Consider the following 41116-nt stretch of genomic DNA (forward strand, 5'->3'; position numbering starts at 1 on the left):
CTGCAAGCGTGCTTTCGGATCTAAATATGCTTTTGCATTACTGACGGCGGTTGGTGCTTCACCGAATCCAGTTGCAATTAATTTTATTTTTCCAGGGTAAGTTGTAATATCTCCTGCAGCATATATACCTGGAATATTTGTTTCTGTTTTACTGTTCACAACGATTGAATTTTTTTCGATTTCCAGTCCCCAGTCTTTAATGGGACCAAGTGAAGAAACGAAACCATAATTTACGATTAAGGAATCAAGTTCTACAGAAATTTTTCTTTCTCCTTTTACTTCTTCCAGTAAAAGCTCTCTAATTGCTTCGTTATCACAATTAAGACCAGAAGCTACAAAAGGAGTAAGAATTTCTACTTTAGAATTCATCAATTGAACCACACTGCTTTCATGAGCACGGAACTTATCCCTACGATGGATCAACGTGACTTTTTCTGCAATTGGTTCAAGCATTAATGCCCAGTCAACCGCTGAGTCACCACCTCCAAGAATAGCAACTCTTTGGCCGGCAAACTTTTTCATGTCATCTATAAAATAGTGAAGGTTTTTTCCTTCGAATTGTGAAGCTGGCTCTATCTCAAGGCGCCGCGGTTGAAAAGCCCCGATTCCGGCAGTAATGATAATGGTTTTGGAATAATGAATTTCTTCATCAGAAGTGAGTTTAAACGTTCCATCTTCCAATTTTTCTACACCTTTAACTGCTTGTCCAAGGCAAACAGTCGGTGAAAACATAGACATCTGTTTTGTTAAATTATTCACTAATTCCTGGGCTTTTATTTTTGGAAAACCCGCAACATCATATATATACTTTTCAGGATAAAGGGTAGCAAGCTGACCGCCAAGCTGTGGAAGGCTTTCAATAATTTTCACACTGGCATCTCTCATGCCTCCGTAAAATGCGGTAAACAGACCTGTTGGTCCTCCTCCTAAAATGGTAATATCATATATTTTTTGATCTTCTTTCAAAGAAAATCCCTCCCATGTTACTTGAAAAATTCATCCTACACATCATATCACATACGAGAGAATCTTACATAATCCTATTATTCGCGTACATATTAAGAATATAAAGTATGCATACTAGCTTTCTGGATTTTGAATATTACTAATTTTCGTTTTTATTCAATATTGCTTGAAAAAGAAGTAGAAAAGCATATAATGTAAAGGAGATGTTAATAATTTATGACATTTTTCTGGCTTTTTTTTGCGTTGTACGTGAATTGAATCACATTAAGCACTTATAACATTTTATTTTAACTCTCGTACAAACTAATAATAATACGTAGTAAAGGTGGAAGTGTATATTATGAAGAGGCCCAAAATCGTTGTATTAGGTGCTGGTTACGGGGGATTAATGACAGTAACCCGTCTGCAAAAACAGCTTGGCAATAACGAAGCTGACATCGTTTTAGTAAACAAAAATGATTACCACTACGAAACTACATGGCTCCATGAAGCTTCTGCAGGTACACTTCATCATGACCGTGTTCGCTATGACGTTAAAGATGTTATCGATGGAAGCAAAGTTGACTTTGTTCAAGCAACCGCTTTAAAAGTCGACCATCAAGCGAAAAAGGTCATGCTAGATAATGGTGAACTTGATTATGATTATTTAGTTGTAGCCCTTGGTGGTGCTTCAGAAACTTTCGGAATTAAAGGTTTGGACAAGTATGCATTCTCGATTGTCAATGTGAATGCAGCCCGCCAAATTCGTGAGCATATTGAATATCAATTTGCTACATATAAGGCAGAAGAAGTAAAAAATCCAAACCGTTTAACAATCGTTGTCGGCGGTGCTGGTTTTACAGGCATCGAATTCTTAGGGGAACTTGGAAATAGAATTCCAAAACTTTGCAAAGAATATGACATCGATCAAAAGTTAGTAAGAGTTGTGTGTGTGGAAGCAGCTCCAACTGCTTTACCTGGATTCGATCCAGAACTAGTTCAATATGCGATGGCTCACTTAGAGAAAAAGGGCATCGAATTTATGATTGGAACTGCCATCAAAGAAGCGACTCCTGAAGGGATTATCGTGGCAAAAGGTGAAAGCGAAACAGAAGAGATTAATGCTGAAACCGTTATTTGGGCAGCTGGTGTTCGTGGAAACCCAATTATTGAAGCTTCTGAATTTGAAAATATGCGCGGTCGTGTAAAAGTGGATCCAGATTTACGTGCTCCCGGCCTTTCTGATGTATTTGTTATCGGTGACTGCTCTCTTGTTATCAATGAAGAAATCAATCGCCCATATCCACCAACAGCGCAAATTGCTATGCAACAAGGTGAATTGGTAGCAAGCAATATTGCAAAATTGGTCAAAGGGAATACACAATTGAGTTCATTCAGTTTTGATAATAAAGGTACTGTATGTTCTCTTGGCGATGATGATGCAATTGGGGTTGTATTCGGAAAGAAAGTAACAGGCTCTAAAGCATCATTTATGAAAAAAATGATTGATAACCGAGCGTTGCTTATGATTGGCGGAGTTCCGCTAACAATGAAAAAAGGGAAATTCAACTTTTTTTAAAAACTATTAAAGAAGAGGCGGAGTCTTAAATCGATTCTGCCTTTTTTATGTCATTAAATTGCCTTAATTATGACGATTGACGCTCTTTCTTTCATCTAGTAGACTTAGGAATAGTGCAAAATCAAGGGGGGATTTATCCATGTCGATAATTCCAATATTATTAGTATCCATGCTGCTGTTTTTCGTTTTATTTTTTGGTATTGGATTTTTATTAAATATGTTGCTGCGAATGACATGGATCATGGCGGTCATTTATCCAATCGTTGCAATATTGATTATAAACAAAGCAGATTTCAGTGAATACTTTACGAACACTAGTGCATCTTTTTCAAGTTTGGGAAATAGCTTATCTACACTTGCTCCATTTGATATCGCCATTTTAGCGAGTGGATTATTAGGTGCCGTTAGTTCAGGAGTGACTATGCGAGTACTTCGTGCAAAAGGATATAGAATGTTTTAAGGACTTTCTCATAAGGAAGTCTTTTTAATATGTTGTTTTTATAATTCGTATTTTTCAGTATTTTTTATACTAAAGGAATAATTCCTCTCAAAATGGGAAAGTATTAGTTTTGAGAGGAGTGTATGGATGTTATACGTTAAACAGACGAGTAAAAGAATCATGATGATTGTTTTATTTATTGGGGCGTTATTTGCAACATTTGAATCTATCACAGGGATGAATGCAAGAACATTTGTAGTGAAAGCTGCACCTAATATAACCACAGAATTTGAAAAAAAGTTTTTTGTGTTCCCACACATAACAGAAAGACGATATTTATTAAAGAATATGTATAGTGCGATAGAGGAACAGCTTACATATCGGGCAAGTTCCGCCAAAACGAGTGAACCAAAATCGTTGGAAAATGAAGATTGGTCCCAATATCCCACTATGGAAGTTACAGCAACAGGTTATACAGCTGGTGTCGAGTCAACTGGGAAAAGACCGGGTCATCCGCTCTATGGTGTTACGTATTCAGGTGTAAAAGTTAAAAGAGATATGTATTCAACCATAGCGGCAGATATCAATGTTTTTCCGCTTGGTACCATTTTATATATTCCTGGCTACGGTTATGGAGTAGTGGCAGATACCGGATCGGCCATTAAAGGGAATACGATTGATTTGTATTATGAAACAGTAGATGAAGTGTATAAAGAGTGGGGAAAACAAAAACTAGAAGTATATATCATTCAAGAAGGAAATGGTACATTAACTGAAAAAGATTTAACTGCATTGAATGAGAATGAAACAATGCAAGTGTTTCGTCAAAAGTTTTTTAAAAAATAATAAATGAAAAAGAAGCGGCTGATCCATATCCCGCTTCTTTTGTATGATTAAATTACAACTAATAAATTATGCAGGGCTACTGCCCAAACAATTCCTGTCAGTCCTCCGAAAAATACTTCGACCGGTTTATGACCTAATAATTCTTTTAACTTTATAAACTCCATCTGTTTTTCTTTATGTGTTTTTCCTTGCCAAACATGTATATCTGAAATCATTTTTTGAAAATCCACGGATAGTCTATTAAGAACGGCCGCCTGTTCTCCGGCTTGTCTTCTGACTCCCGTTGCATCGAACATGACGATGATTGCAAAGATAGCTGATACTGCAAAAAGAGTTGAACCTAAACCTGCATCAAGTGCAACACTAGTTGTTAATGCTGTGACTCCCGCTGAATGGGAACTAGGCATTCCTCCTGTTGAGGTAATAAGTGTCCAATCTGTCTTTTTTGTCATAATAAAATGTAAGGGCACTTTAATAAATTGTGCAAAGAATATGGCGGTGAGTGCAGCCCAAAAGGGGAAATTATGCAGGAACTCCATTCGAAACATCCTTTCACGTTGATGCAATTGACGGTTCCATTTATAATACCACAATATATTAAAAGAAATCATGTTTAATTTTTATAAATAAACTTCGATAGTCGAAATATAATCGTATATCATTTATAATTTATTTTGAGGTGAATGAAATGTTTAAAATATCGAACGGGAATCCTTTTGAAAGTAAAGAAGAATGTTTAATTGTAGGACTATTTGAAAAACCAGAAAAGTTTACGGGAATACTTGAAAATTTAGATGAAATATTTGATGGAGAATTGACGGAACTTGTTAAGTCGGGAGATATATCTGCAAAATATAAATCACTATCTGTCGTGCATGGTTTAGGAAAATCAGATGTGAAGCGATTTATATTTGTCGGACTTGGCAAGGAAAAAGAATTGAGCTTCAATACATTGAAAGAGGCATATGGCGCTGCAAGTAAAAAGGTGGCTGGGATGCGCCTTGGAAAGTTGGCAGTAGCTCTTGATACATTTGTTTCATCAAAAATAACAGCCGAAGATGCCGCGCTTTCGTTTAGTGAAGCATACATATTATCGACTTATCAATTTGAAGGTTATAAACAAAAATCAAATGAACCAGAAATCAATATCGAAACGATTAAGATTTTTACGAATGCTGCTGATGAAGAGATTAGTTCTGCTGTTGAAATGGGCAGCTCTTACGGCAAGGGGACAAATTCAGCAAGAACACTTGTAAATTTGCCAGGTAACATGCTTAAGGCGTCTGATCTCGCAGAATATGCAAAAGAGTTGGGGCAAGCCTATTCTTTTGAGGTAGAAATTTTAAATAAATCCGAAATCGAAAAGCTGGGGATGGGGGCATTTTTAGCGGTCAATCAAGGTTCCACAGAGCCACCCTATATGATAGTTCTAAAATATCAAGGAAAAGATGAGTGGAAGGATGTTATTGGTCTCGTCGGAAAAGGGATAACATTTGATACGGGCGGTTACTCATTGAAGCCAAAAGATGGAATCGTCGGCATGAAGATGGATATGGGAGGAGCAGCTTCTGTATTAGGTGCAATGGAAATAATCGGGAGAATGCGTCCAAAACAAAACGTTGTCGCCGTCATCCCTGCAACGGACAATATGGTAAGTGGAAATGCATTCAAACCAGATGATGTGATCACCTCCTTCAGCGGAAAAACGATAGAAGTCCTAAATACGGACGCTGAAGGTAGACTCGTTCTCGCTGATGCCGTCACATACGCAAAACATCATGGAGCAAATTATTTAGTCGATGTTGCAACACTTACAGGTGGAGTGATAGTAGCGCTTGGTTTAGACAAGACGGGTGCACTTACAAATGATGAAACATTATTTGAAAAGGTATTAGAAGCTTCTTATGAAGCGGGAGAATTTATTTGGCGTCTACCTTATACAGAAAAAGATAAAGAAAGAGTCCGCAGTAGTAAAATTGCTGATCTAAATAATTCTCCGGGACGAGAAGGACACGCTATTATGGGCGGTGCTTTTATTGGAGAATTTGCAGAAGAGACACCATGGGTGCATCTCGATATAGCTGGGACTGCAACTACTAAGAGCGATTATGATTTAGGACCTGCAGGTGCTACCGGAGTAATGGCACGAACATTAGCATTGCTCGTTGAAAACTTTGATTTGGAAAAAGAATAAGAGATGTAATTTCTGAATTGCCCATGCCATATAGACCTTTGTCGCATAAACAGATATAGAAGGGCATTTGTTTAGAGACAAAGGAGGTTGCTAATAAATGATGTATTATCGCGGCCCTGTACCTTATGCTGATAGTCGCTTTTTTGGGTTGTTTGCCGCTCCTTTAGTAGGTGGCTTTTTTGGAGGATTGATAGGAGGAGGTATTGCCGGGGGACTTGTCGGTGCATTTAATCGTCCGCGTCCTATCATTGCTTATCCGCCATATATGCCTTATGGCTACGGTGCCGTGCCGCCAGCACCATACGGTTACGGAGCAGCGCCACCACAAGCCGCCCCTTATGGCTATGGAGGTAATGTTGGCTATGGAGGATATGCTCCATATGATTATTAAAGAAAATGTGTTGCTCATTAGCGCACTTATACGAAGGGCTCTCCACTTTGATGTAGGAGAGCTTTTTGTATGAAAAAAGGATTCGAGCATTAATTATAGAATAATATATACGTAGAAATGGAGTGGGTATAATGGATGAGCAAAAAACCCTTCTTGACGCTTTAGGTATAGAAATTGTTGACATTACAAAAGGGAAAGTAATAGCAAAAATGCCGGTAAGTGATCAAACGAGGCAGCCATACGGTTATTTGCATGGCGGGGCATCAGTAGCCTTGGCAGAAACAGTTGCAAGCATTGGAGCTGCTTCACTGATTGATTTAGAAAAAGAAATTTGCTTTGGTCTAGAAATTAACGCCAATCATGTCCGTTCAAAAAAAGATGGAGTTGTAACAGCTGTTGCAGAAGTGCTCCACCACGGAAAAAGTACGATGGTTTGGGATATTAAAATCAAAGATGAGGACGAAAACCTTATCTGCATATCAAGATGTACAGTGGCGGTTGTCCCAAAACGGTAATGTGTTTTGCGGAGTTTATTCGGGGAAAAGGTAGTGTATATGACGAATAAGGAGTGATTGTGTACATGCCTTGGTCAAAACATGATTATCCTGATTCAATGAAACATCTACCCGAAGAAGTTCGTAATAAGGCGATTGAAATTGCAAATGCTCTAGTAGAGGATCAAAAAGAAGAGGGAAGGGCGATTGCAATTGGCATAGCTCAAGCCCGAAGATATTTTGAAGATGACGATCATGCAAGGCCGGAATACCATATTACGGCAGATGGTGAAGACTGGGTCCTTAAAAGAAAAGGCGGGAAGCGTGCCATCAAAAGGCAAGACACAAAAGAAGATTTGTTGGATGAAGCGAAAGACTATGTCAATGATCATGACGGAATTTTGGTTGTTTACACTAAAGACGGAGAGGTTTCTCAAAAGCTTTATGATTAATAAGCGAGTGGGGTAGTAGGATGGACGATAGTATTATTAACATTGATCACAAGATTGCAGAAGTAAATAATCAACATTTACTTGATTTTAAGATTATTGATTGGAAGAAGCTTGGGGGAGGCACCTCCAGCAATGTATGGAAGCTAACCGGCGACAACGATAATGCTTATGTGTATAAGGAAAATGAAAGAGAAGTAATACTAGAAGAATTGCTTTTTTTAAAAACATATGAATATCTGAAAATATTACCTGAAATCGTATATATAGACGAGAATCAACAGTATTATATTTACAAATATATGGAAGGGGAAATTAAAGACCACTTAAATCATAAAAAAGACAATTTACACATCTTAGTAGATAACCTAATTATTCATAGTCAACCATTTTCTGAAAATAAGTGGGGATATACTTATCAACGATATGACAGTTTTAAAGAATTTCTCCTTTCAGAGGTACACGATGCATGGAAAATGGTTGGAACAGTATTACCTTCCAAAGATTATGAACTAGTTAAGTCTTTTGTAGACACAAGAGATGTAGAAGAAATCCCATACTTACTGCATGGAGATTGTGGTGTTCATAACTTTTTACAAAAAAATGATCAGCTAATCGGTGTCATTGATCCGTTGACACTTGCAGGACCACCACTTTTTGAGTTAGTATTTGCTTTTTGTTCTTCGCCAGATCATCTGACATATGAGGTCATTTATGACGCGGCTCGAAAACTTCCAACTTTTACACAAAGTAAAAAATATTTAGTGGAGGAAGTACTTATAGGGCTTTATCTTCGTATAGAAAGATGTCTATATCATCATCCTGATGATTTGCCAGCTTATTTAAAAGCATGGAATTATTGGAACTCTTTGCTAGCCCTGGAAAAAAGTAAAAATGCCAGTGGGATTTGAAGATCTCACTGGCGTTTTTTAGTAACTTTCCTTAAAATGCTGCTGTTCATGTTTTATATTCCACCACAGAATTCCAAAGGCAAATAGGAATAAACTGCCCGTTACATAAAAGACGGATGAAATACCCGCGTGTCCTGCAACAAAGCCCCCTAATGCCGGGCCAATAACGTTTCCTAAAAAGCGGAAACTTTGATTATAACCTAGAATTTCTCCTTGCATATCGAGTGGAGCTTCTATTCGAATATACGCTGTGATACAAGGGAGCATTCCCCCAACAACCATTCCATAAAGGAATCTCAAGCCAACCAATTGCCATAATTCTGTTACGAGTGCTTGTGGAACGATCAAGATAGAAGCGAGAACGAGGAGGATGAGCAAGACTTTTTCATAGCCGATGGTATCCCCGAGCTTTCCCCATTGACGGGTTAATAATAAATTTCCGAAACCAGTGGCTGAAAATGCAAGTCCCGATAGAAAAGCGATACTAGTTGCTTTCGTTAAGTCACTCACATAAAGGGCAAGTAATGGCTGGATACTAAAATTACCTACTTGAATAATTAAAGCAATGACCATGACCATAACAAGCATTTTTCGACTGAGTATTTGTTTGATAACTTCTTTTTGAGTACGGGGAATGTTTGTTTTAACGTCTGTTTGCTGTTTTATTTCTTTTATTCCAAATAACACAATAGTTGTAGCGAGCATGACTGATGCAGAAGTGATGATGAAGGTATAATGAAAACCAAAACTGTCCGCCATCATTCCTCCAAGCAAAGGCCCAAAAAGACTTCCTGCTACATTTCCCATCTGTAATGTTCCAAGCGTTTTACCAGCTTCATTTTTAGGAGTTTGTTTTGAAATGAGTGCGATGGAGGTTGGAATAAATCCAGTGACAAAGCCCATGACCATTCTTAAAATAAATAGTCCAAAAACACTGTTTATAATACCCATGAAAAAAACGGAGGAAGCAATTCCATAGCCTGTAATTAACAGGATTGGCTTAAAACCATACTTATCACCAATTCTCCCCCAAAGAGGAGAAACGAGAAAAGCACTTAAAAACGTGACACCAAAAACAAGACCTGACCAACGTTGTATATAATCATGACTAAAATCACCGAGTGTACCAATGTATAACGATATAAATGGAAGAACCATCGTCATACTAGCAGCAATAAGAAAATTGCAAATCCACATAATGAGGAAATTGCGTTTTTCGATACTAATTGAAAACACCTTCTTATTTAGTTAGAAATTATTTCGACTCCCTAAATAATAGTATAAAGGTTTTTATGATAATTTCAACAGCTCTGTATTGAAATCAAAAAACAGCCCTTTTACTCCGGGCTGTCTCTTTAAAAACGTATGGAATACATAAGTGCATATTCTTTTTTAACTCCATCTAATGCCTGAAGACTTTTTATGCTGTATGCATCATCAGACTTTGCTTCTAGTTGGGTCTGAAGTTTTTGTACTGCAGAAATCAACGATTCCTTATAATCAAGAACTTCATCGTCATAAGGCTTTACCATTTTTAAAGGAATGTTTGCCTGCTCGCGGAATGCGAGTGCTTTCCTTTCGTGAAAAAATGGTACATCCGCTTCATTTGGATTATGCAAATCTCCTTGTCTAGGGTGAATCAGTACAGCAAGACAGCGGACTGTATATGTTTCTTGATTGACAGCTGTAATTTCACCAATATATTTGCCAGTTTTATTAAAGGCTGTAACAATTTGCCCAACGTACATTTTTAATCCCCCTCCCTTTCTTTCCATTATGAAAGAAGGATGCATTTTTTTCAATTTTACTGTAAAGTATTTTTCGGAGGGCTTGATATGAAAAAATTTCTTTTTTTACTAATGTTTGTTACGATATTGTCTGCGTGCGGCATAAAGTCCCAGGAAATAAAGCTGAACGAGGATGCTGCTCAAGGCAGTGATCAATCTGAGAAGAAAGAAGGAGATGCAGAAATGGCAGAGCAGGTTAGCTATCCACAATTGTCCACTGAAGTGGCGGAAAATGAAAAACTAGTTCAAATGAATACAAATATGGGATCAATCAAAATTAAGCTATTCCCTGAACAAGCTCCAAAAACAGTAGAGAACTTTTTGACTCATGCAAAAGACGGTTATTACAACGGAATTATTTTTCATCGTGTTATTAAGGACTTCATGATTCAAGGTGGAGATCCGACCGGAACTGGCAGAGGTGGAGAAAGTGTCTTTGGCGAATCATTTGAAGATGAATTTTCTATGCAATTATTTAATCTTCGTGGAGCTCTTTCCATGGCGAATGCTGGACCAAATACGAATGGCAGCCAATTTTTCATCGTGCAAAATAACCATATGGACCCACGTGTGAAAAGTCAGCTAGAGGATGCTGGTTTTCCAAAAGAAATCGTTGAAGCCTATGTTGAAAACGGAGGTACACCTCATTTGGATCATCGTCACACTGTGTTTGGACAAGTTGTAGAGGGTATGGATGTTGTCGATAGTATCGCCAATGTAAAAACGGCGCCTGGAGATAAGCCAGTTGAAGATGTAGTGATTGAAAGTATTGACATTATCAAGGAATAATTAATAGCCGTCCAATAGGGCGGCTTTTCACATTTTTGTCGACTTTTTCGGAATGGGCATCTTGGTTTTATTAAAAGGACTTTGCTATAATGAAAACTGTATCTAAAAAAGGAAAGGATGTTTTCCTTGCTTTCAATTTTGAATTCATTTGTATTATATATGCCATTTCTATATTTCCCGGAGGATAAATCTGAGTACATTCCCGCGGGGATTACGATGTCGCTTTTTATCCTTGCGGCCATTCTTACTTTTAGACTTATAAAGAAAATTTCTAAAAAGCAAGAAGCAAAAACTAAAGAATTAGAAGAACAATTAAATCGTGAACATCAGAAAGAGCATCTTTAAAAGCATCTTTAATGGATGCTTTTTATTTTTGGAAGTTTTTTTCTCAAATAAGATTGCTCGTTAATATGAGCTTTTAAGGGGAAAAATGGATTCTGTTCAAAAAAGGATAATCGAATCGAGAAAAGAGCTGGTAACTTTATGAGAATGTTAACTTTCTAATGAAGTGTAAAAGCCCGCTTCTCGACTTTAACAACTAAAACAGCTTTTTGAATAAAAACAAGGATATTTCATTTTTTGCATGGCAATAATGACGAAAAGGGATTTTTAATGGAGGGTTGGCTATGAGGAAAATTGCTTTACTTTCTATTTGTCTTTTTCTTTCAGCATGCACAAATCCACTTCCAAAGAAATTAGACGTAGATATAAAAAACTCAGATGGAGATTCACTTGGAAAAATAACACTTGAAGAACAGGCGGAAGGTATTAAATTGAAAGTTGATTTGAAAGGATTGCCACCAGGTGAGCATGCGATACATATTCATGATAACGGGAAATGTACCCCACCTGATTTTTTATCAGCAGGTGATCATTTCAACCCGGACAAAAAAGAACATGGGCTGCTAAATTCAAAAGGTCCACATGCAGGGGATTTGCCAAACATAACAGTGAAAGAGGATGGCAAAGTAAAAACGGATTTTACAACAAAAGGAGTCACATTTAACGAGGCGAAGAATTCTCTTTATACAACAGAAGGGACTTCTATTGTCATTAATGAAGGAGCCGACGATGGCATGACTCAACCAGCAGGTGATTCAGGAGAAAGAATCGCGTGCGGTGAAATTTCAAAGGACCGAAAACCAGCGGAATCGACGAAATAAGAAAAGCGCAAGCGCCTTGCCCATCGACGTACAAACTTCTAGGCATCCGACTGAGATAAAGGAAACACGATGAGCCTGCAAGGCAAGTCGATGTTGACTTATCGTAGGGAGGAGGACAGGAAATTTGCTAGTCGATAGGCGCTGTAGCTGGACAATTAAAAGGAAAAAGTACTGCTCGTTATGAACAGTACTTTTTTTACGATCAGCTAAACGCTAATTTTAATCTCTTAATGCCTTCTTCAATAATTGAACGCGGGCAAGCAGTGTTGATTCTGATAAAGCCGTCCCCGCCTTGGCCATAAGAATTTCCAAAATTAACGGCCAATCCGCCTTTTTCAATTAGCCTCTCACGTAGTTCTTTCTCGCTTAATCCTGTTTTTCGGCAGTCCACCCAAACAAGATATGTACCTTCAGGTTCTATCACTTCTAGCTCAGGTAATTCCTTTTCAATTCCTTTTTTAAGAAAATCTATATTCTCTTTTATGTAAGCTAAAGCATCATCAAGCCATTTTTCACCATATTCATAAGCTGCTTCCATTGCCATAATTCCAAATGTATTTAATGTATGGAAGCCTTCTTTCTTTTGAATTTCTTCTAATTTTTTCTTCATATCTGGATTTTGAACGACGATAAAAGATGATTGCAAACCAGCTAAATTAAAAGTTTTGCTAGGGGCCATAAAGGTAACGATAAAATTTGAATATGATGGATCCAAAGAGCTGATTGGTATATGCCTGTGCGGGGCAGCAACAATATCGGCATGTATTTCATCAGACGCAATGGTGACTCCATACTCTCTGCAAAGCTCGGCCATTTTAACGAGTTCTTCCTTCGACCAGACTCTTCCTGAAGGATTGTGTGGGCTGCATAACAAAAATAGTTTTACTCCGCTTTTCAGTTTTTCTTCAAAATCGGCAAAATCTATTTCATATCGGCCATTTTTAAAAATTAAAGGTGAGTTAATGACTTCTCTCATATTACTTTCAATCATGTTAAAAAAAGGCGTATAAACAGGAGATTGCAAGAGAACTTTATCGCCGACCTCAGTGAATGCACGAATCGCCATACCTAAGGAAGGAACAACCCCGTGACTATACATTAGCCAGGAAGGCTTTATCTCCCATTGATGACGTTTTTTAGTCCAATTAATAATCGCTTTTGCGGTTTTATCACCAATAATCGTGTAGCCAAAAACACCATGTTCTACACGTTTTTTCATAGCATCGATAACTTCTTGCGGCGGACGGAAATCCATATCGGCTACCCACATTGGTAGTAACTCATTTTTTCCGAAAGCTGCTTTCATTCCATCCCATTTTACAGATGAAGTATTTTTTCTATCAATATTTGCATCAAAATTATTCATGAAAGGGCTCCTTTCCAATTCTATATTCTATCATTCATCATAAGGCTGAAAGGATGAAATTTACAAGCAACTATAATTATATAAAATCGATTATTTCCTTGTAGACTTCTTCAGGTTTTTCTTCAGGCAATAAGTGGCCGGCATTTTTTAATACGATCAATTCAGTGTTTGGCAAATCCTGGTTGAGGCGATTCCCAATATTTAGTGGGACAACCTTATCATGTTCTCCCCAAATTAATAAACAAGGTGTCTCAATCGTCCGAAGAGCTTCTGGTGCAAGATCTCCTTCGCGATGACGAAGCATTTTTGCTAAAGCACGAAAAATGTCATTATGATGAAAAGGTTCCTCGTATCCTCTTATCATTTTCTCATCAATAATTGATCGATCATACACAACAATGTTTAAATTTCCTTCCACACCTGACTTTTTTAAATAAAGCTTTACAAAACGGCCAATAAACGGAATATATGTTAAAAGTTTTAGATGAGTTTTAGCATGCGGTACATATCCGGAACAGCTTATGAGCACAGCCTTTTTTATAAAGTTGGGTCGGAGAAGTACCATATTTAAAACAATTTGGCCGCCCATTGAATGCCCAGCGGCAACAATGTTTTCATAACCTAATCTTTCAAGGAGTTCTAGAATAGTATGAGCAATATTCGCATATGTATAACGGAATTTCTTTGACTTCCCACTTTTGCCAAATGGAGGAAAATCAATAGAAATAATATTCATATCTTGTTCTAGAAGAGGTATTAATTTGCGAAAACTAAAAGTTGATGATAAAAATCCATGGATGAAAACGATTGTTTCAGTCGCGTCGGGATGCTTATATTCCTCGAAATAAACGTCTATATCATTGATTTTTTTAATAGATTGTAACCGTACCATCGTTCCACCTCCATAAATATATATTACCCGAATAAAAAGGTTTGAAAGGGTAGCCTTGGGGAAAATTTTCAGTATAGGATGAGCAAGGGATTTTTGATTCTATTCAATCTCTATGTTATAATTTACAATTGCGTAAATAAGGAGAAAATCTAATATAAACTAGGAGTGTTTTTCATGAGTACAAAATATGAAGCGGGAGCGATACTATCAGGCAAAGTGACAGGGATCCAGCCATATGGTGCCTTTATCGCATTGGATGATCAAACCCAAGGACTTGTCCACATTTCAGAAATAAAACATGGTTTTGTAAAAGATATCAATGAAGTTTTATCAGTTGGTGATGAAGTAAAGGTTAAGGTTTTAAATGTAGACGAAGAAAAAGGGAAAATCAGCCTATCCATCCGTGCTACTGAAGAAGCGCCAAAGCAACCAGAAGCTCGAACTCCTCGAACTCCACGTCGTCAAGGTACGATTAAAGCTGAAACAACTCAAACGAGTAACGAAGGATTTAACACATTAAAAGATAAGCTGCAAGAATGGATAGAACAATCACGCGATGAACTAATTAAAAAATAATTTTTTTCGGGATGTCCTTCATATGGGCATCCTTTTTATTATTAACATAATGAAAATATGTTACTATTTATGTGATGAAAAAAATTGCCATGAGGGGGAAACAGTGTGATTCTTTATCGTCATGAACCTTTTACTGATTTTTCTGAAGAAGAAAATAGGCATGCTTTTGAAAAAGGATTGCAATTAGTGGAAAGTTATCTTGGGCGGGAATATCCGTTAATTATTGATGGAGAGCGTATCACAACCGAAGAGAAAATTGTTTCTATTAACCCGGCAAATAAAGATGAAATCATTGGCAACGTTTCAAAAGCGAATAAGGAACTTGCTGAAATGGCGATGACTAGTTCTCTTAAAGCATTTGAAACTTGGAAAAAAACAAAACCAGAAACGAGGGCAGATGTGTTATTTAAAGCAGCTGCCATTATAAGACGCAGAAAACATGAATTTTCAGCGCTTTTAGTAAAAGAAGCAGGCAAACCATGGAATGAAGCAGACGCTGATACAGCCGAAGCGATAGATTTTATGGAATATTACGGTCGTCAAATGCTTGAATTAAAAGACGGGAAGAAAGTGGAAAGTCGCGTCGGTGAATTTAATCGATATCACTATATACCACTTGGTGTAGGCGTTGTTATTTCGCCTTGGAACTTTGCCTTAGCCATAATGGCTGGAACGACGGTTGCCGCGATGGTCACAGGTAATACAGTTCTTTTAAAACCGGCATCAACAACACCAGTCATTGCTGCGAAGTTTGTTGAGGTTCTTGAAGAAGCGGGAATGCCAAAAGGGGTTGTAAACTATATTCCGGGAAGTGGAGCGGAAGTTGGAGATTATTTAGTCGATCATCCAAGGACTCGTTTTATAAGCTTTACTGGTTCTCGTGAAGTCGGGACAAGAATTTATGAACGCGCTTCAAAAGTGAATACAGGGCAAATTTGGCTAAAGCGGGTCATTGCTGAAATGGGCGGAAAAGATACAATTGTAGTGGATAAAGAGGCCGATCTCGAATTAGCAGCAGAATCGATTGTGAAATCAGCATTTGGATTTTCTGGCCAAAAATGTTCAGCGTGTTCTAGGGCAGTCATTGTACAAGATGTATACGATCAAGTGCTTGACCGCGCTGTTGAATTAACGGAAAAACTAACAATTGGGGATCCAATGAATCTACATCATTTTATGGGACCCGTAAACGACCAAAATGCGTACAATAAAATTATGAAATATATCGAAGTTGGTAAACAGGAAGGCAAGTTAATGGTAGGTGGAGAAGGGGACGACTCAAAAGGCTATTTTATTAAGCCCACCATTTTTGCAGATCTTGATCCAGAAGCAAGAATCATGAAAGAAGAAATTTTTGGACCAGTTGTGGCATTTGCGAAAGCAAAAGATTTTAAAGAAGCTATAGAAATCGCAAATAACACAGAATATGGCTTAACTGGTGCTGTCATCACGAAAAACAGGGAACATCTTGAATTTGCTCGAGAAGAATTCCATGTGGGGAATCTATATTTTAACCGTGGATGTACCGGTGCAATCGTCGGTTTTCAGCCTTTTGGCGGTTTCAATATGAGTGGGACCGATTCAAAAGCCGGTGGCCCAGATTATCTATTGCTTCATATGCAGGCAAAAACAACGTCCGAAATGTTGTAAATTTCTCACTTGGTCAATCGATCAAAAGGAGGTTGGGAGATTTGGGTACGGAGGAAATCATTGCGCAAACCGAAAAATTCGGTGCAAGAAACTATAATCCTTTACCTGTTGTTATTTCTGAGGCAGAAGGGGTATGGGTAAAAGACCCAGAAGGAAATAAATATATGGATATGTTAAGTGCATATTCAGCGGTTAACCAAGGACATCGTCATCCAAAAATTATTCAAGCATTGAAAGACCAAGCTGACAAAGTTACCTTAACTTCAAGGGCTTTCCACAATGATACGCTTGGACCTTGGTACGAGAAAGTTTGTCACATAACGAATAAAAATATGGTCCTCCCTATGAATACAGGTGCTGAAGCAGTAGAAACAGCTATTAAAGCAGCTAGACGGTGGGCTTATGAAATAAAGAAGGTTAAGGAGAATAAAGCTGAAATCATAGCATGCGTTGGCAACTTTCATGGACGAACGATGGCAGCTATATCTCTATCATCAGAAGATGAATATAAATATCAATTTGGCCCAATGCTACCTGGTATAAAGCTTATTCCATACGGCGATATAGAGGCTTTAAAAAGAGCTATTACCAATAATGCGGCCGCATTTTTAATAGAACCTATTCAGGGGGAAGCTGGAATTATCATTCCGCCAGATGGCTTTTTGCGAGAAGCTTATAAGATTTGTAGAGAAAATGATGTATTATTCATTGCGGATGAAATACAATCGGGATTAGGTCGATCGGGAAAAATGTTTGCCTGTGATTGGGAAGCGGTTGAACCAGATATGTATATCTTAGGCAAGGCACTCGGAGGCGGTGTCTTCCCAATTTCTTGTGTAGCTGCAAACAGTGATATACTCGGAGTGTTTAATCCAGGTTCCCATGGCTCAACTTTTGGTGGAAATCCAATGGCTTGCGCAGTGTCCATTGCAGCCCTTGATGTCATAAATAATGAAAAACTTTGTGAGCAATCACTTGAACTTGGGCTATATTTTATGTCAAAATTAAATGAAATTGACAATCCGTCGATAAAAGAAATAAGGGGAAAAGGATTATTTATTGGTGTCGAGTTAAATGAAAATGCTCGGCCTTACTGCGTATCTTTAATGTCAGAAGGGCTTCTGTGTAAAGAAACGCATGAAACCGTCATCCGCTTTGCACCTCCATTAACAATTACGAAAGAAGAATTGGATTGGGCGATTGAACGGATTAAAAAAGTTCTCTCAAAATGATATACTGTACCTGATTACACAATAAAGAGGCGAAAAAAACGATGGCAGAAAATCTTAACCTATTTACATCAACACAAGAGGTAATCAAAGATGGCCTCCATAAGCTTGGTTTCGGCGAGGAAATGTATGAACTTTTAAAAGAACCGATGAGAATGTTAACAGTACGAATTCCAGTACGAATGGATGATGGCTCCGTCAATGTATATACAGGTTTCCGTGCACAGCATAATGATTCAGTTGGTCCTACAAAAGGCGGCGTTCGCTTTCATCCAGATGTGACGGAAGAAGAAGTAAAGGCAATGTCTATGTGGATGAGTATAAAATGTGGGATTGTCAACCTTCCTTACGGTGGCGGTAAAGGTGGAATCATTTGCGACCCCCGGACGATGTCAATGGGTGAAATAGAACGTCTTAGCCGTGGTTATGTACGTGCCATCAGCCAAATTGTTGGTCCGACAAAAGATATTCCTGCTCCTGATGTGTATACAAACTCACAGATCATGGCTTGGATGATGGATGAGTATAGTAGACTTCGTGAAAATGATTCACCTGGTTTTATTACTGGAAAACCGATTGTACTTGGTGGTTCACAAGGAAGGGAAAAGGCTACCGCTCAAGGTGTGACAATCTGCATTGAAGAAGCTGCCAAAAAACGCGGCATTGATTTAAAAGATGCAAGAATCGTTATTCAAGGATTCGGGAATGCAGGCAGTTATCTTTCAAAATTTTTAAATGATGCTGGAGCCAAAATTGTAGGCATATCTGATGCCTATGGTGCTCTCCACGATCCTGATGGTCTTGATATTGACTATTTACTTGACCGCCGCGATAGTTTTGGTACGGTAACAACCTTATTTGATAATACGATTACTAATAAAGAACTATTTGAACTAGATTGCGATATTATCGTACCTGCAGCCGTTGCAAATCAAATTACCGCTGAAAATGCACCTAATATTAAAGCGTCCATCGTCGTTGAGGCTGCAAATGGTCCTACAACAGAGGAAGCTACCAGGATATTAAGTGAAAGAGGCGTTTTACTTGTTCCCGACGTACTGGCAAGTGCGGGAGGAGTAACCGTTTCTTACTTCGAATGGGTCCAAAACAACCAAGGTTATTATTGGACAGAAGAAGAAGTAAATGAAAAACTTCGCACCAAACTTGTTGAAGCTTTTGAGAATGTATACAATACCGCGGAAAGTCGAAGGGTTAATATGCGACTCGCAGCGTATATGGTAGGGATGCGCAACGTTGCGGAGGCTTCTAGATTTAGAGGTTGGGTGTAAGTTTTTATATGATCGTATGTACCACAGTGAGATGTTGCTGTGGTATTTTTATTGGTGATGTCACGGCATGCCTTGATAGATGGATTTATCCAAGGTGTTTAGCAATGCAAAAAAACTATAGAAGGCAATATTGTTACTGAAGGCTTCTATTAATGAATTGGTATTTGGTAATTCTCGACTAAACAACTCGAAGTTTGAATTTGTTCGAGAATTCCGCCTTAATTTTCGACTAAACAACTCGAAGTTTGAATTTGTTCGAGAATTTCGCTTTAATTCTCGATTAAACAACTCGAAGTTTCAATTTAATCGAGAATCCCACCTTGAATAAGACGTTTTCCGTCAAGAAATCCCCAATTCAATAAACTTTCTTGAAAATATTAGCTTATTCGGATAGAGTAATACCATATAGATTTTGACCATAAGGAGGAAAATTGATGGGACATATTAAGTTTGATTACTCCAAGGCATTGACCTTTTTCGGTGAACATGAAGTTACATATTTGCAAGCCGCGGTAGAAACAGCGCATAAGCAATTACATGAAAATACCGGAGCTGGCAGCGATTATACAGGGTGGGTGGGCCTTCCAAATGAATATGATCGGGAAGAATTCTCTCGCATAAAAAAAGCAGCGGATAAAATCAAAGAAGATAGTGATGTTTTACTTGTTATTGGAATTGGCGGTTCTTATCTAGGTGCTCGTGCAGCGATCGAAATGCTCAATCATAGTTTCTATAATGCTCTTTCAGGAGAAAAACGTAAAACTCCGCAAGTCTTTTTTGTAGGCAATAATATTAGCTCTACATATATGAAGGATTTAACGGATTTGCTTGATGGAAAAGATTTTTCTATCAATGTCATTTCTAAATCTGGAACAACAACGGAACCGGCGCTTGCTTTTCGTATATTCCGCAAGCTTCTTGAAGAAAAATATGGCAGCGAGGAAGCGAAAAAACGGATTTATGCGACAACAGACCAAGCAAAAGGTGCACTAAAAACACTTGCTAATGAAGAAGGATATGAATCTTTTGTCATTCCTGATGATGTTGGGGGACGCTATTCTGTTTTAACGGCAGTTGGCTTGCTTCCAATTGCGGTGAGTGGTGTTGAGATTGAAGAAATGATGAAAGGTGCTGCAGATGCACAAGATGAATTCAGCAGCCCGGAGCTTGATAAAAATATTTCCTATCAATATGCTGCGATTCGCAACGTTTTGTACAACAAAGGAAAAACCATTGAAATGCTCATTAACTATGAGCCAGGCTTGCAATACTTTTCTGAGTGGTGGAAACAATTATTTGGAGAAAGTGAAGGGAAAGACCAAAAAGGAATTTTTCCAGCTTCAGCCAATTTTTCCACTGACCTTCATTCACTCGGACAATACGTGCAAGAGGGGCGCCGTGATTTGTTCGAAACGGTGGTAAAGGTGAAAAATCCACGCCATGAGCTTGTCATTGAAAGTGAAGAAGGCGATTTGGATGGATTGAACTACTTAGAAGGAAAAACGGTAGATTTCGTTAATGATAAAGCATTTGAAGGAACACTTTTAGCACATACTGATGGCGGCGTTCCGAATTTAGTAGTGGAAATCCCAGCTATGGACGCTTACACTTTTGGTTATCTTGTGTACTTCTTCGAAAAAGCATGTGCCATTAGCGGATATTTACTTGGTGTTAATCCATTTGACCAGCCTGGAGTAGAAGCTTACAAAGTCAATATGTTTGCACTCCTTGGAAAACCAGGATTCGAAGAGAAAAAAGCAGAGTTGGAAAAAAGACTATAAGCTTGTAAGCGGGCACCTACATTAATGTAGGTGCTCTTTTATTTTTCGTTAGAATAACCTTTGTTTTCCATGGAATAATAGATGGAAAACGAAGGAGTGATTGAAAAATGTTTGAAATTAATTCCACAATTGAAGGCAGGCAGTACAATTTACATAAGCTTGAACAACTTATGAAACCAAAAGGATATGTTATAGGTGGAAATTGGGATTATGACCGAGGATTTTTTGATTATAAAATGGCAAATGATGATGGATATCAATTTCTTCGCATTCCATTTACTGCTGTTGAAGGACAGCTTGACACACCTGGCGTATCTGTCCAATTAGGAACTCCTTTTGTTTTATCTCATGTATACCAAAAGGGACTAGATGACCATGCTGATAGTAGCAATATGTCCGCTGCTTTTAACCAGTTTTCAGAACCTGAGGATCCAGATGGAGATCTTGATGAAAAATATATTCAAATGGGAAAGGATTTAATAAAGGAATTAGAATCATTATTGTCATTTTGATAGCAGCAATTACCATTGATAATTGCAAACGTATGTTCTATAATGTTTTCAAAAGGAGGGTCTTAAATGAAAAAGTTGCTGACAAAATCTTTATTATCTGGAGTTAGGTTGGAAATGATTTATTTATCCGATAAGAAAGTTGTAACTCAAAGGCGAATCAAGGTTTTGGCAGTGAGTGAAGCATCATTTAAGGCCTTCTGCTATTTGAGAGGAAGTCAAAGGTTCTTTAAAATTGACAATATACTTTCCATTGTAGTCGTGAAAAAGAATGATAGACGCGGTGCATGAACGATTCATTTTCAATTCCTTTTCTTTTCTAGTGAATGTTAGAGAAAATGTGATATAATAATTAAGTTAAGTTTCTTAGAAAGAAGGAAACGAAAATGGATATAGCAACAACAATACTAGGAATTACAATATCATCTGCTGCAATCATTGCACTTTTAAAAATTATTGCCATTGACATAGTATTATCAGGCGATAATGCAATTGTGATCGCTATGGCAACTAGAAGCTTGCCGAAGGAATTACAAAACAAAGCGATTTTATGGGGGACAGCTGGAGCAGTAACTTTAAGAATACTATTTGCTATCATAATAGTATGGTTACTTCAGATACCTTATGTAAATATTATCGGGGGACTATTGCTGTTATGGATTGCCTACACCGTTCTTGTAGGGGGAAAAGACGAAACAAATATATCATCACATACTGGATTTATGAAGGCGATAGGGACGATTATCATGGCTGATGCCGTCATGAGTTTGGATAATGTTATAGCAGTAGCTGGTGCGGCTAACGGCCACGTTCTGATGATTGCTATAGGAGTGGCGATCAGTATTCCAATCATGATTTTCGGCTCAAAATTCATCGTAAAAGCAATGGACAAGTATCATTGGATTGCTTATGTGGGTTCCGGAATACTAGCGTGGACAGCAGGGGAAATGCTATTAAAGGACAAGCATGTTGATCAGCTTTTGGGGATTAACGAAGGATTTATGACTTATTTAGTCATAGTGATCCTTACAGGAATTATTCTATTTTGGGGTTATTATACAAATAAACGTGCGGCTTATAAAAGAAGAGAGAGTCAACAATATAGTCAATAACAAATTAAAACAACCGATTGCCATTTTTAGGTGATCGGTTGTTTTTTTGATGTAACCGTAACTGTAAGCTAGGTTTATTCATATCATAATAAGTAGAAGGGGTTAATGGACCGGTGTTGAAAGAGATTGTCCAATAGCAAAACAACGGAGGGGATAGCGTTCAATCATGATTATTATGTAAAGGAGAGATCTAATATGGTGAAAATATTTATTGATCCGGGTCATGGAGGTACAGATACCGGAGCCACTGGTTACGGATTACGCGAAAAAGATTTAACTTTAAGTATTTCTAAAAGAATTCAAACAATATTATTAAATGAATATAACGGTGTACAAGTTAGAATGAGTCGTACAGGTGATCAAACCGTATCGCTAAGTGAACGGACTAATGCAGCGAATGCCTGGAATGCTGACTTTTTACTGTCAGTTCATATTAACGCTAGTGGCGGAACTGGTTTTGAAAGTTATATTTATATCGGAAATTATCCTAGTCGTGCTGCAACAAACGAGAAACGAAATATCATCCATGATGAAGTTGTAAAAGCTACTGGATTTATTGACCGTGGAAAAAAAGAAGCTGATTTCCACATGGTTCGGGAATCAAACATGCAGGGTGTTTTGACTGAAAATGGTTTTATTGACAATGCCCACGATGCAAACCTGTTAAGTCAGACATCCTTTTTGGACAAGATTGCGAGAGGACATACGAATGGCTTAGCGAAAGCACTAAAATTAAAAAAGAATCATTCTGAACAAGTATCGATCACCTCTTCTTCCAATGGAAAAACGAATGATAATGATGATGAAAAATATAAAGTAAATAAAACCTTAGATGGCTATGTGACAGCAGCAGACGCAAAGGCAGAAGTAAATAAGAAAACTACGGTAAAAAAAGGTGAATATTACGTATTCAACCGTTCCCAGGGAATGATTAACGTTACGAAAGAAAAAGGGACTCCGGGCAGTTGGATTAATCCCAAAAATAATAGCGGAGTTAAAACACCAAGCACCTTCTTAATTAGAGTAAAAACAGCTGAATTATGGTATTATAACAAGCCCGACTGGAACGCCCGGGAAGGAAAGGCTAAGAAAGGCGACGTCTTTACGGTTGTCGACACTCTTACAGTAAATGGTTCAAAAATGTATGAATTAAAAAGTGGCACGTATATTACGGCGAATCCTGAGTATGTGGAGAAGGTGTAGTCTTGCTTGGCTGTAAAACTACTTTAATAGTAGTCTTACAGCTTTTTTGTATATGAATTATTGACATTGAAAGCGTAAACATATACTAATATATTAAGCGAATGGTATCCATCATACAGTTATTTAGTTGAAACCAAGGTTAAGGAGCGGATAGATTGTCTAATCAAAAAGTGGTAGTAGGAATTGATAATGGTGGGACCAAAACTCTAATAGGCATTGTCGAGCAGTCTGGCAAGATTTTAGTCAAAAAACAATTTCCGACTGATATCAACGATAGTCCAAAAACACATATTGAAAAATGTATGAAAGTTGTAAATGAATGCATGGAAAAAGCAGGCATGAATGATCAATCTTTGCTCGGTATTGGTGTTAATGTGCCGGGCTTGGCCGACCCTAAAAAAGGCGTTTTAATCCATGCCCCATATTCCGGTTGGAGAAATGTGCCTGTTAGAGAGCATCTTCAAGAAAAATGGCCGGGAATTCCGATTCATATTGCAAATGATGTAAATGCTTGTGCATTGGGTGAACTAGTTTTTGGAAGAGGGAAACAATTTGAAAACTTTCTATGGGTAACGATTAGTACTGGAATTGGCGGTGGAATTATTATTGATCGCAAAATGGTTGAAGGGGAGCATTTCATTGCGGGAGAAATCGGACATTTAGTCGTAGAATGGGAGGACGGCAAACTTTGTGGCTGTGGCAATCGAGGATGTTTAGAGGCGCATGCATCGGGGACAGCGATCGCTAATATGGCCAAAGGGAAGTTGGAGATTGAACCATCATCGATTACAGCCAAAAGCGTGGCAGAAAGCGCCTATAATGGGAATAAGGCAGCTTTAGATAAGTATAGACAAGCTGGTAATTATATCGGAAGGGCATTTTCGTATGCCGCAAATGTGTTAAATCCTGGTGCGATTATAATAGGAGGAGGAGTAAGTTTATCCTTTGACTTGCTTGAACCACATATTCGAGAAACATTTCAATCGGCGGTTATAGATGAGACTAATAAAAACATCCCAATTTTACAGACAGCACTTGGTTATGAGGCCGGGTTAATTGGTGCAGCAAGCTTGATATATGCGAACGACTTAAAGGGAGATGAATAATTTGTTTCGAACCTATTATTCTGAATATCAATCTGAATGGCTACGGGTAATAAACGAACTAAATGTAGACGTAATTGAAAGGATTTACGAGAGAATTAAAAATTCCACGAAAAATAACCAACAGATATTTGTGTTGGGAAATGGTGGAAGTGCGGCTTCAGCTTCACATTGGGCCTGTGATTTTGGAAAAGGGGTTAATGTTGATGGGGTCAAGAGGCTGCGAATCTTTAGTTTGACGGACCAAGTGCCACTAATGACGGCATATGGAAACGATATTCATTATGCAGACATTTTTGTGGAACAGTTAAAAAATCTATTAAATCCTGGTGATATCGTAATTGGTCTTTCCGTATCTGGTAACTCCGAAAATGTCATTCGAGCATTTCAATATGCAAAAGATACTGGGGCACAAGTCATTTCGTTAGTTGGAGAAAAAGAAGGAAGAATGAAGGGACTTTCGGATATTGCACTTGTTATTCCCTCCAGTGATTATGGAATAGTAGAGGATGTACATATGTATGTAAATCACGTAATCTCTCAATATATTAGAAAAGAAAATGAAAAAGCAAATATTAGGGGAATGATGATATGAAAGTGCTGCTAGGGATTGATGTAGGAACAACAAATTGTAAAGCCGCTGTATTTGATGAAACAGGAAAAAGTTTAAAAATCGTCAGCAGAGAGACGAAAACTCACTATAGAAAGAATGGACAAGCTTATTATCATCCAGACGAGCTTTGGGAAATTGTGTCTGCCAATATAAAAGAGGCGATAGTAGATTATAAGCATTCGATTGCAGTTGTCGGTATCACTAGTATGGCGGAAACAGGGCTTCTAATCGATAAAAGAACAGGCTTGCCAAAAACTGAAATGATCCCTTGGTTTGATAAACGAGCAATGGAAGAAGCGGAATCTATTTTTAAGGCAACAGATCCGATTGAACGCTTTTCAAAGTCGGGTTTACGACCTAGCTTTAAATATGGATTACCGAAGTTATTATGGCTTAAAAAACTAGATTCAGATATTACGAAAGAGGCAGTTTGGCTTTCAGCTTCAGATTTCATCGCCTATAAGCTAACTGGAGAATTTGGAACTGATTATTCTCTTGCAGCTAGAACGTATGGTTTCAGAATCGATGAAAAAATATGGGATGTGCCTTGGCTAAATCAGTTTGGACTGGAAGATACATTATTTCCTTCTGCCCACCTTGCTGGCACGCCGATTGGCGGAGTACATAATGATGAATGTATTGGATATGGGTTGTCAAAAGGTACACCTGTTGCCGTTTCAGGTCATGATCATGTTTGTGCAGCCTTGGCGGTAGGAGCAATAAATCCGGAAACTGTTCTCGATTCAATGGGTACGGCAGAAACATTGGTCGGTTCATTTAAGGAGCGTCCACTTGGAGAAAAGGAATTTAATTCTGGTTTATCCTATGGTTGCCATGTTGTGAAAGACCGCTATTTTTGGATGGGAGGCAATCCATCTTCAGGTGGGTCGATAGAATGGATAAGATCACAATTAGCAGATACTCAATTAACTTACGATGAACTGCTGCGCTTACTCGGGGAAACAACTGAAGGCCCTACGGGAATATTGTATTTTCCTTATTTATCGGGAAGTGGTGCACCAAAACCTAATCCATATGCGAAGGCGGCTTTTATCGGATTAGAGAAAACCCATGGAAAAAAAGACATCATTAAGTCAATACTCGAAGGGACCGCATACCAGCTAAAATTGATTCAAAAGTCTGCTGAAGAAATTGCGGAAAGAGAGATTACAAAGGTAGTAGCAGTAGGCGGTGGCACGAAAAACAAGTACTGGCTGCAAGTAAAAGCAGATGTATCGGGATGTACTTATTCTATTCCAGATATTAGCGAGTCCACCTTACTCGGTGCTGCTATGGCCTCGGGAATAGGAAGCGGAATATATCGGGATGAGCAAGAGGCGATTGAGATGATCAGTACTCAATTTCGTAAGGAAATTAAACCGAACGAAGAATATCTTACTTCCTACCAAAATATTTATGAAAATAGTTATCTTAAGATGGAGGAGTTACTTCGTACGTATTATCAAAACCAACTTCAAAAGTGAACAGAAAATAATTTAGCTTTAAAAAAGTTAAGACTGTAGACAAACTAGAAGAATTCCAACAATGAGATCGTCACTATGACGGTCTTTTTTTAAAAGGGCGGGTAATGGAATAAGAAACAAGGTGAGGAGGGCAAGTGAAGAAACTTATATATAGGAATAGTCGAAAATGAAAGGAAAATGCTATATGAAATCTGGAGGTAATAAGTTTCTAATTGTAAAAGCTGATGAAGTAGATTTAGATGTAAGGACGAAAATGTCTGAAATTTTTGCGGAAGGCTTCACTCAATGGCTTGTTTTTTTTTCAAAAGATAAAAACATCATTGCAAAGGCTTTTGCCCACATGTTTGTATTAGATCAATTTTATATAGCGTTAGCAAATGATAAAGTTGCAGGAGTGACGGCATGTACGGACGGAAAAACATCATCGGTAAGGTTAAATAAAAAAGAACTGAGAAAGCACTTAGGCCTCTTTAAGGGAAGCATGGCCGGGATCTTTTTAAAAAAGGAATTTGAAGCCCCTTTTAAAAATCCCCCTCCTAATACAGGATCGATAGAATTTGTTGGAACAGCTCCTGAATTCAGAGGACAGGGCGTAGCATCTCAAATCATCCGGCATATTATCGAAAATACAACGTACAACAATTACGTAATAGAAGAAGTTGCTGATACGAATATTCCGGCAATGAATTTATATATAAAATTGGGTTTTGAGGAGTATAAACGGAAGGCAGTTCCACAAAAGGTAGCGAAAAAAATTGGAATTAATCATTTTTTGTCTTTGAAATATGTGAAAAAATAAGGATGAAGTGATTTTATGAGTTCTTTAAAAGGAAAAAAGATATTGATAACAAGTGGAGGTACACTTGAAAAATGGGATAATGTTAGAGGGCATACTAATTTAGCAAAAGGTACAATTGGGTGTTATTTAGCTGAAGAGGCGTTGAAAAAAGAAGCAGAGGTAATTTATTTACACGGCTATTTTGCAAAACTTCCTCAAAATCATAGAAAACTTCGTGTAACTCAATTTGAGGGTATATTTGATTTAGGTGAAAAAATTAAAAAAATTGTACAAACAGAACATATTGATGTTGTGATTATGGCAGCTGCTGGTTCAGATTGGGTTGTTGATAAAGTATTAGACCAACGAGGAAATCCCATTTTGGAGGCAGGAAAAATGTCTAGTGATGAACCTCCAATAATCCATTTTAAAAAGGCACCGAAAGTATTATCACAAATTAAAAAATGGAATCCCAATTTATTACTTGTAGGGTTTAAGTTAGAACATACGGATGATATTGATTACTTATTGGAAAGGGCAAATCTCAGGATGACTGCTTCCAATGCGGAATTTATGGTCGCTAATAAAACAGGTTCATTATATGGTGAAGCAGCAGAACATTATATTATTTCAAAATTTCAAACACCTATAAAATACATTAGTAAAAAGGATACAGCAGAGGGCTTAATGAATGTACTTGCAGATTATATTAACTAATGAAAGGATGAATAGTGTTTTTAATATTTTCTGAAGGGAAGAATGCCGAATGAAAGAACATAAAGAAGCAGCAAAGTGTAACACTCTTCGCTTACTGATGCCGCAATGGCAAGGCGGCTACAATCCGACTTATTATTTAGGCGCACAATTACTAAACTGACTTGCTCCCGCTTCAGATGATGATATTCAAGCGGAAGTGCCGGTTTCATTAAATACAGAAGGAATAGAAGCAGAAAAGGGGACTTATGCACGCACCGATGTATTGAAACAGTTGCGTGACGCATTTGCCATTTTACATAAACATCAACCGGATCATGTCGTCGTCTTAGGAGGAGACTGCGGTGTAGAATTAGCACCGATTGCTTATTTAAATGAAAAATACGATGGTGATGTTGCCGTTCTTTGGGTGGACTCCCATCCCGATGTCAAACTGCCGGACCATTACATCGGCCAACACGCACACGTACCCTTTAATAGGAGATATTAATAAAAAGGATAAACCTCGTTATAACTGGTTATGACCATAATGGGCTAAGCGGGTGCTTGAGCTTTTTTAAGTAAGGGGATATATTGATGGGTTTTAAACGTTAATAACGAAATACATGTATAATAGTATGAAACAATATCTATAGGAAGGGGATTTAAAATGGATGTAAGGTTCCCAATTGGAAATCTAGATGTTCCTGAAAAGGTAACATTAGAAAATATTCAAGAATGGCTAAAGGAAATTGAAACTTACACTATTCGATTAAGAGAAACTGTCGATTCATTAAATGATGAGGGATTAAGCAAAACTTATCGTGAAGGCAGCTATACAGTTCGTCAGCTTGTTCATCACATTACAGATTCTCAGTTGAATATGTTTCAACGTTTAAAGCTGGCTTTAACAGATGAGAATCCAACTGTACCAGCTTTTGATCAAGATGAATGGGCTATTCAACCGGATACAGAACTTCCTGTAGAAAGTTCTATTAAAATGTTAGAAGGTATAAACGAGCGTATTGTATCTTTAGGCCATAGTTTAACTGAAGAGCAATTAGATCGAGCTTTTATTCACCAGATAAACGGTAAAATAACAGTGGCAACAAAAGTTGCAAAATTAGCTTGGCACGAAGAACATCACTTAGCCCATATAAAAATCGCATTATCAAAATAATTCAATATATATGGAAATGGCTTATCGAACCTTGATAAGTCATTTTTTAAAAAAATGAGGAATAATAAAAGCTAATCAACTTTTTTGAAGAAAGCAAAATAAAAAAAACTTGCAATCCCTTATTTATTAAGGTTTTTGCAAGTTTTTTCACTTATGGAGAATAGCGGGCTCGAACCGCTGACCTCTTCGCTGCCAGCGAAGCGCTCTCCCAGCTGAGCTAATCCCCCGACTTATTTAAACTACATTTCTTATTATAGTAACTTTTAGAGAAAGTGCAAGGGGAATTTTTAACTTATTATCTCAATTCCTTGAACATCTTCTATTTTGGATATTGCATAGTAAATATCTGTAATCGGGCGATTTACATTAACCCGCGTTTTTAATTCGAGCAAATGGTTTTCGTTTTCTTTAAGATCTTTGATTCTAGTGTGAGTGATTGTTATTTTATCTTCTTTTAATTTTTCTATGACGATCTCCAAACTTTCCTGTTTACTAACTGTGATTTTTATTATTAAGTCCCTTTTTAATAATCTTTTTGGTCCAATTTTAAGTAAAGTAAAGGGAATAAATTCGACGCTTATGATTAACAAAATAACCCCGGCAACGGCTTCAATATAAAAACCCGCTCCCACCGTAATTCCAATACCTGCGGCACCCCAAATCATCGCCGCTGTTGTAAGTCCTGATATATGATCGTTGCCCCTTCGTAAAATTACCCCTGCACCCAGAAAACCAATTCCCGAAACGATTTGAGCTGCTAAACGGAGTGGGTCCATCTGTATGCGAACCTGGTCATTTCCTGGAAAAATATAGGCTGATTCAATTGATACGATAGTCAAAAGACAGCTGATAATAGAAATAACTAAGCTAGTTTTAAGTCCAAGTGGTTTTCTTTTTAATTCTCGTTCCACCCCGATTATTAATCCTAATAAAGCAGAGATGCCTAACTTAAGCAATAATTCCAAATCCAAATAATCCAAAACAGCCACTCCTTCCTAGATGAATTATCTTATATGTATGGATTATATCTTATCCGACAGGTAAAATGTTTTCATAAAAGCTTTATATTATTATTCCATGCCAACTAGAAGGAGAAACATATGGAAAATCCAAAGATAAACCCATACTTTGCATTGATTGTGGGTGTTTTGTCAGTATCGACTTCCGCTATATTTGTAAAACTATCTTCAGCGGATGCAGCGGTAATTGCTTTTTACCGGCTATTTTTCAGTGTTGTTCTGATGATACCGCTATTTTTCCCGAATTATATTAAAGAGCTTTTCGTAATGAATATAAAAGATTGGATATTTTCCATCATTGCAGGAGTCTTTCTAGCTTTCCATTTTATTTTATGGTTTGAATCGCTTAATTACACAACAGTTGCGAGTTCGACAGTTTTAGTGACGCTTCAACCTTTATTCGCTTTTGTCGGTACGTTTTTCTTATTTAATGAACGATTTTCAGCAAAGGCTATTCTTTGTGGCTTCGCTGCTATTATCGGTAGTGTCATTATTAGTTGGGGCGATTTTCAAATAAGCGGTTCCGCTTTATATGGTGACTTTTTAGCGTTAGCTGCATGTGCGTTTATTACTGCGTATTTATTATTTGGGCAGGAAGTAAGGAAAAGGATATCACTTATTACATATACATTTACCGTTTATTTTATTAGTTCCGTTACATTGTTCGTGTATGTATTGCTTTCAGGATCTTCCTTATATCCTTATCCGTCTGCTGATTGGATATATTTTTTATTGCTTGCGTTAATTCCCACATTATTAGGACATACCCTTTTTAATTGGTCTATAAAATGGTTAAGCACTTCTACCATCTCGATGGCCATTTTATTTGAGCCAGTAGGTGCAGCAATTTTGGCTGTTTATATTTTGAACGAAAAGATTCTTTGGACCCAAATAATAGGAGGGATGATCATCATAGTAAGTGTTACTTTATTTCTTGTTCAGGAGAAAAAATCCAAGGCTGTTCAGGGGCTAGAAAAATAGAGGAATGAATTAAAATATGATGTATTTAAATAAATAAATATGTAAGACCAGAAAATACAAACGCCATAATCGATGAAAAAATAAATGTTCCACCATAAACTTGTTCTTCAGAATTTGAAATTTTTAATGCTTCAATATAAGAGTACGCAAATAAATAAACGGTCATAACTAAAGCGATAACGAGTGCGATGTTTGTTAGCATTCGAGATTCACCTTCTTGTTAAAAGTAGATTTGATATTATAATATGAGTTGGTTCCTTTAAACATGAATCAAATATTTCCACAATGTATAGCAGCATTAAGTAAACATTAGTAAATAGTTTTTATAATAAAGTAACAAAAAACCTTTAAAAAATTGACTTTTTTAAAGGTTTTTTTGTTCGGCAATTATGTATTTACTCTGCCACAAGATTTTCGAATATTTAATTCCGGCTTCATTTTACGAATGTTCGGATGAAGATTTTTGTTTTCAATTAGTTCAATGATAGAATGAACAATTTCAGTTGCTAATTGTTCAATGGGAACTCCAATGCTAGTTAAAGGGATTTCCATATTTGCCATTTGAGGGATGTTATCATAACTAATAATTGAGATATCGTTTGGAATCTGTAGCTGTTTTTCTTTAATTCCACGAATGATGCCGCCGCTGATATCATAGCTTCCTCCAACAATTGCGGTCGGGCGTTCAGTTGATTCTAGCAGCTTGCTTACAGCGTAATAGCCGTCATACCAATCGAGACCTTTCGTATCTACTAAGAAATGGTGATTTATCGTTAATCCAAAGTGTTTCATTGCTTTTTTAAAACCATTCAATTTTTCCATCTGCATTCGATCCGTTTTTGAAAAATCGCCAATATAGGCTATTTTTTTATGCCCTAAATTGCTGTGCAAATATTTTATCGCTTCAAACATCGCTTGTTCATGGTTAGCGTCGATGATTGGATAATGATTAACTTTCTTCTCTGCAACGCCGTATGTAAGTAAAGGAATATGATTCGATTCAATAGAAATGTCGATATGTTCATCAAAGAAAATGATCCCATCAACTTGAAATCGTTTAAATGTATCTAGTGAGGCTTCAAATGGCTCGACCGAAAGAATCATGGAGTAAGGCGTTTTTCTAATTTCATTGCTAATATTCGTCACTAAAGTTGAAAGAACGACCCTTTCAATAGTTGGCCAAATCAATCCAATAATTTTTGTTTGCTTAGAAACGAGTCTTTGAGCAGCGTAATTCGGTTCATATCCCATTTCTTTCGCCACTTTAAGTATACGACTTTTTGTAGTGGGTTTAACCAATGGGCTATCATTTAACGCTTTGGAAACAGTGGAATAACTAACTCCTGCTATTTTTGCAATATCTTTAATGGTTACGCTCATTCTTTTCACCTATTGAAATCGTGATATATTTACTTTTTTTAATGTATCACAGAATAACAACGTTTTCATTGTTTTATCAGTAAGGACTTTAATATATTTTTTACATTGCGAAAACAGCATAAATGATCTATCATAATAGTAATAACAACGTTGTTATTTTCGTGAGTGTAATTATTGATACCGCTGTCATTCTATAGGATTGAAGTCTATTGAAAAAGGTAAAGGATGATGATAAAAATGGAAAATTTACTACCTATACTTAAGGAACTTGAATATGGAAAAATAGTTTCTTATGATACTAGTGTAAAAGTCTATGAAAAGTCATTTAAGGAATACGAAAATACGCGTTTATTAATGGTGAAAACAAATGGAGACCGTTACATCCTTGCTGTTGGTGAAAGTTCCCTTTTTGATGAATTACAAGGGAAGGCTATCGGAAACGGAAAGCTTTGCCCATTAAGTCATGAAAATCGTCTCGTACTAAACCGTTATTTCGATTACACTGTCCCACGTGCATTCGGAACAAAAAAAGCGACAATGGGGTTGGGAGATCGCCTTGGTATTGCATCACCTGGACATATTGAAACAGTCAAAGACCATCGTGTCAAACCAATTCTTGCACAACAAAGTATCCGTGAATTAACACTTACTAATCGTACGATGAATGATATGCTCGATGCCGCGGCGTTTGCTGTTTTCCAAGAGGGATATGAAGGTGGATATGGCGCGGATGGTGATCATATTAAGGTAGAAAGTGATATTAAAATGGCACTTGAACTTGGAATCTCAATGCTGACATTAGATTGCTCGGATTATATTCCAACAGGAATCGATGCCCAGTCTTTGGAAGAAGTACGTATTGAATTTGAAAAGCTTCCGCAAAAAATTCAAGCATATTACAATGAAAGATATTTAAATCAAACATTTGCTGTAAACGGATTAACGATTTCTTTCGATGAAGAAACACTGATTAAATATGTTTTGGAATATAACGAAGCGCTTAATTATATGGTTCATGTATATGAAGAATACATAAGCAAGCTAGATCGCGATTTTGACTTTGAAATTTCCATAGATGAAACAGAAACCGTTACATCCCCTATGGCGCATTTCTTCGTTGCGAATGAATTAACATCGAAAGGAGTAAAGGTGACAAGTCTAGCTCCGAGATTCTGCGGGGAATTCCAAAAAGGAATCGATTATATTGGGAATATTGAACAATTCGAACGTGAACTAAGTGAACATGCGTTGATTGCCGAGTATTTTGGTTATAAACTTAGCATCCATTCAGGCAGTGATAAATTCAAGGTGTTCCCGATTATTGCAAAGTATACAAAAGGTGTCGTGCACGTAAAAACAGCTGGTACGAACTGGCTTGAAGCAGTCAGGGTCATTGCGAAGACAAATCCTGATTTGTATAGAAGGTTGCATACGTTTGCATTGGAAAATTTGGATGAAGCTTTGAGATACTATCACATTACTCCTGACATGGGGACAATAACTCCACTTGATTCAATTGCAGATGAAAATCTAGCAGACTATATGAATAATGATGCTGCACGGCAAGTTCTCCATGTCACTTATGGCTTAATTTTAACGGCGGAAGATGAAAACGGGGCATCGTTGTTTAAAGATGAATTCTTTAAAACACTTGACGAGCATGAAGATGAATATAAAAAAGCTCTCATTTTTCATATTGGAAAACATTTAGAAACATTGGGATTATAAAAAGATGAACTGAATAATTTACAGTGAATTCGTGTCTGAAGTGGAACTAAAAAATAAGTAAAGAAGGAGAACGAATATGAACGAAATACTTGCTAAAAAGAATCAAGATCTTGGAAATATATTGAAAAATATGGAACGTGTTATCGTTGCTTTTTCAGGTGGGGTGGATAGTGCCCTTCTTTTAAAGCGTGCTCAGCAAGAACTTGGAGACCAAGTTTTAGCAGTTGTTGTCCATTCCGAACTATTTAGAAAAGAAGAATTTGACGGTGCAGTGAAATTAGCGGAAGAAATGGGTGTGCAACTTCTTCGGACAGAAATCAAGGAGTTGAGTAATCCTAATATCGTCGCAAATAATCCAGATAGCTGGTATCACAGTAAAAAAATGCTCTATTCTCACCTCAAGGAACTAGCGAAGGAACTTAACTTCCCTTATGTACTAGATGGGATGATTATGGATGACATGGATGATTTTAGACCGGGATTAAAAGCGAGAACCGAAGAAGGCGTTCGAAGTGTGCTTCAAGAAGCAGGGCTTTATAAGCATGAGGTTAGAGAACTTGCTCAACTCCATTCTGTTCCCGTGTGGAACAAACCAGCTTCTTGCAGTCTCGCATCTAGAATACCTTACGGGATTAAGCTAGATCATAAAAAAATTGATCAAGTAAACAAAGCGGAAATCTTTTTAATAAAGATTGGATTATCTACCGTTCGTGTGCGTCATCACGGCGAAGTCGCTCGGATTGAAGTGAAGCCTGAAGAAATGAATTTGTTATTGAAACAGAATGAAATGATTTATCAAGAACTTGTGTTATTAGGATTTTCTTATGTATCGATTGATTTGTTAGGATATCGCACGGGGAGTATGAATGAAGTTTTGCCTGATGATTCTAAAGCTGAGTATTCAAATGTTGTTTCTTTATAAAAAAAGTTTTTCGTATACTACATGAAAGGATGTTTAACACTCTATGAAAACGTTTATTACAGATGATTTTTTACTTTATAATGAAACGGCTAGAGAGCTTTTCCACGGCACTGCAAAAGATTTGCCGATTATTGATTATCATAATCATTTAAAACAAGATGAAGTTTTGGAAAATAAAAGTTTTAATGATATTGCTGATATTTGGCTAGGTGGAGATCATTATAAATGGCGCGCCATGCGGGCGAATGGAGTTAATGAGGATTATATTACAGGAAATAAAAGTGGTTATGATAAGTTTTTAAAATGGGCTGAAACCGTTCCTAATACATTTGGAAACCCTCTATACCACTGGACTCATTTAGAGTTGTTAAGATATTTTGATATTGACGAAATATTAAGTGAAAAATCGGCTCCAGCTATTTGGGAGGAAGCAAATAGGAAGCTAGCAACGCCGGAACTTTCTGTTCGCTCGATTTTAAAAAAAGATAAAGTTGAATTTTTAGGAACGACAGACGATCCAACAGATAGCTTGGAGAGTCATTGGGCATTGAAAGAGGAAGGTTTTGAAGTTAAAGTTTCTCCTTCGTTTCGACCTGATAAAGGCTTATATATTGAACGAGAAACCTTTTTGCCTTGGGTAGAAAAATTAGGGGAAGTAACGAATTCATCCATTGAAAATTACGATGCGTTTTTGGACGCATTTTCGAAGCGGGTCGATTATTTTGCGGAGCATGGTTGTAAGAGTTCCGATCATGGTATTGATGTAATGTTTTTTAAAGAAGCTTCCAAACAAGAAGTCGACCAAATTTTCAAGAAGCGATTGAATGGTGAAGACGTGTCAGAAGAGGATGCTGAAAAATTTAAGACATACACATTACTAGCTCTGGGAGAATGGTACGCTGAAAAAGGCTGGGCGATGCAGCTCCATTTAGGTGCACTTCGCAATAATAATAAACGAATGTTTACTAGGCTAGGTCCTGACACCGGCTTTGACTCAATCGGAGATCTGTTGATTGCGAATAAATTAGCTGGTTTTCTCGATTCATTGGAGCAGAAGGATAAATTGCCAAAAACAATCCTATATAGTGTAAACGCAAAGGATTATGATGTTCTTGCTTCAATGGCAGGCAACTACCAAAGCTCTGAATTGCCAGGAAAAGTGCAGTTTGGAACAGCATGGTGGTACAACGACACCATTGATGGTATGGAAAATCAAATGAAAACTCTCGCAAATATTGGTTTAATCAGCAATTTCATCGGGATGCTTACCGATTCACGAAGCTTTTTATCGTTTCCTAGACACGAATATTTCAGAAGAATACTATGTAATCTTTTGGGAACTTGGGTTGAAGAATGCAAAGTGTCAAAGGATATGAAACTATTAGAAAAATACGTACGCAATATTTCTTATGAAAATGCGAAACGTTATTTCGGTTTAGAATAAGACAAAGGGGAGGGCTTCCTCACCCGTATTGGTAAGGGGAGTGAACAATTGTGGGTATATTAGAAGAATTACTTAAAGATATTCCGCTGCCAAGGATGGTAAAGGTCAGGCAGAAATTTGACGACACGAAGATTGAGGACTTTGAAGCTGCCCTAAGAGCTGAATTGAATCAAGAAAAAATCCTTTCTAAGATTAAACCAGGTATGGAAATTGCCATTGCAGTCGGCAGTCGAGGTGTTGATCGTATTGTAGATATGACCGCGATTACGGTGAAATTTTTAAAAGAGTTAGGCGCAAATCCGTTTATTGTCCCTAGTATGGGAAGTCATGGAGGAGCGACAGCGGAAGGGCAAAAAGGAGTACTCGAACATCTTGGAGTTACGGAAGCAGCGGTCGATGCAGAAATCCGTTCTTCTATGGAAGTAATTAAAGTTGGGGAATTGTCGAATGGGCTTCCTGTATATGTCGATAAGATTGCTTCAAAGGCAGACGGTATTATCGTATTGAACCGCGTTAAACCGCATACTGCGTTCCGTGGTCCCGTTGAAAGCGGAGTTATGAAGATGATTAGCATCGGACTAGGAAAACAAAAAGGGGCAGAAGCCTGTCATCAATTAGGTTTTAAGTATATGGCCGAGCATGTCCCGGCAATGGCTAGAATGATTATGGAAAAAATGCCGATATTATTCGCGGTGGCTTCAGTTGAAAATGCCTTTGATAAAGTGGCAAAGGTGGCTGTCCTGACTCCCGATGAGATTGAAGAGAAGGAAATAGAATTGCAAAAGCTGGCAAAACAACTATTGCCGAAGCTCTTTTTTGATCAAATTGATGTGCTCGTCATCGATGAAATTGGTAAAAACATTAGTGGAGACGGAATGGATCCAAATATTACAGGCCGTTATCCGACCCCGTATGCACATGGCGGGCCAGATGTGACTAAGATGGCTGTTTTGGATTTAACGAAAGAATCAGAAGGAAATGCAAATGGTGTGGGGACGGCGGATTTTACAACCCAACGTCTCGTAGACAAGATGGATAGAGAAGCGACCTATGCGAATGGACTAACATCTACAGTCGTTGCTCCTACCAAAATTGCGACCACCTTGGCAAACGACCGTCTTTGTATAAAAGCAGCCATTAAAACATGTAATATTTTTGATTTTACTAAAGTAAATCTAGTACGGATCAAAAACACGTTGGAAATAAGTGAGATTGAGGTTTCGGAAAACCTCCTTAATTATGTAGAAGAGCATCCAAATTTAGAGCCAATATCTGACTTGAAAGAAATGGATTTTAATGAGGATGGAAATTTCCGTATATAAAATTGGGGGAGAAATGGTGAGTAATTTATTTGATTTAACTGGAAAAGTGGCAGTGGCGGTTGGGGGAAATAGTGTACTCGGCAGCTCCATTGCGAAAGGATTGGCAGAACATGGTGCGAAACTAGCCATTGTTGGAAGGAACTTAGAAAAAGCAGAAGCTGTCACAAAAGAAATCATTGAAAATGGCGGGGAAGCAAAATCTTTTTACGGTGATGTAAGTTCCCTAGAAGCGATTGAAAACCTAGCTAAAGAAATTGAAGCATGGTCAGGTGGATGGGATATTTTATTAAATGCACCTGGGAAAAACAGTTCCACTCCTTTCTTCGAATTGGAAATGGATGAATGGGACGACATAATGGATGTCAATTTAAAAGGGCTTGTTTTTACTACGCAAATATTTGCAAAGCGGATGATGGAGCAGGAGAGAAAAGGAAGTATCATTAATATTTCATCTGTATCATCGACAACCCCATTATCAAGGGTATTCACCTATTCTGCATCAAAAGCAGGTGTAAATAGTGTTACTCAGTTTTTGGCTAGGGAGTTTGCTCCTTATGGTATTCGCGTAAATGCCATTATTCCTGGATTTTTTCCAGCAGAACAGAATCGGAAAATCTTAAGTGAAGAACGAATCGCATCCATTATGGGACATACACCAATGAATCGCTTTGGTGTACCAGAGGAACTTCAAGGAGCAGCAGTATACTTAGCTTCTGAAAAAGCATCTGGTTTTGTAACAGGTACATTTATTCGTGTAGACGGCGGATTCGGCAGCATGACAATTTAATATATCGGCTTTTGAGTATGATAGGCTATGGAATCAATCCACAGCCTTTTTCATATGGGCGCTTTGGAGGTAAAAATGAAACAACATTTGCTTTCTCGCTATCTCTATATCTTTTACTCTGCTGTTTTTCTCATCCATATGATTAATATATTTATAGATAGTAAAAGGTTAAATTACATCATTGGCATATTTGCCATTTTGATGCTCCTTGTATCTTTTTCAAGGGCAACACGGTTATTTAAAATACTAGGCACATCCTTTTTGTTCGTTGGAGGATATTTATTTTTCTATACTAGTAAGCCGATAAGTGAAATTCCTAATTTATTTACGTCAAACATGGCCTTATTAACTTTACTATGCATGTTGCCTTGGATGAGCAGTGTCGTATGGAGTGGAAGGTTTGATAAAAGTTTAAACACAATCATGAGATACAATGTATCTGACCTAGGTAACTTATATATACGCAGTTCAGCAACGACACTATCATTAGCGGCATTTCTTAATCTATCGGCTATGTCAATTACACAAGATGTATTGAAAGACAATCTATCTAAAATAGATACATCATTAAGAAATTCATTCATGACCCAGTCAACTATAAGAGGTTTTACACTTGCAGTTTTATGGAGTCCATTAGAAATCTTACTGGCCGTTTCGATTTTTGTCACGGGAGTAAGTTATGTATCATTGCTTCCTTGGCTATTACTCATTGCAGTCTTAACATTTATTCTCGATAATTTATGGGGGAGATTTTATTTTAAGAAGTACCCTTATGAAGAGGAAAGAAGAATTAAGATCAATAAAAAAGAATTAATAAAAAGGTTTGCCCATTTAACTGCTGCTCTAGTGGCATTTCTATTACTTGTCATTTTATGTGGCAGCATATTAAAGATTAATTTTATCTTGTCTGTCACATTGTTGATTTTTCCATTTTCTTATATTTGGTCGGTTCTGCTTAAAAGGGTACGCAGCTTTTTAATCATTGGCTGGAATACTTGGAAACAGAAGACGAATACGATGCAGAACTTTATAGTGTTGTTTATTGCTCTTTCCTTTTTCTCTAATAGTTTAAACGGTGCAACGTTCCTTGAAGTCATTCAAAAGCCGATTTTATACGTTGCTGATTATCCTCTGCTCATTTTTTTCGTTATTCAGCTTCTTTTTATTTTTATGAGCATGTTTGGAATTCATCCAATCGCTATTATTGGTATTTTAACTGGATTATTTACGACATTAATTGAAGTATTTAATCCACTTAGCCTCTCCATCGTAATTGTTACAAGTGCCATGGCCACTTTAACTGTCAGCACTTATGGATTAATCGTTACGTTAACCGCAATCAATACGAAGCAAAGTCCTTATAGAATTACTTTTATGAATATGCCGTATGCTCTTATGTTTGGGGGCATCGGATCTATCGTCGCTTATTTTCTATTGTAATATCAGCATCATCAATAATATTTATAAAATTTATGCCGTGTTGCGATAATTAACCGGGGCACGGCATTATGTTGAGGATTAATCTTGACTGCTTGATAACTTTTTCTAAAAAAAGTTTGAAACTTTTTGGGTAAGGGAATATAGTAATTTTATATCGTAATAACAGTTAATTAATCAGTTGCATAATCAAATTACATTTATTTTAAAAAAAGTATTGTACAAATTATAATTCTGTGTTAAATTAGTAAACGTCCGAAAAAAAGGACTCCATTTCATTCTAAAAGTTGACTGCTACTTTTTTTAAAAAAAGTAGTTGACTACAAAATAGATAAGTGCTATGATTTAAAAGTCGCTGTTTTAACCAACAGCAGATTTCGATCTTTGAAAACTGAACGAAACGAAGCGTTAAAATAATTTTTTGCAAGACCAGCTAATGAGCTAACAAACTACTTTAATGAGAGTTTGATCCTGGCTCAGGACGAACGCTGGCGGCGTGCCTAATACATGCAAGTCGAGCGGACTTTTGGGAGCTTGCTCCCAAAAGTTAGCGGCGGACGGGTGAGTAACACGTGGGCAACCTGCCTGTAAGACTGGGATAACTTCGGGAAACCGGAGCTAATACCGGATAACTTCTTTTCTCGCATGAGG

Annotated in this window: 43 protein-coding genes, 1 tRNA gene, 1 rRNA gene and 1 pseudogene (1 of these 46 running past the window's edge); 36 read left to right on the forward strand and 10 right to left on the reverse strand. The window is 37.4% G+C overall.

The window, feature by feature from the left end:
- Window positions 1–966, reverse strand: partial view of an NAD(P)/FAD-dependent oxidoreductase gene (locus tag NQ185_RS16015; protein ID WP_257583006.1) — the 5' portion only. 33 nt of this gene lie to the left of the window's left edge; only the first 966 of its 999 coding nucleotides appear in the window; it begins with the start codon at window positions 964–966; its stop codon lies beyond the left edge, outside the window.
- Window positions 967–1306: 340 nt separating this feature from the next.
- Between NQ185_RS16015 and NQ185_RS16020 the strand changes: the two genes are divergently transcribed.
- The 3 genes from NQ185_RS16020 to spsC all read left to right on the forward strand — a co-directional run bounded on the left by NQ185_RS16020 (window position 1307) and on the right by spsC (window position 3809).
- Complete coding sequence (locus tag NQ185_RS16020) at window positions 1307–2524, forward strand: NAD(P)/FAD-dependent oxidoreductase (protein WP_257583007.1); 1218 nt, start codon at window positions 1307–1309, stop codon at window positions 2522–2524.
- A 139-nt stretch (window positions 2525–2663) separates the two neighbouring features.
- Window positions 2664–2984, forward strand: a complete 321-nt coding sequence (locus NQ185_RS16025) for a YuiB family protein (protein ID WP_257583008.1) — start codon at window positions 2664–2666, stop codon at window positions 2982–2984.
- Window positions 2985–3110: 126 nt separating this feature from the next.
- Window positions 3111–3809 carry a stationary phase survival protein SpsC gene (gene spsC / locus NQ185_RS16030; RefSeq protein ID WP_257583009.1) on the forward strand — a complete coding sequence of 233 codons (699 nt, stop codon included), beginning with the start codon at window positions 3111–3113 and terminating at the stop codon, window positions 3807–3809.
- Window positions 3810–3856: 47 nt separating this feature from the next.
- Here the strand turns inward: spsC and NQ185_RS16035 are convergent, their stop codons facing one another.
- Entirely contained in the window at window positions 3857–4348 is a 492-nt protein-coding gene (locus NQ185_RS16035; protein WP_257583010.1) for a divergent PAP2 family protein, read from the reverse strand.
- A 149-nt stretch (window positions 4349–4497) separates the two neighbouring features.
- Between NQ185_RS16035 and NQ185_RS16040 the strand changes: the two genes are divergently transcribed.
- From NQ185_RS16040 to NQ185_RS16060, 5 genes are all read left to right on the forward strand, one after another.
- The gene (locus tag NQ185_RS16040; RefSeq protein WP_257583011.1) at window positions 4498–6003 is read left to right on the forward strand and encodes a leucyl aminopeptidase; all 1506 of its coding nucleotides are present in this window, start codon (window positions 4498–4500) and stop codon (window positions 6001–6003) included.
- Window positions 6004–6100: 97 nt separating this feature from the next.
- Window positions 6101–6394: a hypothetical protein gene (locus NQ185_RS16045; protein WP_257583012.1), complete on the forward strand. Its 294-nt coding sequence runs from the start codon at window positions 6101–6103 to the stop codon at window positions 6392–6394.
- A 131-nt stretch (window positions 6395–6525) separates the two neighbouring features.
- Window positions 6526–6909, forward strand: coding sequence for a PaaI family thioesterase (locus NQ185_RS16050; protein ID WP_257583013.1), 384 nt, complete (start codon window positions 6526–6528; stop codon window positions 6907–6909).
- Window positions 6910–6974: 65 nt separating this feature from the next.
- Entirely contained in the window at window positions 6975–7340 is a 366-nt protein-coding gene (locus NQ185_RS16055; RefSeq protein ID WP_257583014.1) for a DUF2188 domain-containing protein, read from the forward strand.
- 20 nt (window positions 7341–7360) lie between these two features.
- A complete protein-coding gene (locus NQ185_RS16060) occupies window positions 7361–8248 on the forward strand; it encodes an aminoglycoside phosphotransferase family protein (protein ID WP_257583015.1) in 888 nt (295 codons plus the stop codon).
- Window positions 8249–8266: 18 nt separating this feature from the next.
- On the opposite strand, the gene NQ185_RS16065 is transcribed toward NQ185_RS16060, so the two are convergent.
- Window positions 8267–9475 (reverse strand): MFS transporter, encoded by a 1209-nt coding sequence (locus NQ185_RS16065; protein ID WP_257583063.1) that lies wholly within the window; start codon window positions 9473–9475, stop codon window positions 8267–8269.
- A gap of 128 nt (window positions 9476–9603) precedes the next feature.
- Window positions 9604–9996, reverse strand: coding sequence for a kinase-associated lipoprotein KapB (gene kapB / locus NQ185_RS16070; RefSeq protein ID WP_257583017.1), 393 nt, complete (start codon window positions 9994–9996; stop codon window positions 9604–9606).
- Window positions 9997–10083: 87 nt separating this feature from the next.
- Between kapB and NQ185_RS16075 the strand changes: the two genes are divergently transcribed.
- The 3 genes from NQ185_RS16075 to NQ185_RS16085 all read left to right on the forward strand — a co-directional run bounded on the left by NQ185_RS16075 (window position 10084) and on the right by NQ185_RS16085 (window position 11987).
- A complete protein-coding gene (locus tag NQ185_RS16075) occupies window positions 10084–10824 on the forward strand; it encodes a peptidylprolyl isomerase (protein WP_307001296.1) in 741 nt (246 codons plus the stop codon).
- 117 nt (window positions 10825–10941) lie between these two features.
- On the forward strand, window positions 10942–11169 hold the full coding sequence (locus NQ185_RS16080) for a hypothetical protein (RefSeq protein WP_257583018.1): 228 nt from the start codon (window positions 10942–10944) through the stop codon (window positions 11167–11169).
- A gap of 281 nt (window positions 11170–11450) precedes the next feature.
- Window positions 11451–11987, forward strand: a complete 537-nt coding sequence (locus tag NQ185_RS16085) for a superoxide dismutase family protein (protein WP_257583019.1) — start codon at window positions 11451–11453, stop codon at window positions 11985–11987.
- A 202-nt stretch (window positions 11988–12189) separates the two neighbouring features.
- Here NQ185_RS16085 and NQ185_RS16090 read toward each other — a convergent pair whose 3' ends face one another.
- The gene (locus tag NQ185_RS16090) at window positions 12190–13353 is read right to left on the reverse strand and encodes a MalY/PatB family protein (protein WP_257583020.1); all 1164 of its coding nucleotides are present in this window, start codon (window positions 13351–13353) and stop codon (window positions 12190–12192) included.
- 76 nt (window positions 13354–13429) lie between these two features.
- Window positions 13430–14245: an alpha/beta fold hydrolase gene (locus NQ185_RS16095; protein ID WP_257583021.1), complete on the reverse strand. Its 816-nt coding sequence runs from the start codon at window positions 14243–14245 to the stop codon at window positions 13430–13432.
- 174 nt (window positions 14246–14419) lie between these two features.
- On the opposite strand from NQ185_RS16095, the gene yugI reads away from it, so the two are divergent.
- The 17 genes and pseudogenes from yugI (at window position 14420) to NQ185_RS16180 (ending at window position 29445) form a co-directional block, all read left to right on the forward strand.
- Complete coding sequence (gene yugI, locus NQ185_RS16100; protein WP_257583022.1) at window positions 14420–14821, forward strand: S1 domain-containing post-transcriptional regulator GSP13; 402 nt, start codon at window positions 14420–14422, stop codon at window positions 14819–14821.
- 105 nt (window positions 14822–14926) lie between these two features.
- On the forward strand, window positions 14927–16471 hold the full coding sequence (gene pruA / locus NQ185_RS16105) for an L-glutamate gamma-semialdehyde dehydrogenase (RefSeq protein WP_257583023.1): 1545 nt from the start codon (window positions 14927–14929) through the stop codon (window positions 16469–16471).
- A 41-nt stretch (window positions 16472–16512) separates the two neighbouring features.
- Window positions 16513–17703: an ornithine--oxo-acid transaminase gene (locus NQ185_RS16110; protein WP_257583024.1), complete on the forward strand. Its 1191-nt coding sequence runs from the start codon at window positions 16513–16515 to the stop codon at window positions 17701–17703.
- A gap of 41 nt (window positions 17704–17744) precedes the next feature.
- Window positions 17745–18989 carry a Glu/Leu/Phe/Val family dehydrogenase gene (locus tag NQ185_RS16115; protein WP_257583026.1) on the forward strand — a complete coding sequence of 415 codons (1245 nt, stop codon included), beginning with the start codon at window positions 17745–17747 and terminating at the stop codon, window positions 18987–18989.
- Window positions 18990–19423: 434 nt separating this feature from the next.
- The gene (locus NQ185_RS16120) at window positions 19424–20770 is read left to right on the forward strand and encodes a glucose-6-phosphate isomerase (RefSeq protein ID WP_257583027.1); all 1347 of its coding nucleotides are present in this window, start codon (window positions 19424–19426) and stop codon (window positions 20768–20770) included.
- A 107-nt stretch (window positions 20771–20877) separates the two neighbouring features.
- Window positions 20878–21282 (forward strand): YugN-like family protein, encoded by a 405-nt coding sequence (locus NQ185_RS16125; RefSeq protein ID WP_257583028.1) that lies wholly within the window; start codon window positions 20878–20880, stop codon window positions 21280–21282.
- Window positions 21283–21348: 66 nt separating this feature from the next.
- The gene (locus NQ185_RS16130; protein ID WP_257583029.1) at window positions 21349–21570 is read left to right on the forward strand and encodes a hypothetical protein; all 222 of its coding nucleotides are present in this window, start codon (window positions 21349–21351) and stop codon (window positions 21568–21570) included.
- A 95-nt stretch (window positions 21571–21665) separates the two neighbouring features.
- Entirely contained in the window at window positions 21666–22391 is a 726-nt protein-coding gene (locus tag NQ185_RS16135; protein ID WP_257583030.1) for a TerC family protein, read from the forward strand.
- A gap of 195 nt (window positions 22392–22586) precedes the next feature.
- Window positions 22587–23132, forward strand: a pseudogene (locus NQ185_RS20400) (N-acetylmuramoyl-L-alanine amidase family protein); the annotation flags it as partial.
- Window positions 23133–23318: 186 nt separating this feature from the next.
- On the forward strand, window positions 23319–23594 hold the full coding sequence (locus tag NQ185_RS20405; RefSeq protein ID WP_257583065.1) for a DUF5776 domain-containing protein: 276 nt from the start codon (window positions 23319–23321) through the stop codon (window positions 23592–23594).
- A 155-nt stretch (window positions 23595–23749) separates the two neighbouring features.
- The gene (locus tag NQ185_RS16150) at window positions 23750–24700 is read left to right on the forward strand and encodes an ROK family protein (protein ID WP_257583032.1); all 951 of its coding nucleotides are present in this window, start codon (window positions 23750–23752) and stop codon (window positions 24698–24700) included.
- 1 nt (window position 24701) lies between these two features.
- Window positions 24702–25292 (forward strand): SIS domain-containing protein, encoded by a 591-nt coding sequence (locus tag NQ185_RS16155; RefSeq protein ID WP_257583034.1) that lies wholly within the window; start codon window positions 24702–24704, stop codon window positions 25290–25292.
- Window positions 25289–26794: an FGGY-family carbohydrate kinase gene (locus NQ185_RS16160; RefSeq protein WP_257583041.1), complete on the forward strand. Its 1506-nt coding sequence runs from the start codon at window positions 25289–25291 to the stop codon at window positions 26792–26794. Before NQ185_RS16155 ends, NQ185_RS16160 begins: the two co-directional genes overlap by 4 nt.
- A gap of 184 nt (window positions 26795–26978) precedes the next feature.
- Window positions 26979–27593 (forward strand): GNAT family N-acetyltransferase, encoded by a 615-nt coding sequence (locus tag NQ185_RS16165; RefSeq protein ID WP_257583042.1) that lies wholly within the window; start codon window positions 26979–26981, stop codon window positions 27591–27593.
- Window positions 27594–27608: 15 nt separating this feature from the next.
- Entirely contained in the window at window positions 27609–28289 is a 681-nt protein-coding gene (locus NQ185_RS16170) for a phosphopantothenoylcysteine decarboxylase domain-containing protein (RefSeq protein WP_257583044.1), read from the forward strand.
- A gap of 196 nt (window positions 28290–28485) precedes the next feature.
- Window positions 28486–28776 (forward strand): arginase family protein, encoded by a 291-nt coding sequence (locus tag NQ185_RS16175; RefSeq protein ID WP_257583045.1) that lies wholly within the window; start codon window positions 28486–28488, stop codon window positions 28774–28776.
- A gap of 159 nt (window positions 28777–28935) precedes the next feature.
- Window positions 28936–29445: a YfiT family bacillithiol transferase gene (locus tag NQ185_RS16180; RefSeq protein ID WP_257583046.1), complete on the forward strand. Its 510-nt coding sequence runs from the start codon at window positions 28936–28938 to the stop codon at window positions 29443–29445.
- Between the two features lie 154 nt (window positions 29446–29599).
- On the opposite strand, the gene NQ185_RS16185 is transcribed toward NQ185_RS16180, so the two are convergent.
- Both NQ185_RS16185 and NQ185_RS16190 read right to left on the reverse strand, forming a co-directional pair.
- A tRNA-Ala gene (locus NQ185_RS16185) sits at window positions 29600–29672 on the reverse strand.
- 60 nt (window positions 29673–29732) lie between these two features.
- A complete protein-coding gene (locus NQ185_RS16190; RefSeq protein ID WP_257583047.1) occupies window positions 29733–30425 on the reverse strand; it encodes an MgtC/SapB family protein in 693 nt (230 codons plus the stop codon).
- Window positions 30426–30545: 120 nt separating this feature from the next.
- Between NQ185_RS16190 and NQ185_RS16195 the strand changes: the two genes are divergently transcribed.
- Entirely contained in the window at window positions 30546–31445 is a 900-nt protein-coding gene (locus tag NQ185_RS16195; RefSeq protein WP_257583048.1) for a DMT family transporter, read from the forward strand.
- A 25-nt stretch (window positions 31446–31470) separates the two neighbouring features.
- On the opposite strand, the gene NQ185_RS16200 is transcribed toward NQ185_RS16195, so the two are convergent.
- Together NQ185_RS16200 and NQ185_RS16205 are read right to left on the reverse strand one after the other, a co-directional pair.
- The gene (locus tag NQ185_RS16200) at window positions 31471–31647 is read right to left on the reverse strand and encodes a hypothetical protein (protein ID WP_257583049.1); all 177 of its coding nucleotides are present in this window, start codon (window positions 31645–31647) and stop codon (window positions 31471–31473) included.
- A gap of 185 nt (window positions 31648–31832) precedes the next feature.
- Complete coding sequence (locus tag NQ185_RS16205; protein WP_257583050.1) at window positions 31833–32825, reverse strand: LacI family DNA-binding transcriptional regulator; 993 nt, start codon at window positions 32823–32825, stop codon at window positions 31833–31835.
- Window positions 32826–33062: 237 nt separating this feature from the next.
- On the opposite strand from NQ185_RS16205, the gene NQ185_RS16210 reads away from it, so the two are divergent.
- The 7 genes from NQ185_RS16210 to NQ185_RS16240 all read left to right on the forward strand — a co-directional run.
- A complete protein-coding gene (locus NQ185_RS16210) occupies window positions 33063–34553 on the forward strand; it encodes a tagaturonate epimerase family protein (RefSeq protein WP_257583051.1) in 1491 nt (496 codons plus the stop codon).
- 76 nt (window positions 34554–34629) lie between these two features.
- A complete protein-coding gene (larE, locus tag NQ185_RS16215) occupies window positions 34630–35475 on the forward strand; it encodes an ATP-dependent sacrificial sulfur transferase LarE (protein WP_257583052.1) in 846 nt (281 codons plus the stop codon).
- A gap of 43 nt (window positions 35476–35518) precedes the next feature.
- Window positions 35519–36919 (forward strand): glucuronate isomerase, encoded by a 1401-nt coding sequence (gene uxaC, locus NQ185_RS16220; RefSeq protein ID WP_257583053.1) that lies wholly within the window; start codon window positions 35519–35521, stop codon window positions 36917–36919.
- A 50-nt stretch (window positions 36920–36969) separates the two neighbouring features.
- Window positions 36970–38241 carry a nickel pincer cofactor-dependent isomerase, group 22 gene (locus NQ185_RS16225; RefSeq protein WP_257583054.1) on the forward strand — a complete coding sequence of 424 codons (1272 nt, stop codon included), beginning with the start codon at window positions 36970–36972 and terminating at the stop codon, window positions 38239–38241.
- Between the two features lie 16 nt (window positions 38242–38257).
- Window positions 38258–39028: an SDR family oxidoreductase gene (locus tag NQ185_RS16230; RefSeq protein WP_257583055.1), complete on the forward strand. Its 771-nt coding sequence runs from the start codon at window positions 38258–38260 to the stop codon at window positions 39026–39028.
- 75 nt (window positions 39029–39103) lie between these two features.
- Entirely contained in the window at window positions 39104–40468 is a 1365-nt protein-coding gene (locus tag NQ185_RS16235; protein ID WP_257583056.1) for a hypothetical protein, read from the forward strand.
- Window positions 40469–40918: 450 nt separating this feature from the next.
- A 16S ribosomal RNA gene (locus tag NQ185_RS16240) occupies window positions 40919–41116 on the forward strand; the annotation flags it as partial.

Origin of the sequence: Lederbergia panacisoli, assembly GCF_024626525.1 — a bacterium.
GTDB lineage: Bacteria > Bacillota > Bacilli > Bacillales > Bacillaceae_C > Lederbergia > Lederbergia panacisoli.

What these genes read in the sequence shown, in the direction of transcription:
- NQ185_RS16160 (WP_257583041.1), top strand. Translation starts at nt 25,289, where the DNA reads ATGAAAGTGCTGCTAGGGATTGATGTAGGAACAACAAATTGTAAAGCC.
- NQ185_RS16040 (WP_257583011.1), top strand. Translation starts at nt 4,498, where the DNA reads ATGTTTAAAATATCGAACGGGAATCCTTTTGAAAGTAAAGAAGAATGT.
- NQ185_RS16085 (WP_257583019.1), top strand. Translation starts at nt 11,451, where the DNA reads ATGAGGAAAATTGCTTTACTTTCTATTTGTCTTTTTCTTTCAGCATGC.
- NQ185_RS16235 (WP_257583056.1), top strand. Translation starts at nt 39,104, where the DNA reads ATGAAACAACATTTGCTTTCTCGCTATCTCTATATCTTTTACTCTGCT.
- larE (WP_257583052.1), top strand. Translation starts at nt 34,630, where the DNA reads ATGAACGAAATACTTGCTAAAAAGAATCAAGATCTTGGAAATATATTG.
- NQ185_RS16195 (WP_257583048.1), top strand. Translation starts at nt 30,546, where the DNA reads ATGGAAAATCCAAAGATAAACCCATACTTTGCATTGATTGTGGGTGTT.
- yugI (WP_257583022.1), top strand. Translation starts at nt 14,420, where the DNA reads ATGAGTACAAAATATGAAGCGGGAGCGATACTATCAGGCAAAGTGACA.
- kapB (WP_257583017.1), bottom strand. Translation starts at nt 9,996, where the DNA reads ATGTACGTTGGGCAAATTGTTACAGCCTTTAATAAAACTGGCAAATAT.
- NQ185_RS16205 (WP_257583050.1), bottom strand. Translation starts at nt 32,825, where the DNA reads ATGAGCGTAACCATTAAAGATATTGCAAAAATAGCAGGAGTTAGTTAT.
- NQ185_RS16025 (WP_257583008.1), top strand. Translation starts at nt 2,664, where the DNA reads ATGTCGATAATTCCAATATTATTAGTATCCATGCTGCTGTTTTTCGTT.
- NQ185_RS16120 (WP_257583027.1), top strand. Translation starts at nt 19,424, where the DNA reads ATGGGACATATTAAGTTTGATTACTCCAAGGCATTGACCTTTTTCGGT.
- NQ185_RS16165 (WP_257583042.1), top strand. Translation starts at nt 26,979, where the DNA reads ATGAAATCTGGAGGTAATAAGTTTCTAATTGTAAAAGCTGATGAAGTA.
- NQ185_RS16020 (WP_257583007.1), top strand. Translation starts at nt 1,307, where the DNA reads ATGAAGAGGCCCAAAATCGTTGTATTAGGTGCTGGTTACGGGGGATTA.
- NQ185_RS16035 (WP_257583010.1), bottom strand. Translation starts at nt 4,348, where the DNA reads ATGGAGTTCCTGCATAATTTCCCCTTTTGGGCTGCACTCACCGCCATA.
- NQ185_RS16090 (WP_257583020.1), bottom strand. Translation starts at nt 13,353, where the DNA reads ATGAATAATTTTGATGCAAATATTGATAGAAAAAATACTTCATCTGTA.
- NQ185_RS16210 (WP_257583051.1), top strand. Translation starts at nt 33,063, where the DNA reads ATGGAAAATTTACTACCTATACTTAAGGAACTTGAATATGGAAAAATA.
- NQ185_RS16055 (WP_257583014.1), top strand. Translation starts at nt 6,975, where the DNA reads ATGCCTTGGTCAAAACATGATTATCCTGATTCAATGAAACATCTACCC.
- NQ185_RS16125 (WP_257583028.1), top strand. Translation starts at nt 20,878, where the DNA reads ATGTTTGAAATTAATTCCACAATTGAAGGCAGGCAGTACAATTTACAT.
- NQ185_RS16170 (WP_257583044.1), top strand. Translation starts at nt 27,609, where the DNA reads ATGAGTTCTTTAAAAGGAAAAAAGATATTGATAACAAGTGGAGGTACA.
- NQ185_RS16050 (WP_257583013.1), top strand. Translation starts at nt 6,526, where the DNA reads ATGGATGAGCAAAAAACCCTTCTTGACGCTTTAGGTATAGAAATTGTT.
- NQ185_RS16045 (WP_257583012.1), top strand. Translation starts at nt 6,101, where the DNA reads ATGATGTATTATCGCGGCCCTGTACCTTATGCTGATAGTCGCTTTTTT.
- NQ185_RS16080 (WP_257583018.1), top strand. Translation starts at nt 10,942, where the DNA reads ATGTTTTCCTTGCTTTCAATTTTGAATTCATTTGTATTATATATGCCA.
- NQ185_RS16115 (WP_257583026.1), top strand. Translation starts at nt 17,745, where the DNA reads ATGGCAGAAAATCTTAACCTATTTACATCAACACAAGAGGTAATCAAA.
- NQ185_RS16060 (WP_257583015.1), top strand. Translation starts at nt 7,361, where the DNA reads ATGGACGATAGTATTATTAACATTGATCACAAGATTGCAGAAGTAAAT.
- NQ185_RS20405 (WP_257583065.1), top strand. Translation starts at nt 23,319, where the DNA reads ATGATTAACGTTACGAAAGAAAAAGGGACTCCGGGCAGTTGGATTAAT.
- NQ185_RS16180 (WP_257583046.1), top strand. Translation starts at nt 28,936, where the DNA reads ATGGATGTAAGGTTCCCAATTGGAAATCTAGATGTTCCTGAAAAGGTA.
- NQ185_RS16075 (WP_307001296.1), top strand. Translation starts at nt 10,084, where the DNA reads ATGAAAAAATTTCTTTTTTTACTAATGTTTGTTACGATATTGTCTGCG.
- NQ185_RS16135 (WP_257583030.1), top strand. Translation starts at nt 21,666, where the DNA reads ATGGATATAGCAACAACAATACTAGGAATTACAATATCATCTGCTGCA.
- NQ185_RS16130 (WP_257583029.1), top strand. Translation starts at nt 21,349, where the DNA reads ATGAAAAAGTTGCTGACAAAATCTTTATTATCTGGAGTTAGGTTGGAA.
- NQ185_RS16200 (WP_257583049.1), bottom strand. Translation starts at nt 31,647, where the DNA reads ATGCTAACAAACATCGCACTCGTTATCGCTTTAGTTATGACCGTTTAT.
- spsC (WP_257583009.1), top strand. Translation starts at nt 3,111, where the DNA reads ATGTTATACGTTAAACAGACGAGTAAAAGAATCATGATGATTGTTTTA.
- NQ185_RS16095 (WP_257583021.1), bottom strand. Translation starts at nt 14,245, where the DNA reads ATGGTACGGTTACAATCTATTAAAAAAATCAATGATATAGACGTTTAT.
- uxaC (WP_257583053.1), top strand. Translation starts at nt 35,519, where the DNA reads ATGAAAACGTTTATTACAGATGATTTTTTACTTTATAATGAAACGGCT.